Annotated in this window: 48 protein-coding genes and 6 pseudogenes (2 of these 54 only partly in view); 23 read left to right on the top strand and 31 right to left on the bottom strand. The window is 71.0% G+C overall.

The genetic code is table 11. The features are described from left to right. Positions 1 to 640 carry the 5' portion of a pirin family protein gene (locus ABT009_RS08110; protein WP_351290832.1) on the bottom strand. 326 nt of this gene lie to the left of the window's left edge, so only the first 640 of its 966 coding nucleotides appear in the window; its start codon is at positions 638 to 640; its stop codon lies off the left edge, out of view. Positions 641 to 834: 194 nt separating this feature from the next. Here ABT009_RS08110 and ABT009_RS08115 point away from each other — a divergent pair, with 194 nt between their 5' ends. After that, entirely contained in the window at positions 835 to 1,206 is a 372-nt protein-coding gene (locus ABT009_RS08115; RefSeq protein WP_351291312.1) for a tetratricopeptide repeat protein, read from the top strand. A gap of 88 nt (positions 1,207 to 1,294) precedes the next feature. Here ABT009_RS08115 and ABT009_RS08120 read toward each other — a convergent pair whose 3' ends face one another. Then, positions 1,295 to 2,722 carry a dihydrolipoyl dehydrogenase family protein gene (locus tag ABT009_RS08120; protein WP_351290834.1) on the bottom strand — a complete coding sequence of 476 codons (1,428 nt, stop codon included), beginning with the start codon at positions 2,720 to 2,722 and terminating at the stop codon, positions 1,295 to 1,297. A 181-nt stretch (positions 2,723 to 2,903) separates the two neighbouring features. On the opposite strand from ABT009_RS08120, the gene trxA reads away from it, so the two are divergent. Further along, complete coding sequence (gene trxA / locus ABT009_RS08125) at positions 2,904 to 3,287, top strand: thioredoxin (protein ID WP_351290836.1); 384 nt, start codon at positions 2,904 to 2,906, stop codon at positions 3,285 to 3,287. Positions 3,288 to 3,325: 38 nt separating this feature from the next. Here trxA and ABT009_RS08130 read toward each other — a convergent pair whose 3' ends face one another. The 5 genes from ABT009_RS08130 to ABT009_RS08150 all read right to left on the bottom strand — a co-directional run bounded on the left by ABT009_RS08130 (position 3,326) and on the right by ABT009_RS08150 (position 9,890). Then, positions 3,326 to 4,135 (bottom strand): hypothetical protein, encoded by an 810-nt coding sequence (locus ABT009_RS08130; protein WP_351290838.1) that lies wholly within the window; start codon positions 4,133 to 4,135, stop codon positions 3,326 to 3,328. Between the two features lie 79 nt (positions 4,136 to 4,214). Beyond that, positions 4,215 to 6,560 (bottom strand): transthyretin-like family protein, encoded by a 2,346-nt coding sequence (locus ABT009_RS08135; RefSeq protein ID WP_351290840.1) that lies wholly within the window; start codon positions 6,558 to 6,560, stop codon positions 4,215 to 4,217. Positions 6,561 to 6,784: 224 nt separating this feature from the next. Beyond that, the gene (locus ABT009_RS08140) at positions 6,785 to 8,221 is read right to left on the bottom strand and encodes a benzaldehyde dehydrogenase (protein WP_351291313.1); all 1,437 of its coding nucleotides are present in this window, start codon (positions 8,219 to 8,221) and stop codon (positions 6,785 to 6,787) included. 266 nt (positions 8,222 to 8,487) lie between these two features. Next, positions 8,488 to 8,745 (bottom strand): hypothetical protein, encoded by a 258-nt coding sequence (locus ABT009_RS08145; RefSeq protein WP_502989832.1) that lies wholly within the window; start codon positions 8,743 to 8,745, stop codon positions 8,488 to 8,490. Between the two features lie 173 nt (positions 8,746 to 8,918). Next, positions 8,919 to 9,890 carry an SDR family NAD(P)-dependent oxidoreductase gene (locus tag ABT009_RS08150; protein WP_351290842.1) on the bottom strand — a complete coding sequence of 324 codons (972 nt, stop codon included), beginning with the start codon at positions 9,888 to 9,890 and terminating at the stop codon, positions 8,919 to 8,921. A 63-nt stretch (positions 9,891 to 9,953) separates the two neighbouring features. On the opposite strand from ABT009_RS08150, the gene ABT009_RS08155 reads away from it, so the two are divergent. After that, a complete protein-coding gene (locus tag ABT009_RS08155) occupies positions 9,954 to 10,526 on the top strand; it encodes a TetR/AcrR family transcriptional regulator (protein ID WP_502989833.1) in 573 nt (190 codons plus the stop codon). 108 nt (positions 10,527 to 10,634) lie between these two features. Here ABT009_RS08155 and ABT009_RS08160 read toward each other — a convergent pair whose 3' ends face one another. The 3 genes from ABT009_RS08160 to ABT009_RS08170 all read right to left on the bottom strand — a co-directional run bounded on the left by ABT009_RS08160 (position 10,635) and on the right by ABT009_RS08170 (position 13,488). Continuing rightward, positions 10,635 to 10,832: a hypothetical protein gene (locus ABT009_RS08160; protein WP_351290844.1), complete on the bottom strand. Its 198-nt coding sequence runs from the start codon at positions 10,830 to 10,832 to the stop codon at positions 10,635 to 10,637. Between the two features lie 457 nt (positions 10,833 to 11,289). After that, the gene (locus tag ABT009_RS08165; RefSeq protein ID WP_351290846.1) at positions 11,290 to 12,309 is read right to left on the bottom strand and encodes a DUF6454 family protein; all 1,020 of its coding nucleotides are present in this window, start codon (positions 12,307 to 12,309) and stop codon (positions 11,290 to 11,292) included. Between the two features lie 204 nt (positions 12,310 to 12,513). Continuing rightward, the gene (locus ABT009_RS08170) at positions 12,514 to 13,488 is read right to left on the bottom strand and encodes a LacI family DNA-binding transcriptional regulator (protein ID WP_351290848.1); all 975 of its coding nucleotides are present in this window, start codon (positions 13,486 to 13,488) and stop codon (positions 12,514 to 12,516) included. Between the two features lie 696 nt (positions 13,489 to 14,184). Between ABT009_RS08170 and ABT009_RS08175 the strand changes: the two are divergent. From ABT009_RS08175 to ABT009_RS08215, 9 genes and pseudogenes are all read left to right on the top strand, one after another. Further along, a pseudogene (locus ABT009_RS08175) lies at positions 14,185 to 15,637 on the top strand (amidase). Between the two features lie 43 nt (positions 15,638 to 15,680). Then, the gene (locus tag ABT009_RS08180) at positions 15,681 to 15,884 is read left to right on the top strand and encodes an NfeD C-terminal domain-containing protein (RefSeq protein WP_351291317.1); all 204 of its coding nucleotides are present in this window, start codon (positions 15,681 to 15,683) and stop codon (positions 15,882 to 15,884) included. A 202-nt stretch (positions 15,885 to 16,086) separates the two neighbouring features. Continuing rightward, entirely contained in the window at positions 16,087 to 17,610 is a 1,524-nt protein-coding gene (locus ABT009_RS08185; RefSeq protein WP_351290850.1) for a flotillin family protein, read from the top strand. Positions 17,611 to 17,736: 126 nt separating this feature from the next. Then, complete coding sequence (locus ABT009_RS08190) at positions 17,737 to 18,204, top strand: type II toxin-antitoxin system PemK/MazF family toxin (protein WP_502989834.1); 468 nt, start codon at positions 17,737 to 17,739, stop codon at positions 18,202 to 18,204. 457 nt (positions 18,205 to 18,661) lie between these two features. Further along, on the top strand, positions 18,662 to 19,984 hold the full coding sequence (gene egtA, locus ABT009_RS08195; RefSeq protein ID WP_351290854.1) for an ergothioneine biosynthesis glutamate--cysteine ligase EgtA: 1,323 nt from the start codon (positions 18,662 to 18,664) through the stop codon (positions 19,982 to 19,984). After that, positions 19,981 to 21,348: an ergothioneine biosynthesis protein EgtB gene (egtB, locus tag ABT009_RS08200; RefSeq protein WP_351290856.1), complete on the top strand. Its 1,368-nt coding sequence runs from the start codon at positions 19,981 to 19,983 to the stop codon at positions 21,346 to 21,348. The genes egtA and egtB overlap by 4 nt, the downstream gene beginning before the upstream one ends. Continuing rightward, positions 21,348 to 22,184 carry an ergothioneine biosynthesis protein EgtC gene (egtC, locus tag ABT009_RS08205; RefSeq protein ID WP_351290858.1) on the top strand — a complete coding sequence of 279 codons (837 nt, stop codon included), beginning with the start codon at positions 21,348 to 21,350 and terminating at the stop codon, positions 22,182 to 22,184. The genes egtB and egtC overlap by 1 nt, the downstream gene beginning before the upstream one ends. Continuing rightward, on the top strand, positions 22,181 to 23,143 hold the full coding sequence (gene egtD / locus ABT009_RS08210) for an L-histidine N(alpha)-methyltransferase (protein ID WP_351290860.1): 963 nt from the start codon (positions 22,181 to 22,183) through the stop codon (positions 23,141 to 23,143). The genes egtC and egtD overlap by 4 nt, the downstream gene beginning before the upstream one ends. Before the next feature lie 118 nt (positions 23,144 to 23,261). Beyond that, the gene (locus ABT009_RS08215; protein WP_351290862.1) at positions 23,262 to 23,477 is read left to right on the top strand and encodes a dodecin; all 216 of its coding nucleotides are present in this window, start codon (positions 23,262 to 23,264) and stop codon (positions 23,475 to 23,477) included. 24 nt (positions 23,478 to 23,501) lie between these two features. On the opposite strand, the gene ABT009_RS08220 is transcribed toward ABT009_RS08215, so the two are convergent. Together ABT009_RS08220 and ABT009_RS08225 are read right to left on the bottom strand one after the other, a co-directional pair. After that, on the bottom strand, positions 23,502 to 24,014 hold the full coding sequence (locus ABT009_RS08220) for a phosphatase domain-containing protein (RefSeq protein WP_351290864.1): 513 nt from the start codon (positions 24,012 to 24,014) through the stop codon (positions 23,502 to 23,504). Between the two features lie 329 nt (positions 24,015 to 24,343). Continuing rightward, positions 24,344 to 24,529 carry a GntR family transcriptional regulator gene (locus ABT009_RS08225; protein ID WP_351290866.1) on the bottom strand — a complete coding sequence of 62 codons (186 nt, stop codon included), beginning with the start codon at positions 24,527 to 24,529 and terminating at the stop codon, positions 24,344 to 24,346. Between the two features lie 166 nt (positions 24,530 to 24,695). Between ABT009_RS08225 and ABT009_RS08230 the strand changes: the two genes are divergently transcribed. Then, positions 24,696 to 25,052, top strand: coding sequence for a hypothetical protein (locus ABT009_RS08230; RefSeq protein WP_351290868.1), 357 nt, complete (start codon positions 24,696 to 24,698; stop codon positions 25,050 to 25,052). 354 nt (positions 25,053 to 25,406) lie between these two features. On the opposite strand, the gene ABT009_RS08235 is transcribed toward ABT009_RS08230, so the two are convergent. The 4 genes from ABT009_RS08235 to speB all read right to left on the bottom strand — a co-directional run bounded on the left by ABT009_RS08235 (position 25,407) and on the right by speB (position 30,037). Beyond that, positions 25,407 to 26,855: a gamma-aminobutyraldehyde dehydrogenase gene (locus tag ABT009_RS08235; protein WP_351290870.1), complete on the bottom strand. Its 1,449-nt coding sequence runs from the start codon at positions 26,853 to 26,855 to the stop codon at positions 25,407 to 25,409. 121 nt (positions 26,856 to 26,976) lie between these two features. Continuing rightward, positions 26,977 to 27,366 (bottom strand): YybH family protein, encoded by a 390-nt coding sequence (locus tag ABT009_RS08240; protein WP_351290872.1) that lies wholly within the window; start codon positions 27,364 to 27,366, stop codon positions 26,977 to 26,979. Positions 27,367 to 27,548: 182 nt separating this feature from the next. Then, the gene (locus ABT009_RS08245; protein ID WP_351290874.1) at positions 27,549 to 29,093 is read right to left on the bottom strand and encodes a purine-cytosine permease family protein; all 1,545 of its coding nucleotides are present in this window, start codon (positions 29,091 to 29,093) and stop codon (positions 27,549 to 27,551) included. After that, entirely contained in the window at positions 29,090 to 30,037 is a 948-nt protein-coding gene (gene speB / locus ABT009_RS08250) for an agmatinase (RefSeq protein ID WP_351290876.1), read from the bottom strand. The genes ABT009_RS08245 and speB overlap by 4 nt, the downstream gene beginning before the upstream one ends. A gap of 136 nt (positions 30,038 to 30,173) precedes the next feature. On the opposite strand from speB, the gene ABT009_RS08255 reads away from it, so the two are divergent. The 4 genes and pseudogenes from ABT009_RS08255 (at position 30,174) to ABT009_RS08270 (ending at position 34,808) form a co-directional block, all read left to right on the top strand. Then, positions 30,174 to 31,610, top strand: a complete 1,437-nt coding sequence (locus ABT009_RS08255; protein ID WP_351290878.1) for a PucR family transcriptional regulator — start codon at positions 30,174 to 30,176, stop codon at positions 31,608 to 31,610. Between the two features lie 367 nt (positions 31,611 to 31,977). Further along, on the top strand, positions 31,978 to 32,871 hold the full coding sequence (locus ABT009_RS08260; protein WP_351290880.1) for a TIGR04222 domain-containing membrane protein: 894 nt from the start codon (positions 31,978 to 31,980) through the stop codon (positions 32,869 to 32,871). Further along, a pseudogene (locus tag ABT009_RS08265) lies at positions 32,858 to 34,088 on the top strand (MbnB/TglH/ChrH family RiPP precursor modification enzyme). The gene ABT009_RS08260 and the pseudogene ABT009_RS08265 overlap by 14 nt, the downstream one beginning before the upstream one ends. Positions 34,089 to 34,493: 405 nt before the next feature. After that, positions 34,494 to 34,808, top strand: coding sequence for a hypothetical protein (locus tag ABT009_RS08270; protein WP_351290882.1), 315 nt, complete (start codon positions 34,494 to 34,496; stop codon positions 34,806 to 34,808). A 1-nt stretch (position 34,809) separates the two neighbouring features. On the opposite strand, the gene ABT009_RS08275 is transcribed toward ABT009_RS08270, so the two are convergent. From ABT009_RS08275 to ABT009_RS08295, 5 genes and pseudogenes are all read right to left on the bottom strand, one after another. Then, positions 34,810 to 35,208, bottom strand: coding sequence for a hypothetical protein (locus tag ABT009_RS08275; RefSeq protein ID WP_351290884.1), 399 nt, complete (start codon positions 35,206 to 35,208; stop codon positions 34,810 to 34,812). 381 nt (positions 35,209 to 35,589) lie between these two features. Beyond that, positions 35,590 to 35,682 (bottom strand): annotated as a pseudogene (locus tag ABT009_RS08280) (DUF5990 family protein); the annotation flags it as partial. Further along, entirely contained in the window at positions 35,658 to 36,959 is a 1,302-nt protein-coding gene (locus ABT009_RS08285; RefSeq protein WP_351290886.1) for an MFS transporter, read from the bottom strand. The pseudogene ABT009_RS08280 and the gene ABT009_RS08285, both read right to left, overlap by 25 nt. A gap of 8 nt (positions 36,960 to 36,967) precedes the next feature. After that, positions 36,968 to 37,432, bottom strand: a complete 465-nt coding sequence (locus ABT009_RS08290) for an ArsI/CadI family heavy metal resistance metalloenzyme (RefSeq protein ID WP_351290888.1) — start codon at positions 37,430 to 37,432, stop codon at positions 36,968 to 36,970. 28 nt (positions 37,433 to 37,460) lie between these two features. Continuing rightward, entirely contained in the window at positions 37,461 to 38,828 is a 1,368-nt protein-coding gene (locus tag ABT009_RS08295; protein WP_351290890.1) for an FAD-dependent oxidoreductase, read from the bottom strand. 384 nt (positions 38,829 to 39,212) lie between these two features. Between ABT009_RS08295 and ABT009_RS08300 the strand changes: the two genes are divergently transcribed. Continuing rightward, positions 39,213 to 39,590, top strand: a complete 378-nt coding sequence (locus tag ABT009_RS08300) for an ArsR/SmtB family transcription factor (RefSeq protein ID WP_351290892.1) — start codon at positions 39,213 to 39,215, stop codon at positions 39,588 to 39,590. Between the two features lie 69 nt (positions 39,591 to 39,659). Here the strand turns inward: ABT009_RS08300 and ABT009_RS08305 are convergent. Then, positions 39,660 to 39,741 (bottom strand): annotated as a pseudogene (locus tag ABT009_RS08305) (sulfite exporter TauE/SafE family protein); the annotation flags it as partial. A 323-nt stretch (positions 39,742 to 40,064) separates the two neighbouring features. On the opposite strand from ABT009_RS08305, the gene ABT009_RS08310 reads away from it, so the two are divergent. Beyond that, positions 40,065 to 40,478, top strand: a complete 414-nt coding sequence (locus ABT009_RS08310) for a DUF7144 family membrane protein (RefSeq protein WP_351290894.1) — start codon at positions 40,065 to 40,067, stop codon at positions 40,476 to 40,478. A gap of 520 nt (positions 40,479 to 40,998) precedes the next feature. Here the strand turns inward: ABT009_RS08310 and ABT009_RS08315 are convergent. Both ABT009_RS08315 and ABT009_RS08320 read right to left on the bottom strand, forming a co-directional pair. Further along, positions 40,999 to 41,136 (bottom strand): annotated as a pseudogene (locus tag ABT009_RS08315) (E3 binding domain-containing protein); the annotation flags it as partial. A 450-nt stretch (positions 41,137 to 41,586) separates the two neighbouring features. Continuing rightward, a pseudogene (locus ABT009_RS08320) lies at positions 41,587 to 42,430 on the bottom strand (Tn3 family transposase); the annotation flags it as partial. A 246-nt stretch (positions 42,431 to 42,676) separates the two neighbouring features. Between ABT009_RS08320 and ABT009_RS08325 the strand changes: the two are divergent. Beyond that, positions 42,677 to 43,756 (top strand): protein kinase family protein, encoded by a 1,080-nt coding sequence (locus ABT009_RS08325; RefSeq protein WP_351291319.1) that lies wholly within the window; start codon positions 42,677 to 42,679, stop codon positions 43,754 to 43,756. 189 nt (positions 43,757 to 43,945) lie between these two features. On the opposite strand, the gene ABT009_RS08330 is transcribed toward ABT009_RS08325, so the two are convergent. Then, a complete protein-coding gene (locus tag ABT009_RS08330) occupies positions 43,946 to 44,149 on the bottom strand; it encodes a DUF3291 domain-containing protein (protein WP_351290896.1) in 204 nt (67 codons plus the stop codon). A 666-nt stretch (positions 44,150 to 44,815) separates the two neighbouring features. Here ABT009_RS08330 and ABT009_RS08335 point away from each other — a divergent pair. Together ABT009_RS08335 and ABT009_RS08340 are read left to right on the top strand one after the other, a co-directional pair. Next, a complete protein-coding gene (locus ABT009_RS08335) occupies positions 44,816 to 45,832 on the top strand; it encodes an MsnO8 family LLM class oxidoreductase (protein WP_351290898.1) in 1,017 nt (338 codons plus the stop codon). A gap of 108 nt (positions 45,833 to 45,940) precedes the next feature. Further along, positions 45,941 to 48,313 (top strand): ATP-binding cassette domain-containing protein, encoded by a 2,373-nt coding sequence (locus ABT009_RS08340; RefSeq protein WP_351290900.1) that lies wholly within the window; start codon positions 45,941 to 45,943, stop codon positions 48,311 to 48,313. Between the two features lie 87 nt (positions 48,314 to 48,400). Here ABT009_RS08340 and ABT009_RS08345 read toward each other — a convergent pair whose 3' ends face one another. From ABT009_RS08345 to ABT009_RS08365, 5 genes are all read right to left on the bottom strand, one after another. Then, entirely contained in the window at positions 48,401 to 49,345 is a 945-nt protein-coding gene (locus ABT009_RS08345; RefSeq protein WP_351290902.1) for a lysophospholipid acyltransferase family protein, read from the bottom strand. Then, a complete protein-coding gene (locus tag ABT009_RS08350; RefSeq protein WP_351290904.1) occupies positions 49,342 to 50,130 on the bottom strand; it encodes a GNAT family N-acetyltransferase in 789 nt (262 codons plus the stop codon). The genes ABT009_RS08345 and ABT009_RS08350 overlap by 4 nt, the downstream gene beginning before the upstream one ends. A 421-nt stretch (positions 50,131 to 50,551) precedes the next feature. Beyond that, the gene (locus ABT009_RS08355; RefSeq protein WP_351290906.1) at positions 50,552 to 51,301 is read right to left on the bottom strand and encodes a succinate dehydrogenase/fumarate reductase iron-sulfur subunit; all 750 of its coding nucleotides are present in this window, start codon (positions 51,299 to 51,301) and stop codon (positions 50,552 to 50,554) included. Further along, the gene (locus tag ABT009_RS08360; RefSeq protein WP_351290908.1) at positions 51,298 to 53,247 is read right to left on the bottom strand and encodes a fumarate reductase/succinate dehydrogenase flavoprotein subunit; all 1,950 of its coding nucleotides are present in this window, start codon (positions 53,245 to 53,247) and stop codon (positions 51,298 to 51,300) included. The genes ABT009_RS08355 and ABT009_RS08360 overlap by 4 nt, the downstream gene beginning before the upstream one ends. Position 53,248: 1 nt before the next feature. After that, positions 53,249 to 53,920, bottom strand: coding sequence for a succinate dehydrogenase (locus tag ABT009_RS08365; protein WP_351290910.1), 672 nt, complete (start codon positions 53,918 to 53,920; stop codon positions 53,249 to 53,251). A 131-nt stretch (positions 53,921 to 54,051) separates the two neighbouring features. Between ABT009_RS08365 and ABT009_RS08370 the strand changes: the two genes are divergently transcribed. After that, the gene (locus ABT009_RS08370) at positions 54,052 to 54,927 is read left to right on the top strand and encodes a LysR family transcriptional regulator (protein ID WP_351290912.1); all 876 of its coding nucleotides are present in this window, start codon (positions 54,052 to 54,054) and stop codon (positions 54,925 to 54,927) included. 75 nt (positions 54,928 to 55,002) lie between these two features. Here the strand turns inward: ABT009_RS08370 and ABT009_RS08375 are convergent, their stop codons facing one another. Beyond that, positions 55,003 to 56,641: the 3' portion of a putative bifunctional diguanylate cyclase/phosphodiesterase gene (locus ABT009_RS08375; protein WP_351290914.1), read on the bottom strand. The gene runs 497 nt beyond the window's last position; only the last 1,639 of its 2,136 coding nucleotides appear in the window; its start codon lies beyond the right edge, outside the window; the stop codon is at positions 55,003 to 55,005.

Genomic DNA, 56,641 nt, shown 5'->3' on the forward strand with positions numbered 1-56,641 from the left:
CGTACTCGAAGTCGGGCTCCAGCGGGAGGCGTACGTCGGTGCCGCTCGTGAGGGTGAGGTCGGCGCCGACGATCGGGGTGTAGGTCGAGCCCGGTGAGGTGGCGCCGTCCAGGGAGCCGAGGATGAGTGTGGCGGTGAGGCCGGGTGCCGTGACGGCGGGCAGCTCCGAGTGGTACTCGAACCTCGGGGTGATGTGCCGGTGGGTGTCGGGGAGGGCCACCCACAGCTGGGCGCCGTGCAGGAACCGCGGGTGCTGCCTGGGGCTCTCCTCGGAGTGGCTGATGGCCTGCCCGGAGGTCATCAGGCCCAGCTCGCGCGGGCGGATCGTCTGGAGGCTGCCGGTCGAGTCGCGGTGCAGGACCTCGCCCGCGTGCAGCCAGCTGACCGTCTGCAGGCCCATGTGCGGGTGCGGCGGCACCTGCATGCCCGGCTCGTCGGCGATGTCGTCGGGACCGTAGTGGTCGACGAAGGCCCAGGCCCCGACCATGCGACGGCCCAGGTTGGGCAGCAGTCGGCGGACCTCGGTGGATTCGCCGAGCTTGACCCGCCGGGGACTGAGGAGTTCGCGCACCGGCTCGGCGACGACGAATCCGCGGCCACCGCAGAGGGCGGGAACTGCCTCGCGGTCGAGATTGCTCATGGCGCCAACCTAGACCTGCCGGGCGCCCGCGTCAGTCCGTACTGGCGCGTCAGCCCGTACCGGCGCGTCAGTCCGTACCGGTAGTGGAATTTTTAACAATCAAGGGTGGTTACGGGCGGACGAGGAGGTCGGAAGTCGACATGGAGTTCGTGAGCGGTATGGAGAACGTGGGCGACATCGAGTACGTGGGCGGCATGGCGCACGTGGACGACACGGAGTACTACGGGCACGGGACGGCCGCGGAGCGCTGGGAGCGCGCGCAGATGTTCTTCGACGCCAAGGAGTACGCGGCGGCCGCGCGGGTCCTGGACGGCCTGGTCGCCGAGGTCCCGGAGCAGGTCGCGCCGCGACTGCTGCTGGCCCGCGCGTACTACCACTCGGCGCAGCTGCGCCGCGCCGAGACGGAGCTGCGCGCCGTCCTGGAGCGCGACCCGGTCGAGACCTACGCCCGGCTGATGCTCGGCCGCACCCTGCAGCGCCAGGGGCGCGACGCGGATGCGGAGCCGCATCTGCGGATGGCGGCGGCGCTGTCGGGCGACTTCACGGTCACGCCCGACAAGGCGTAGCGGCTGTGCGGCAACGGCACGTCCCGTCGCCGCTACAAGTCGCGGTATGCGCCGTTGCCGCTACAAGTCGCCGTATCTGCGATTGCCGCTACGCGTCCCGGTACGCCTCCAGCAGCCGCAGCCACACCTCGCTGATCGTCGGATACGACGGGACCGCGTGCCACAGGCGGTCGATGGGGACCTCGCCGGCGACCGCGATGGTCGCCGAGTGCAGGAGTTCGCCGACGCCTGGGCCGACGAACGTGGCGCCCAGGAGTACCTCGCGGTCGAGGTCGACGACCATGCGGGCGCGGCCGCGGTAGCCGTCGACGTAGAGCCCGGCGCCCGCCACGGCGGCGATGTCCTGGTCGACCGCGCGTACGCGGTGGCCTGCGCGTTCGGCCTCGGCGAGGCTGAGGCCGACCGCGGCCGCCTCCGGGTCGGTAAAGACGACCTGCGGTACGGCGGCGTGGTCGGCGGTGGCCGCGTGGGCGCCCCAGCGGTCCGTCTCAAGCAGCGGTACGCCCTGCGCCCGCGCGCCGATCGCCGCGCCCGCGATGCGCGCCTGGTATTTGCCCTGGTGGGTCAGCAGCGCGCGGTGGTTGACGTCCCCGACCCCGTACAGCCAGGAGCTGCCCTCGACGCGGCAGCTGTCGTCGACGGGCAGCCACGATCCCGGCTCGAGGCCGACGGTCTCCAGGCCCAGGTCGTCGGTACGCGGGGCGCGGCCGGTGGCGAAGAGGATCTCGTCGGCCTCGATGCGGTCGCCCCCAGACACCTCCACCGTGACGGCGGTGCCGTCCCGGGTCACCGAGGTCACGGACGTGCCGGTCCGTACGTCCGCGCCGGCCTCCTTGAGCGCCTCCGCGACGAGCTCCCCAGCGAAGGCCTCCATGCGCGGCAGCAGTCCCCCGCCTCGTACCAGCATCGTGACCTGGGCGCCGAGCGCCTGCCAGGCCGTGGCCATCTCGGCGGCGACGACCCCGCCGCCGACCACCACGAGCCGGCCCGGCACATGGTCCGCGCTCGTAGCCTCGCGGCTCGTCCAGGGGCGGACCTTGTCGAGACCCGGAAGGTCCGGGAGGACGGCGCGGGTGCCGGTGCAGACCGCTACGGCGTGCCGGGCGGTGAGCAGGTGCTCCGTGCCGTCGGGTGCGGTGACGGCGACGCGGCGGGGGCCGTCGAGGCGGCCGCGGCCGCGGTAGAGGTGCGCCCCGATGCCGTCCAGCCAGGCGACCTGCCCGTCGTCCTTCCAGTGCGATGTGTACTCGTCCCGGTGCGCGAGCACGGCCGGTGCGTCGAGTGGGCCCTGCACGGCCTCTCGCAACCCCGGCGTGCGCCGGGCTTCCGCGCTGGCGATGACCGGCCGCAGGAGCGCCTTGCTGGGCATGCACGCCCAGTACGAGCACTCGCCGCCGACCAGCTCGCTCTCCACGACCGCGGTGCTGAGCCCCGCCGCGCGTGTTCTGTCCGCGACGTTCTCGCCCGTCGGCCCTGCACCCAGCACGATGACGTCGTACGCGATGGCTTCGGTCATACGGGCCAGTCTGGTGCCAGGTGTGCCGTGAGGCCACACGGGTACGAGCGCGGAATACGCCGACTTCGCGCGCGGTTGTGCACGGCTGACTACGCGTGGTCGTGGACAACGGCTTCGCCCCCGGCCAGGAAGGCGCGAAGCAGTCCGGCCAGGAACCCCGACCAGGAAGAGGGAACATCCCATGAGCAGCACCGTGGAGCTGACGAAGGACAACTTCGACGAGATGGTCACGGACAACGAATTCGTCCTGATCGACTTCTGGGCGTCCTGGTGCGGGCCGTGCCGGCAGTTCGCCCCGGTCTACGAGAAGGCCGCGGAGGGCAACCCCGACCTGGTCTTCGGCAAGGTCGACACGGAGGCGCAGCCGGAGCTGGCCGCGGCCTTCGGTATCCAGTCCATCCCGACCCTCATGATCGTCCGGGACCAGGTCGCGGTGTTCGCCCAGCCCGGGGCTCTCCCCGAAGCCGTCCTGGACGACGTCATCGGGCAGGCCCGCAAGCTGGACATGGACGAGGTCCGCAAGTCGATCGCGGAGGCGGAGGAGCAGGGGCAGCAGGGAAGCTGAGCCGACGGGCCGCGTGTGCTCAGACGGGCTGCGTGCGCTCAGCGGCCGGGATCGCCGAGATCCCGGCAGTCCTTCTCGTCGGGCAGGAGCGGGCGGAAGTCCAGACGGTAGGTCCGACCGCCTGGGGCGCGCCACACGGTGTCCGGGGTTGCGGCTCGGGCCAGCCGCTGTGCGGTACGGCTCTGGCCCGCCGCGAGGACCGTGCACCGGCCCTCACGGGTGGGCGTGCCGGTTCGGCCCGGGTCGTCGTAAGGCCAGGCGGCGGAGTGCGCGTCCGCCTCGTCGGCGGGTGTCGCGAAGACGGCCAGCGCGGTCGGTGCGTAGGGACGCGGCCCACTCCGAAAGGCTTCGTCCGGCCATCCCGACGGATCCGTGCGTGACCGGAAGTCCGCGATTCCGTCCGCCTGGAGGGGAAGTTCCCTCGTGTCAGGTGTGGTCCGGGATGCGCCCGTGCGTCCGTCCTTGGTCCCCCTGACCGTGAGCGCCAGCACTCCCCCGTCCACCACGTCCGGCGACTCCACGGCGGCATGTGCCGTGGTGTATGCGTCCTCGTACAGTTCGCGCACCCGCTCGTCCGTCAAGCGGTGGACCGTGGCCGTCTGCAGGGCCCCTTCGCGGCCTGACGGCGTGATCGCCCGGCCGTCCCCGTAGAGCGAGAGCCGGGGCAGGGCACGCATGATCTGCGGGGACGGCGTGCCCGGGATCTCCCGGACCCCGACCAGGAGGTCCGCGGGTCCGGCGGCCGGAGGCTCGGGAACCGATGTGGCCTGATGGTCGGCGCAGGAGGTGCCGAGCGCCAGGAGGGTGACGGCCAGTGCCGGGGCTCGCAGGGCGGTACGCATGCGCATGGGACGGGCGCACGGGACCTTCCGGTTCCGTGTGCCCGTCCCTTCCTTCATGTGCCGGTGCCTTTCCGGATCATCGGGGTCAGGACTTCGTCAGCGTGTACGTGCCGCTGCCCGCCTTGTTGACGACCACCAGTCCGTGGCAGCCCGCGGGCAGAGTGACGGTGACCGACTCCGGCTGGCCGGGACCGGCCGCCGTACCGCTCTCCGTGGCCCCGGAGCGGGAGGCTACGTTGTCGGCCCCCGCCCGGTCCGCGTCGAACACGAAGAGCTCCGCGTCCTGGCCCGGGTCGGACGGGGTCACGGTGTACGTCGCCTCCTCGCCCGCCGTCAGACAGATGTCCCAGACTGCGGCAAGGCGGTCCGCGCCGAGGGTGACGGACGGTGAGCCGGTGAAGACGCCCTCGGTCTCGTCGGCCTCGATCCGGTAGGGGCCGGTGCCGCTGACGTCGGTGACCCGCGGGTAGTAGTCACCCAGCTCGCGGCTGTTGGAGTTCACCGCGACGAAGTCGGTGATTCCGGCCACCTGCCCGCTGAAGCCCACGAGTTGCTGCTGGTCGCGGTCGTCGTACAGCGACAGGTCGTAGTCCGCAGTGGCCGGGGGGCGCACCGCGACGACCGACCAGAAGGGCCGTGTCGTGTCGAAGCGGTAGTTGTGGTCCGGCTCGGGGGTGGGGCGTTCGAGCGAGACGTGGTTGGTGAGCGGGTTGCGGAATCCGTAGTCGATGGTGTTCTGGAAGAGGCTGCCCAGCGCCGCGTCCCCCACCTCGTGGCCGTCCTCCGCCCGGTGGTTCCAGTACGAACGGAAGCTGGTGTCCGTGTGGTTGAGGAAGGTGTTCCAGACGTTGGTCAGGCCCTCCCCGTACTGGTCCCAGGGTGCCTCGCCGGGCCCGTCGACCAGGTCCCACAGAGCACCCGCGACCCGGCCCTCGACAGCGTCACCGTCGTCCCAGCCGCCCGTGCCCCAGGTGTGGTTGTCGAAGTCCACGGTGAACGCCGTCGCGCCGCCGTCGACGTAGACGGGGTCGTTGAAGACCGCCACGCCGTACCAGTCGCCGAACCCTTCCGACCAGGCGCAGGGCTGGCTGGAGGTCCTCGTGATGATGTGCGGTGAGGGGCACTGCTTGTCCCAGTCCATGTCCTCGTAGACGTCGTCCATCACCGCGTGTCCGATTTCGTGGACGGCGACGTTGCGGTCGTCGGCGTCCTGCGGGACCAGGTAGATCTCGTCCTCGCCGGGGCGGTAGAAGGAGCCGCCCGGGTCGTCGTCCGGGTGCCAGTTGATGTCGATGCGGCGGCAGTCGCTGTCCTTGGAGTCCCAGCAGTCGCCGGGCGTCCAGGCCGAGGCGGCGTCGGCCCAGCTGTAGGCACGCAGCGCGCCGTGCAGGCGGGCGTCGGTGGGGTGCTGGGCTCCGAAGTCGGTGGTGGTGCCGTCGCCGAGGTCGTCGCGCTGCGAGCTGCGGAACTCGTAGACATCGTCGTCGTCGCGTTCCACGCCCCACTGGCCGTTCTGGGTGACGAAGATCAGGTAGACGTCCTGGCCGCCGCGGGCGTCGGTGCTGTTGTCGAAGCACAGCCGGTAGGCGCCGTTGTCGTCGGTGAGGCCGACGGTCAGCAGGTCGTCGCTGTTGGCCGGGTCCTCGTCCCAGACCTGCACCTGGAGGTTGGCCGAGTTGCGCCAGGCACCGCCCGCGTCCTGGTAGTTGAAGGAGCCTCGCACACAGGTCAGCGCCTGGGCGCCGATGGTCTGCTCCTCGGTGGCAGCCGGCGTGTCGTCGGAGTGGGGTTCGGCGAGGCCCTCGGTGCCGAGTCCTTCGGTGGACAGCTTCGTAGGCTTGGTGGGCTTGGCGCCCTCGGGGATAGGCGAGGCGGCGAACGGGCCCTTGCCCAGGCCCAGTCGGGACGATTTCGTGTCCTTGCCGACGGTGGCGAGGACGGGTTCCTCGATGCCGACGCCGTAGCCCTCGGGCGGCAGCACCCGCACGCGTATAGCGAGTTCGCCGGTGTCCACGGCCTCGACCGGCAGGGAGTACGTGGTTTTGTGTCCGGCCGTCAGGTCGGCGGTGCGGGAGGCCGTGGTGACCGAACCGCCGTTGTCCGGCAGCACGGATTCGTGGCGTGCGACCTCGAAGCCGGGCGGGTCCCCGGCGAAACGCAGGGCGGCGGGGAGGTCGATCTCCACGCGGGCGCCGGGGATGTCGATGTGAGGATCCAGCTTCACCGACAGGTCGGCGGTGCCGCCTTCGGAGATCTTGTGGTTGAACACAGCGGTGACGCTCACACAGCGCACGCCCCGGTCCCCCTGGGGCTTGCAGGCCGCGGTACGAGCGTCACCGTCCGGTCTTGGCTCTGCGGACGCCGGTCCGGCGGTCACCCCGCCGGCCAGCAGTGCTGCCGTGAGCAGCACCGTGCATAAGCCTCGATTCAAGAGAAGTCCCCCTCCTTGAACGAGTTCCGTCAACGGCGACGGAACACCCGTCCGATGGTGGCAGGACTGTTCACAGCTTTCTCATAAATGCTCGACAGTCTCAGAAATGGCCGATTCCGGGCGCCTGTTGGCAAGGGCACGTCACCGCGCCCCTGACGCGGGATGGCCCGGGCACGGTGGCCCGGGCCGGCGACGGATCGCTCCCCGATGCCGGGGCAGCGGCGTCAGAACGGGTAGCCCGCCACGTCCCCGCGCACCGTCGTCCAGCGCACCTCGGTGAAGGCCTCCAGGTTGGCGTCGCCGCCGAAGCGGGCGCCGGTGCCGGACGCGGCGATACCGCCGAAGGGCGCCACGGCCTCGTCGTTGACGGTCTGGTCGTTGATGTGGGCGATGCCGGTCGGGATCCGCTCGGCGAGGTCCAGACCGCGCGCGGTGTCGCGCGTGACGATGCCCAGCGAGAGGCCGTACGGGCCGGCGGAGGCGAGCGCCGCCGCCTCGTCAGCCGTGGTGAAGGACCGCACGGGCGCGACCGGGCCGAAGACCTCCTCCGCGTAGGCGGGCGTGTCGTCGTCGACTCCGGCGAGGACGGTCGGCCGGTAGAAGAGCTCCAGGTGCGTGCCGCCCGCGGCGACCTTCGCGCCACGCGCGGCGCTGGCCTCCACCAGGCCGTGGACCTTGGCGAGCTGGCCCTGGTCGATGATCGGGCCGAGATGGACCTGCTCACGGTGGGGGTCGCCGACGGCGAGTGAGTCCGCCTTGGCGGCGAGCCGCTCCACGTACTCCTCGTACAGCGAGGCGTGCACGAGGTGGCGGCCCGTCGTCATGCAGATCTGGCCCTGGTGGAAGAAGGAGCCCCAGGCGGCGGTGGAGATCACGGCGTCGATGTCGGCGTCCTCGAGGACGACGAGCGCCGAGTTGCCGCCCAGTTCCAGGTGGACGCGCTTGAGGTGGCGTCCCGCGGCCTCGCCGACCGCGCGGCCCGCGGCAGTGGAGCCGGTGAAGGAGATGACGGGCACGTTCGAGTCGGCGACGAGCGCCTGACCCGCCTCGGGACCGCCCGGCAGAACGTGCAGCAGACCCTCGGGCAGCCCCGCCTCGGCGAAGACAGCGGCGAGCGCGAGGCCACCGCACACCGCGGTGCGCGGATCCGGCTTGAGAACAACGGCGTTGCCGAGCGCGAGAGCCGGGGCGACCGAGCGGATGGAGAGGATCAGTGGGGCGTTGAACGGCGAGATGACGCCGACGACACCCACCGGGACACGGCGCGTGTACGACAGCCGGGGCGCCTCGGTCGGCAGCACCTGACCGGTCGGGCGCGACGCCAGCGCGGCGGCCTCGTAGCACTCCTGGGCGGCCACGTGCAGTTCGAAGTCGGCCTTACCCGGGATAGAGCCGGACTCGCGCACGATCCACTCGCGCAACTCCGCGGCGTGCGCGGCGAACAGGTCGCCCGCGCGGCGCAGCACCGCGGCGCGCTCGAAGTGCGGGGCGCGGGCCCAGGCGGTCTGGGCGGCACGCGCACTCACCGCGGCAGCCGTGACGTCCTCGGCAGAGGCGAGCGTGACGGAGGCCAGGGTGTCACCCGTGGCGGGCTCGGTGACGGCGTACTCACCTCCCGACAGAGCCCGGGACTGCCAGGTGTTCGGGTCGAGCAGGGCCATGACGGCTCTCCGATCGGTCACAGGTCGTCGAGGGGAAGCCCGGTCGCACATCGAGTAGAAGTCCCGTGTGGCTCGGGGCCAGTTCGGCGGTTGCGAGGCGGGATGCCGCGATACGCCGCGGGCGCGCGAACATACGCGGTGCTCTCAGGCATCCCCCCTGGTTGAGCATGCAACATGTTAGTCATCCCGTTCGAAAAGCGTGTCGCCTGTCGCACTCTCCGCCGGCATAACTCGCGGTAATTCCGGCGCGCCCTTCTGACCTGGGTTTATGCGTAGCGCTCGCCGGCACCGGCCACAGGAGTTGAAGTGGTTGGCGATGACGAAGACCGTCCTGCCCTTCCCGGTGAACTCACCGGCAGTGGCTTGCGGCTGGACGTAAAGGCCGAGTTCGTCGGGTCGATACGGCCGGGCGAGTACTTCAGCGACGGCACGCCGCCGGTGTTGACGACCGCGTTCGCCTGGGTTGCCGTCCCGCCGGAGCGGTCGACGAAGGACAGCCCGCGGTCGGTGCGGAACAGGAACACCTGGCGGATGTTGCCGCCGGGCTCGCCGCCATCGCGTCGTTCTGGGGGTCAAGAACTGCTGCCGGTGCGCATCGGGCACGGTCATCTTCGCAGGCCACGTGCTACCGGCCTTGTGGGTCGATGCGGTGACCAACTGCGAAGGCGGCGGTGCCGCTTGCTGTGGTGTCGAAAGGTCAGGCGCGGAGCAGGTCGGTCGAGACCGCCCAGAGGCGCTTGGCGGTGGCGGGATCGAGCGCCCATTCCTTGACACCGTGCGGGTGCTGCGCGAGGTCGGCGTCGTTCGGCACGGTGTAGGCCTCTTGTGAATCGTCGAGGTAGTGGCCTCCGGAGTGAGCGAACTCCGGGGCGACGGCCGCGACGATGCTGGTGGCGGCCCCTTGCTCGACCGTTTTGTACGTGAAGACTCCGGCGGCCTCGGCCGCATCGAGCGACTCCTTCTGTTGCGTTGTGAAGTTCCGCTGCAGTCCCGTCGCGACACCGCCGGGGTTCACCGCGTTGGCAATGATGCCGTCGGACGCCCAGAGGCGGGTCGCCTCGACGGCGAATAGAGAGTTCGCCGTCTTCGACTGGGCGTAGGCAATCTGCGGGTCGTAGCTGCGACGCTCGAAATGGAGGTCGTCGAAGTCGATGCCGGAACGCATGTGCGCCGTCGAGCTGACCGAGACGATCCGTGCTCCGTCGCGGTCGAGCGCTCCCAGGGCCAGGGCGCGGTGAAGGCCGCTGGCGAGGGCGAAGTGGCCGAGACGGTTTGTCGCGAATTGCAGCTCCCAGCCCTCACGTGTTCGTTCGAGGCCACCGGTGACCACGCCCGCGTTGTTGATCAGCAGGTGAAGCGGGCCGCCCCACGCGTCGACGAATCGCGTGACGGTGGTCCTGTCGGCGAGGTCGAGCCGGACGACTCGGGGCCGGATCCTTCCGGTCGACTTCTCGATCGTCTCAGCGACGGCGTCACCCGCAGTCGTGTTCCGGACAGCGAGCGTCACCTCCGCCCCGGCAGCGGTCAACACGCGAGACGTCTCGATCCCGATTCCGGAGGAACCTCCCGTCACGATCGCGCGGACGCCGGTGAGGTCGACGCCCCGCAGCACCTCGTCCGCGGTGCTGGAGGCGGTGAAGGGCGTGGAGATGGGTTCGCGAGTAGCCATGGCGGTGACTATACGTATTAGACTTGATTTGTATAGTGCGCCTCTCGCTCATATGCTCGTTTCATGAGCAGTCCCGATGTTGGCCACCCGCCGTCGACAGTTGCCGATACCGACCGTCGGACCATGGTTCTGGACTCCGCTCTGGTCACGTTCGCGCGATTCGGTTACAGGAAGACCTCGATGGAGGAGGTGGCGCGGGCGGCGCACATCTCCCGGCCCGGGCTCTACTTCCTCTTTTCCTCGAAGGAGACTCTGTTCCGTGCCGCGGTCACCCAGGCCTTGGAGCGCGACATCACAGCGGTCGAACACGTCCTGGCCGACACCGGCCGCCCCCTTCTAGAGCGCCTCGTCGAAGCGTTCGACCAGTGGGCGGGCCGCTACATCGGCCCGCTGACGCGCGATGTCGCGGTGGTCATCGAGGACAACCCCGACCTCCTCGGAGAGATCGTCGAGACCACACCGCGACGTTTCGAGGAACTGATCACAGAGGCGATCGCCGTCGAGTCAGGACGAGAGGCGGCCCCCCCTGTCGCACAGACGATGATCAGCGCATCGATCGGCCTCAAGCATCAGGCCGCGTCACGGGAGTTCTACCTCGAACGACTGGAGGTCGCTATCGATCTCCTGGTGCGCTGAAGAGACTTACCGAAGCCGCGCGAGAGAGCCCGGCCGCCTCGTAGGGCCGCGGTCTCGGACGGCGACGGCCGGGCCGCCCGTCGAGGCCGAGTCGGCCGACTCGGCAGATCACATAAGGCCGGGCGGCGCCGGTTGTTCGGTGTGTGCGGTCCTCGGTTGCGTGTGCAGTTCCCGGACCACGTCAGCGCCCTCGGACAGCTGCCGACGCAGCATGCGGTTCTCCGTCATCGGCTGGTGCAGGGCGCCGACCAGTGCCTCGACGTCGCCTTTGAGCTGAGCGATCTCTTCCGTGTCCGCAGCACGCAACGAACGCGTTCGCGGTGCTGCGACTCCTGCCGATGAGCGACCGGGAGAAAGATGTCGAGATCCTGGCCCTGCGCCACCAGATCGCCGTGCTCGAGCGGCAACCGAGCGGGCAGTGGGCGCGATTTCACGCGAGCGACCGAGCGCTCCTCGCCGCACTGCTCCACGTCCTTCCCCGCGCAGCACTTCGAGGATTCGGCTGCTGTACGACCGGGTGCTGCGCTGGCACCGCGACCTGATCGCACGCCGCCACGCCACAGCCTCTCGGTCACCCAGGCGTCCGGCCGTGCGGCGCTCGACCGTCCCCACGGTCCTCCCCCGCGACGTGGGGACCCGCCGCTCACCCACCGCCTGCCGCCGGACGGCGCCCGCCGGTCTCTCGGCCGCGGGGACGCCGTCGGGGAAAACAGCGAGAGTCGAGAAGCTCGGCGACCGCTCGCTGCTCCCGGGCTCCGGCACGTCAGCCAGCCGGGGTCACGCTTGCCTGGTACGTCAGGATCTCGGTGCCGTTACCCTCATCGCCGTTGTCGGGGGCGGCCCACATCGTGAGCTTGTCACCGTCGGCTGCCACCTTGAGGGGGTTGCGGGTGACCACGTGGCCGGCTGTCGACCACCGTTGGAAGGGCACCTCGTGCAGAATCTCGTGGCTGCGCAGGTCGATCAGGGCCATGCCGCCGAGTTCGTAGACGGCGCCGGCTCCGCCCGCGGCCGGCGTCTGGGGCAGGTTCGTGACGCCGCCGCAGAGCATCTTGCGGTCCGGGACGTACTGGCAGTCCTGGTAGTCGACGAAGTACTGGGAGTTGTCCCAGTCGGCGATCTGCCGCCCCTGCCCGTTCCACTCGTAGAAGTGGCGCGAGCCCCAACTGTTGCCGACGAGGTGACCGGTGACCTCGTCGCGGACAATGCCGCCGATGTGGTCCTTCACCTCGAACTCCTTGTGGACATCGAGGGTCTTGAGATCGATGCGGTAGATGATGGAGCTGCTGCCCGGACGGTACTGGGCCACGGGCACCCACACCGAGCTCCCGTCGGAGTCGATGCCACCGGGGTGGTACATGTCCCCCTCGCCCAGGATGATGTCCCGCTGCAGGTGTCCCTCGAGGTCCATCACGAACACATGGCCGATCCCGCGACCGGGAGTCCGGTCGTACCCACCCTGCGGGGTGGGGTACTTCTGCGTGGGCTCGATGATCTGGACCGCGGACAGGAAGATGTGGCCTCCCGCCTGGACCATCCCCTCGGTGTGGTAGGTCGGAAAGTTGAGCTTCAGTTTGCCGGTGAGCTGCCAGTCGGTATTGCGGTCGACCGCGTCGAAGGCCCGTACCAGGGCGCCGTCCTGTGCGCTCGCAGCCGCGATTGCACGCGTCGCAGGCGAGGCCGTGTTCTGGGTCGCGTGGGCCGCAACTGCCACGCCCCCGGCGGCAAGCAATGCGGACAGCGCTGCAGCGGCGGCAATACGGCCGTTCATCACGTTCTTCATGTCCACCCTTGATGTCTTGTGCGCCCCCGAGAACGCAGTGAACATATGGGGATCAAGTGAACTCGCAGGGCCAGAGCGGATAACGGGCATCGAAAGGACGGGTTGCCTGACGCGCGCCACCGAGGGTTATCAAAGCGGAAAGGTGGGGCGGCGGAGGTCGAGTCGCGGTGCGCGGCGGTCACGCCGACTCGCGGTGCACAGCGGTCACGCCGACTCGCGCTGCACAGCAATCACGTCGAGCACCTTGTGGACCTCGGGCGGTGCGCCGGGGTCGCGGACCGCGCGGTCGACGATCTCCGCCAGCTCCCTTCCGGAGGGCAGCTCGATCCGTACGGTGCTCAGCCGGGGGCGCAGCAGCCTGCCGAGCATGAGGTCGTCGGCGCCCATCACGGCGGTCTCGTCCGGCACGCCGATCCCCTCGTCCTGCAGGGCACGCATCAGCAGCATCGCGTACTCGTCGTTGTAGGCGAACACACCGTCGAGGGCGAGGCGCCGCCACTGCCCTGCGAGCCGGGCGGCCGAGGCTTCGTCGTAGGCGAGGGGCAACTCGGTGATCTCCGCGCCCGTGCCCTTCGCGGCACGGCGTACGCCTTCCAGGCGGGGCAGCGAGTAGGCCTCCAGGCCCGGCTCCTCGGGAACGACCACGCCGATGCGGCGCCGGCCGCTTGCCAGGAGGTGCTCGCCCGCGCAGCGACCGACCGTGCGCTGGTCCATGAGGACCGCGTGGGCGCCCTGGGTGGGCTCCTGGCCCAGGGTGATGACGGCTCGCACGCCGGAGCGCTTCAGGACGTCGACGCCCCGCGCGCCGAGGCGCGCGCTGAACGTGCTGAACGTCAGGACGGCGGCCGGCCGCAGCTCCGCCCAGGCCCGGGCGGCCTGGTCGCCGCTCTGACCGGCGCTGCCGAACTGCACGACGGTGTAGTCGAGACGGCTCAGCGCCCAGTGGAGTTCGTTGAAGAGTCCGCTGTACAGCGGGCCGACGGCGACCTCTGGGGCCGGCATCAGCACCATGCGGGTGTGCCCGGCCCGCAGACTGCGGGCCGCCGCGTGCGGCACGTAGCCGAGCTCCCTGGCCGCCTCGTGGACCCGTCGCCGGGTGGGCTCACTGATCCGCACCGAGCTGGTGTTGTTCAGTACGTACGACACGGTGGCCCGCGAGACCCCGGCAAGCCGTGCCACATCGGCACTCGTGGGTACGGCCCGACGGGGAGTGGACCGCTGCGCGGGCTGAGGCACTTCGGTGCTGTGGGGGGCGGCCTGCGGTGACTGGGCCTTCGCCGGTAGGGAGCGCCGGTCGCGGTCGTGTTGGTCCGCCTGTCCGGGAAGAGAGCGCTCTCCGCCCGCAGCAGACTCCGCCTGTCGCGGTGCGGAAGAGCCGGGCGCGGACAGAGGCCGCGGGGGCGGCCCCATCGTCCGGGGCGGCGCGGGCAACCCCCCGGCGTGGTGCGACTCGGCCTGGGGGCGTGATGAGGGGGGAGCCTGCACGGTGTGGTGCCGGGCAGGGCTCTGTGCGGAATCGGGCGATTCCACGTCGTCATCCGGCGTCGCGCCGAATGGCTGCTGTGGTACGGACTGCTCAGGTATCTGCACCATGACGCGTGGCATCTTTCCATGCCCGAAGCCGGGCTTGAGCCCCATGCCGAAGCCGGGCTTGCGCCGCTGATGCCGAGCCGGGATCCGGAGCCGATACGGGCGCGGGCAAGGCCCCGGAGCACCGCCTGAGGCGATCACCAGAAGAGGCATCCCGGAGAGGCGCACCCGCACCCCGCCGGGGCACGGCCGCAGTCAGGTCGCCCCATGAGCCGCGGGCGGATACTGGGTGTCCGCCCGCAGGCGCTGACGTGCGTTCACCGACCCGTCCGGAGGTGTTCCGCCATGGTTCTGGACCGCGCCACAGGGCTCGCGCAGTCCGTTCGCGCGCTGGCCGCAGGGGATGTGTCCTCACGTGCCCTCGTCGAGGAGGCGCTGGCGAGGATCGAGGCGGCGCAGCCGGCGTTGAACGCGTTTCGGCGGATACGGGCCGAGGCCGCGCTCGAGGAGGCCGATGCCGCCGACGGGGAGCTGGCCGCGGGCGGCAGTCGGCCGCTGCTCGGGGTGCCGGTGGCCGTGAAGGACGACATGGACGTGGCGGGCGAGCCGACCGCGTTCGGCTGCCGGGGCGAGTTCCTGCCGAAGGCGGAGGACTGCGAGGCGGTTCGCCGACTGCGCGCGGCCGGCGCCGTGATCGTCGGCAAGACCAACACCTGTGAGCTGGGCCAGTGGCCGTTCACCGAGGGTCCCGCCTTCGGGGAGACCCGCAACCCGTGGCACACCGGCCACACCCCCGGCGGTTCGTCGGGCGGCTCGGCCGCCGCGGTCGCGGCCGGTCTGGTCCCGGCCGCGCTCGGTTCGGACGGTGCCGGTTCGGTCCGTATCCCGGCCGCGTGGACGCATCTCGTCGGCATCAAGCCGCAGCGCGGCCGGATCTCGACCTGGCCGTGGCCGGAGGCGTTCCACGGCATCACGGTCAACGGCACGCTGGCCCGCACCGTCGAGGACGCCGCCACTCCTGCTGGACGCGACGAGCGGCAGCCACGACGGCGATCTGCACCGTCCTGCCGCGGTGGATCTCGTGGACGCGGCACGGCGCGAGCCGGGCCGGCTGCGGATCGCCCTCTCACTGCGCCCGCCGTTCACGGCGGTCCCCGCCCGCCTGGACCCTGCGGTCCGCCGCCGGGCTGTCGCGCTAGCGGAGCGGCTGGCCGCGCTCGGCCACGACGTCGAGGAGGCCGAGCCCCGCTATGGGCAGATCGGCCTCACGTTCGTGCCCCGCGCCACCGCCGGGATAGCCGAGTGGATACGCGAGATCCCGGACCCGGAACTCCTCGACCCGCGCACCAGGGACGCGGCCCGGCTCGGGCGGCTGCTCGGCGGGGCGCCCCTGCGGTTCGCCCGCCGCGCGGAGGCGGTCCTGCAGCGCAGGGTCGGCGCGGTGTTCGAGCGGTACGACGTGGTCCTGTCGCCGACCACGGCCGCTCCCCCGCCGGGCATCGGCACCCTCGCATCGCTGGGCGGCTGGCGCACCGACCGGGCGATGATCGCCGCCTGCCCCTACGCCTGGCCGTGGAACGTGCTCGGCTGGCCGGGCATCAACGTCCCGGCGGGCTTCGTGGACGGCGGCCTCCCCGTGGGCGCCCAGCTGCTCGGCCCGGCCGACAGCGAGCCGCTGCTGGTGTCCCTGGCCGCGCAACTGGAGGCCGACCAGCGCTGGCACGAACGATGGCCGCAGCCGCCCGGCGCCGTACCCGACGCCACCGCAAGGGAGTTCACGCCGCCGCCCGCTCCGTAGGGCCCTGTCACCGTACGCTGTGGCCATGGACGACGACGTCTCGATGATCGGGCTGATGGGGCGGGTCACCGGCACGGTCGGGCCGGGGCTCGTCGGCGAGGTGATCGTCCGTGTTCGCGGCGGCGCCGAGCACTTCCTCGCCTATCCGGCATCCGGCAAGGACCGGATCGAGACCGGCACGGTGGTGATGATCGTGGAGCACCTGCCTCCGCGCACCGTGTACGTGACGGCCGCATACGACGTCTGAGGGCCCGGGTCCCTCGTAACCGTCCCCTCGGGATCCTCGCGACCGTACCCGCGAGGCCTCTCGACCGCCCCTCGTACCAAGGACGTTGACGGCCTTCGTCAAGATTGCGACAAGGATGCGTCAGCGTCTTCTCCGCGGCTCTGAGCAGGAGCACACTCCCGTTCGTCCGGTACCGACCGGGTACTGGAGGTAAAGGGGGCGTATGCCGATGTTCGTCGGCGTCGTTGCGGGGGCTGCAGTCGCTGCTCTCGCCGTTGTGATCGGTCTGTTCAAGCTCATGTGGCGGGTGGCAGAACCGAACGAAGCATTGATCATTTCGGGCTCCACGCACCGCACCGAGGGGCTCGGTGAGGGCATGGGGTTCCGTATCGTCACGGGGCGCGGCACGCTCGTCCTGCCGGGCGTGCAGGCGGTGCGCAAGCTGTCGCTCGATCTCAACGAGACCGAGCTGTCCGTGGACTGCGTCACTCACCAGGGCATTCCGCTCAAGGTGCGGGGTGTGGTCATCTTCAAGGTGGGCGACGACTTCGTGTCGATCGCCAATGCGAGCCGGCGGTTCCTGGATCAGCAGAAGATGATGGCGGAGCGGGTGCACAACGTGTTCGCGGGTCATCTGCGGTCGATCGTGGGCGGCTTGACGGTCGAGGACATGATCCGCGACCGGGAGAAGCTGACCGGCCAGACCCGTGCCGCGTGCGGCACGGAGATGGAGAAGCTCGGGCTGATCGTCGACTCGCTGCAGATCCACGAGATCGAGGACCCGACCGGGTACATCCAGAATCTGGCCATGCCGCACGCGGCCGCCGTGCAGCGCGACGCGCGGATCGCGCAGGCGGAGGCCAACCGTCTCGCCACCGAGGCCGAGCAGCAGTCGTTCGCGCGGATGGCGGAGGCCACCCGGGACAGCGAGATCCTGCAGGCCGGATACCAGGCCGAGCGTGACAAGGCCGGCGCCAAGGCTCGGCAGGCGGGTCCGCTCGCCGATGCCGCCGCCCGCCAGGAGGTCGTGGTCCAGGAGACGCGGGTCGCCGAACTCGAGGCGCACCGGCGGGAGCAGCAGCTGCAGGCCGACGTGCGCAAGCCCGCGGATGCCAAGGCGTACGAGAAGCGGACGCTGGCCGAGGCCGAGCGTGACGCCCGTATCTCCGGCGCCCAGGCGAAGGCCAAGGAGACGGAGCTGGCGGCGAGCGCCGAGGCGACCCGGGTCAAGGCGGCTGCTGCGGCCGAGGCCGAGGCGACCAAGGCGCGCGGCGCCGCCGCCGCGACCGCGACCCGTGCGACCGGTGAGGCCGAGGCGGCAGCTGCGCAGGCCAAGGGCCTGGCGGCGGCCGAGGCGGCGCGCGCCAAGGGGCTCGCGGAGGCCGAGGCGATCAAGGCCCGTGCGGCCGCGCTCGCCGAGAACCAGGAGGCGGTCGTCGCCCAGCAACTCGCTGAGAACTGGCCCGAGATCGTGGCGGCGGGTGCCAACGCCTTCAACAGTGTCGACCACATGGTGCTGCTGAACGGTGCCGATGGGCTGTCGGACATGTTCGCCAAGGCGCTCACCATGGGCGGCACGGGTCTGGGCCTCGCCCGTCAGCTGCTGTCGTCGATGAACCAGAACGGCGCCGCACCAAACGGGTCGGCCCCACTCAACGGGCTCAACGGCCTCGCGGCCGCCTCCGGACCTGCGGCGCGTAAGGAGAAGGTTCCGCTGACGGACGAGAAGCCGTCCGACGGGGAGTAAGCCTCCGGTGAGTGTGAGGAGTTGACGTAAGGCGGCAGGGGGTCGGCGTGCCACGGGGCGCCGACCCCCTGCCGCGGGTGCTGACTCGCGGACCCGCCCTCCGGGCCCGGCGGCGCAGGTTCTACCGTGGCCCGCGTGACTGACTCCACCGCAGACCCGCGCACCGACGACACCCCGGGCCGTTTCGGTCCGACCGCGACGACCGAGGCTGAGCCGCGCCGGGTGGGCCGGGTGCGCACCGAGTACGCGCCGGCCCACGACGGCGATCCCGATCCCGGTGAGATCGTCTGGACCTGGGTGCCGTTCGAGGAGAACGACGGACGCGGCAAGGACCGCCCGGTGCTGGTGGTCGCCCGCGAGGCGGCCGGCACGCTGCTCGCCGTACAGCTGTCGAGCAAGCGCCACGACCACGACCGGGAATGGGTGCCGATCGGCAAGGGGCCGTGGGACCGCGAGGGACGCGACTCGTGGGTGAACATCGACCGGGTGCTGCGGGTGCACGAGCGCGGGATGCGGCGGGAGGCGTGCGCGCTGGACCGGATGCGTTTCAACCTGGTGGTGCACCGGCTGCGGGAGCGCTACGGCTGGCGCTGATCACGCGGTACGAGTGGCCTGTCCCTCCGTTCCCTCCCGGCGGAGTCTTCTGACCCGTCTTCGCAGGTCGTGAGCCTACGAACCGCCTCCGGGCTGCTCTCCCCGATGACCTCGACTACCGTGGTGGGAGCGGTGACCGTCGACATCGGCCGGGTCCACCGGTACAGGACGCGGCCCACATATCGGAGGTGTGCTGCGCGCTGCCGCGCAGCCGGGAACGCATGCCCGGTTCTCCGTCTCCCCCCGTCGTCCTCATGAACGCATCGTGAGCGCCTCATGACCTCTCGTGCAACAGACTTTCTCCGCACGAATCCGACCCTCGGGGCACTCTTGTGCGATCCGCTCACACGGGTTTGGGTGGGACGAGCGCTGCCGTTCCGGCTCACCCATGGCCGGGGCGGCTGCACGGTCCCCGACCGGGGAACCAGGCCGACCTGAAGATCAGGAGGATCCCGGCATGTCCGAGGGAGACTGTACGGATCTCGCCCCCATGGTCACGGAGGCCGACGTGGAGGCGCTGGTCCACGGCATCTGTTTCAAGACCGGCCCGCCCCGCTCCGTCGGTGTCGAACTGGAATGGCTCGTCCACGACGTCCACGGCTTCGACCATGCCGGTGGCTACGCGCCACGGCATCCCGTACCGCCCGCCCGCCTCGAAGCGGCTTACGCCGTAGCGCGGACGCTGCCCCTGCACTCCGCACTCACCGTCGAACCCGGCGGCCAGCTGGAGCTCAGCTCGCTGCCCGCCGCATCGCTGATGGACTGCGTCAAAGCCGTGTCGGCCGATCTGACGGCGCTGCGGACGGCACTCGGCCCCCTCGGCCTCGCCCTCACCGGGCTCGGCACCGACCCTTGGTGCCCGCCCTCCCGGCTGCTGCACGAGCCCCGCTACGACGCGATGGAGACGTATCTCGACCGCGCGGGGACCGCAGGCCGCCACATGATGTGCTCCTCGGCCTCCGTGCAGGTCTGCCTGGACGCCGGGCACGAGGAGCCGGGGCCGCTCGGCCACGGCCGCCGCTGGCGGCTGGCGCATCTGCTGGGGCCAGTGCTGGTCGCGGCGTTCGCCAACTCGCCGCTGAGCGAGGGGCGTCTGACCGGGTGGCGGTCGACGCGGCAGGTGATCTGGGCCGACATCGAACCGGGCCGGTCTGCCGCCCCGCCGCTGGACGGGGACCCGCGGACCGCGTGGACCAGACATGTGCTGGACGCGCCCGTGATGTGCATCAGGGCGGACCACGGGCCCTGGGCCGTGCCGGAGGACCTGACCCTGCGGGCGTGGGCGCGCTCGGGCGAGCCGCGGCCGCCGACCCGCGAGGACGTCGACTACCACCTGACGACGCTGTTCCCGCCCGTACGGCCGCGCGGCCATCTGGAGCTGCGCATGATCGACGCCCAGCCCGGCGAGAACGGCTGGATCGTTCCTCTCGCCGTGACGACCGCACTGTTCGACGATCCCGAGGCGGCCGAGACCGCGTACCGCACCGTCAAACCCCTGGCCGAACGGGCGGGCCCGCTCCCCGCTCCCCGCAACGAACTGTGGCTGACCGCCGCGCGGCAGGCCCTCCACGACCCCGAGTTGCACGAGGCCGCCGTCATCTGCTTCGCCGCCGCGCAGGAGGCGCTGCCCCGCCTCGGCGCCGACGAGGCCGTGCGGGACGCGGTGGCGGACTTCACCGACCGCTATGTCGCACGCGCACGCTGCCCCGCCGACGATCTCCTCGACCAGCCCGACCTGCTCGACCGCTGTCACGCGCACGGGAAGGACGCCCGCCCATGACCGAGACCGTCGCGACCCATGACCAGGATCCCGAGACTCTGCGGAAACGCGCCCTGTCCGCGCTGCTCACCGCGCGCGACCGCACCACACTGCTCACCGGCTGCGTCGAGGACCCCGATCTGACCGCACAGCACTCGCCGCTGATGTCCCCCCTGGTGTGGGACCTCGCCCACATCGGCAACCAGGAAGAGCAGTGGCTGCTGCGGGCCGTCGCCGGGCACGAGGCGATCCGGCCCGAGATCGACCCGCTCTACGACGCGTTCGAGCACCCGCGCGCCAAGCGGCCCTCACTGCCGCTGCTACCGCCCCCCGAAGCCCGTCGGTACGCGGCTGAGGTGCGCGGCCGGGCCTTGGACGTCCTCGAGCGCACGCCCTTCGAGGGTTCCGCGCTGACCAAGGCGGGCTTCGCGTTCGGGATGATCGCGCAGCACGAGCAGCAGCACGACGAGACGATGCTGATCACCCATCAGCTGCGCAACGGACCGGCGGCGCTGTCGGCACCCGACCCGGAACCCCTGTCATCCCCGTACACCGGACCGGCCGAAGTCCTGGTTCCCGGCGGCCGGTTCACCATGGGCACGTCCACCGAGCCCTGGGCGCTGGACAACGAGCGGCCCGGCCATGTCCGGCTCGTCCCGCCGTTCTTCATCGACACGACTCCCGTGACGAACGCCGCGTACCAGGCCTTCATCGAGGACGGCGGCTACGACGATCCCCGCTGGTGGGCGCCGGAGGGATGGGCCCACATCAAGGCCCGTTCCATCACCGCCCCGCTGTTCTGGCGGCGCGAGGGCGGGCAGTGGCTGCGACGGCGCTTCGGGGTGACCGAGGCCGTAGCGCCGGACGAGCCGGTGCTGCACGTCGGCTGGTACGAGGCCGACGCGTACGCGCGGTGGGCGGGCCGGCGGCTGCCGAGCGAGGCGGAGTGGGAGAAGGCCGCCCGCCACGATCCCGCGTCGGGGCGTTCGATGCGCTACCCGTGGGGCGATGCCGATCCGACGCCGGACCGCGCCAACCTGGGCCAGCGCCACCTGCGGCCCGCGCCCGCGGGCAGCTACGCGCTCGGCGAGTCGCCGCTCGGCGTACGGCAGTTGATCGGCGACGTGTGGGAGTGGACGTCGAGCGACCTCCTGCCGTATCCGGGGTTCACGGCGTTCCCGTACCGGGAGTACTCGGAAGTGTTCTTCGGCTCCGAGTACAAGGTGCTGCGCGGCGGTTCGTTCGCCGTCGACGCCGTGGCCTGCCGCGGCACATTCCGCAACTGGGACTATCCGATCCGGCGGCAGATCTTCTCGGGCTTCCGCACCGCCCGGGACGTCACGCCCGCGGACGGGGTCGCGGACGGCCGGACGGGGGGCGCCTGATGTGCCGGCATCTGGCTTATCTGGGGCCGCCCGTGCCGTTCGGCGACCTCGTCGTGGCGCCACCGCACGGCCTGTACCGCCAGTCGTGGGCGCCACGGTGCCAGCGGCACGGCACCGTCAACGCCGACGGTTTCGGCGTCGGCTGGTACGCGGAGGGGGACCCGGTGCCCGCCCGGTACCGCCGGGCGGGGCCGGTCTGGGGCGACCAGCCCTTCGCGGATCTGGCGCGGGTCGTACGCGCCGGGGCGCTGCTCGCGGCGGTACGCGACGCGACCGTGGCGAGCGCCGACGCGGAGGCCGCGGCGGCGCCGTTCTCCTCGGGTCCGTGGCTGTTCAGCCACAACGGCGCGGTGACGGGCTGGCCGCGCTCTCTCGCCGTACTCGCCGGGGAGCTGCCGCCCGCCGAACTGCTCGCGCTGGAGGCCCGCAACGACTCCGCGCTGGTGTGGGCACTCGTCCTGCACCGACTGCGGAACGGCGACGACGAGGGGCAGGCGCTGGCCGACACGGTCCAGGAGGTGGCGGCCGCCGCCCCCAGCTCGCGCCTCAACCTCCTGCTGGCCAACGGCGAGACGATCGCCGCGACCGCCTGGGGCGACACGCTCTGGTACCTCGCCGAACCGGGCGGCCGCACCGTCGTGGCCTCCGAGCCGTACGACGACGATCCGCAATGGCGCCAAGTGCCCGACCGCACGCTGCTCGTCGCGAGCCGCACCGACGTCCTGCTGACGCCGCTGAAGGAGCCGGAGGAGCCGCAATACCCACAAGAACATCACCAAGTACCCCCGGGAACCGATCTTCACCAGCCCCTGAAGACCGAGGAGCCGACCGCGTGAGCCCGTTCCAACTGACCCGCACCCTGCCCGAGGACGCCACGGACGCGGCCCTGCGCGCCGACGTCCTGCACGGCCTCACCCACACCCCCAAGACGCTGCCGCCAAAGTGGTTCTACGACGCGCGCGGCAGCGAACTGTTCGAGGAGATCACCGAGCTCCCCGAGTACTACCCGACGCGCGCCGAGCGGGAGATCCTGCTTGCCCGGTCCGCGGAGATCGCCGAGGTCAGCGCGGCCCGGACGCTCGTCGAGCTCGGCTCCGGGTCGTCCGACAAGACGCGTCATCTCCTCGACGAGCTGCCGGACCTGCACACGTACGTGCCGGTGGACGTCAGCGAGAGCGCTCTGAAGCAGGCCGGGCAGGCGCTCCTCGCCGAGCGGCCGGAGCTGGACGTCCATGCCCTGATCGCCGACTTCACGCGTGGCCTCACACTGCCGGACACGCCCGGGCCGCGGCTCGTCGCGTTCCTCGGCGGCACCATCGGCAATCTGCTGCCCGCCGAACGCGCCGAGTTCCTGACCTCCGTACGGTCACTGCTGACGCCCGGCGACGCGCTGCTGCTGGGCACGGACCTGGTCAAGGACGAGTCCGTTCTCGTGGCCGCGTACGACGACGCGGCCGGGGTGACGGCCGAGTTCAACAAGAACGTGCTCGCCGTCGTCAACCGCGAACTGGGCGCCGACTTCGACCCGGCCGACTTCACCCACGTCGCCCTGTGGGACCGCGACAGCGAGTGGATCGAGATGCGCCTGCGCGCCTTGAAACCGCTCACCGTGAAGATCCCCGCGCTGGACCTGGCGGTCGACTTCGAGCAGGACGAGGAGATGCGCACGGAGGTCTCCGCGAAGTTCCGCAAGGACGGCGTGTCGGCCGAACTGGCCGCCGCGCGGCTGGAGCTGACCCGCTGGTGGACGGACACGGCGGGCAGGTTCGCACTGTCGCTGAGTGTGGCGCGGTGAGAGACACGTCTTCGGCAGTCCGTCCCCACCAGGCCTCAGTGCCCGCCTCGCGCGCCGGGGCCCGGTGGGGCACGGTGGAGTAAACCGGCCCGGGAGCCGGTCGAGAGGAGCAACCCCCATGACGAACCACACCTATCGGGTCACCGAGATCGTCGGCACCTCCCCGGAAGGCGTCAATCAAGCCATCCGCAACGGCATCGCCCGGGCCAACGAGACGCTGCGCCACCTCGACTGGTTCGAGGTGACCCAGGTACGCGGCATGATCGAGAACGGCGAGATCCAGCACTATCAGGTGGGGCTCAAGGTGGGGTTCCGCCTGGAGGACGGGGACTGAGGGCGGCGGCCTACGGGAGCGCCATCAGGTCCGGCCCTCGCGCTCCTGCGCGTCCTTCAGGGCCGCCGACGGTGTGGCCCAGCGTGCCTGTACCACGGTGAAGCCCGCGCGCCGGGCCTCCTCGCAGACCAGTTCGTCGTCGTCCACGAGCATGCGGACCTCACGCTCGCGGGAGATCCGCCGGAGGATCGTCAGCTTGGTGAAGCGGGCGGGGCGGCGGTCGTCGTTGCGGCGCATCCAGATGCGGCCCTCGGGCAGTCCCTGTGCGGCGAGCCAGTCGGCGGTGTCCCGGCGGCACCTCTCCGGGCGGCCGGTCAGGTAGACGATCTCGCACTCCTCCGCGCTCTTCAGCGCCAGCGCCACGCCCTCCGCCAGCGGCGGGTCGTGCGGGGCCGCCGCGAAGAAAGCGTCCCAGTCCCGGGGCCTGCGCTCCAGGAACCGCTGCCGGTGCGCGGTGTCCGCGAGGGTGTTGTCCAGGTCGAACACGGCGAGCGGTCTGCTGTCGGCCCTGCCTCGGTCCCTGCTTTTGTCCGTCACGGGGCCAGCGTAGGGACTGCCGCGCGGGAACCCGGGCAGGGCCCCGGCGGCGGGACCCGAGGCCGGCCTGTCTGCGGGCATCCAGCCCGGGCCGCTTGCAGGCGACCACGAGCATCCCGCGCGGCTGCAGGAATCCCCGCGCAACGCACGCGTTGAACTGATGTGTGAGCTCAGTGATCGCATCGACGCCGTTCACGCATCCCCGAGGGGCACGACGGCCCGGCGGCGCTGCGTGACACGGTCCGCTTCGCACAGCTGGCGGAGGAGCTCGGCTACCACCGCTTCTGGAAGCGATGGTCACCCCCGCAGCAGTTCACGGCCGCCTCCGCTCACAGGACGTAGCTTCCCGCGCCCAGTACCGTGCGAAGGCGCCCCTCCTCACGGAGCTGGACGACCGCCTTCTGGATCGTCGACTGGGTCACCCCGTACTCCGCTGCCAGCGTGACCGTGCCAGGGAAGCGCTCGCCAGGCTTCCACTCCCCGGCATCGAGTCGGCGGCGGAGGTCATCGGCCACCTGGGGCCACACGGGAACAGAGCGATCAAGATCCATACCTCTCAGCGTGCGCGGAGTCGCGGAACTGTGCTACCGCGTAAGCGCGATACCGCGTAAGGTTGGAGCCACGAAGCGGCCCGGCGACGCTGCGAACGCCCCGGGCCTGGCCGACTGCGAAGGAGTCGACGTGAACCACCTTAGAAGGCTTCCCTGGGAGGACGAAGGCCGCGCGGCGTTCGTGACGCCCGGCGACGGCATCGTGAACGCCGTCGCGGACGCCATGGAGGCGAACATGATCGAGACAGCGCGAGAGGACGCCCGCCGGGCCCTGGCCCTGACTGACGACCAGGACGCATCGAAGGCGGAAATGCTCGTGGCGCTCCGATACGTAGCTCACGCCGTCCAGGACGTGGCCCTGGTCGCGGACCTTCGAGGCGAGCGACTCCCGGCGGCGGACGCTCCCGCAGACGAAGTGCTCTGGGGTGCCAAGGCCCGCCAGATCAGCCAGGCCCTCCGGGAGGTAGGGCGCCGTAACGACGCCTGAGGCAACGGACAGCGTTGAGGGCCAGCGCGGCCAGTAGCACGGACAGACACGACGAAGGCCCGGCCAGCTCCCCAGGACTGGGGGCCGGTCGGGCCTCTTCGTCGTCCACTGAAAGTGGCCAGCGGCGCCCAGGGAGTTGGATCAGTAGCCGTCATCGTCCGCTGTCCACGCGCCCGGCCCATCGTGGACCCTGTCCGCCCTGGCCGCTGACGGCCCCGCGCTCCTGTCCGCTATCCGTCCTGACGGCGAGGCTAGCCGCAACGGCTGGCCGCCCTGTCTGCGTCCGGCGCGCCGCTCACCCACCGCCTGCCGCCGGACGGCGCCCGCCGGCCTCTCGGCCGCGGGCGCCGTGGGTCACAGGGCGGTCATGACGTGCTTGATGCGGGTGTAGTCCTCGAAACCGTAGGCGGAGAGGTCCTTGCCGTAGCCGGACTTCTTGAAGCCGCCGTGAGGCATCTCGGAGACGAGAGTCATGTGAGTGTTGATCCACACGCAGCCGAAGTCGAGGGCCTTGGACATCCGCATCGCCCGTGCGTGGTCGCGGGTCCACACCGAGGAGGCCAGCGCGTACTCGACACCGTTGGCCTGCGCGACGGCCTCGTCCTCGTCGGTGAAGGTCTGGACGGTGAGCACCGGGCCGAAAACCTCGTTCTGGACGATCTCGTCGTCCTGTCGCAGTCCGGAGACCACGGTCGGGGCGTAGAAGTAGCCGTGCTCCCCCACCCGGTGGCCGCCGGTCTCCACGGTGGCGTGGTCGGGCAGCCGGTCGATGAAGCCGGCCACGCGGCCGAGCTGGTCGGCGTTGTTGAGCGGCCCGAAGAACATCTCCTCGTCGTCGACACCGCCGCCGGTACGGGTGGCGGCGGCGGCCTTGGCCAGGGCGGCGACGAACTCGTCGTGGACGGAGGCATGGACGAGTACGCGGGTGGCGGCGGTGCAGTCCTGGCCGGCGTTGAAGTAACCGCCGGCGGCGATGCCCTCGGCGGCCGCGGCGAGGTCGGCGTCGGCGAAGACCAGGGCGGGGGCCTTGCCGCCCAGCTCCAGGTGGACGCGCTTGACGTCGCGGGCCGCGGAGGCGGCGACCTCCATGCCCGCGCGGACCGAGCCGGTGATGGCGGCCATCGCCGGGGTCGGGTGCTCCACCATCAGGCGGCCGGTCTCGCGGTCGCCGCAGATCACGTTGAAGATCCCGGCGGGCAGGTCCATTTCCTTCAGGACGTCGCCGATGATCCCTGCGAGCAGGACGGTGGAGGCCGGGGTGGTGTCCGAGGGCTTCAGCACGACCGTGTTGCCCGCGGCGATCGCCGGGGCGAACTTCCATACGCCCATCATCAACGGGTAGTTCCATGGCGCGACCTGCGCGCACACGCCGACCGGTTCACGCCGGATGATCGAGGTCATGCCCTGCGTGTACTCGCCCGCCGAGCGGCCCTCCAGCATCCGGGCGGCCCCGGCGAAGAAGCGGATGGTGTCGACGACGGGGGCGATCTCCTCGGTGAGGGTCAGCGCGCGGGGCTTGCCGGTGTCGCGGCACTCGGCGTCGGCGAGGTCGTCGGCGCGTGCCTCCACCGCGTCCGCGACGCGCAGCAGCAGCCGCTGCCGGGTGGCGGGGGTGGCGTCGCGCCACAGGGGGAACGCGGCGGCCGCGGCGGCCATCGCCGCGTCCACGTCGGCGGCGCCGGACAGCGGCGCGTGCGCGTACACCTCGCCGGTGACCGGGTCGACCACCTCCAGGCAGCGGCCGTCGGCCGCGTCCACGTAGGCGCCGTCGATGTGGTTGCGCAGCGCAAGAAGCTCGCTCATGACCTGTTTCCTCGTCGTCGTACCCGTCGGCGCCTCGGCGGCGCACTCGCGGTGCACGGGGGTGTGTCGTTGCTTGCGGAGGTGGTGCCGGGAACCTGCCGGCGGCCCGTTCGGGTCCGGGTCAGGTGCCGGACGCGGGCGAGAGGTGCTCGTGCACGGCCAGCCAGCGGCCGGACCCCTCACGGTGGAACACGATCGTCTCGCGCTCGGCGAGGGTCTCCTGGCCTGACGTGGTGCTCACGGTGGTCTTGACGTCGTGGCTGAAGACGGCGGTGTCGCCGAAGTGCTGGACCAGGCGGTTGGTGGAGACGCAGTCCAGGACGCGGAACTCGTCCTCGGCGACCCAGCTCTGCCACAGCGCGCGGTACTCCGCGGTGGAGGAGATCCGCTCGGGGGTGGTGTGGAAGACAAAGGTGGCGTCGGGGGCGAACGCGGCGAAGTAGTCGTCGAGCCGGCCGTCGCCGAAGGCGGCGACCAGGTCGTCGGCGGCCTGAAGGACCTCGTCGGTCATCGGGGGGCTCCTTGGGAGAAGGGGTGACGTGTGGTTCGGCGGCGGACGGGGGCGCGTCTTGCCCCACAGTCCCCGTGGTCCCCACCGTGCGGAAATCCGGCTAAGGGGTGTGGGCCGGCGGCCGTGCCCGGCCTGTTCCGGCTCCCCGGCGGCGCCGCGGAACAGCGCCGCCGGGGCCGGGGTCAGACCAGTTCTTCCGCCGCCTGGACGGGCTGCTCGTCCTCACCCGTGATCGCGGGTACGGGGGTGTCCGAGGACCGCACCAGGCGCGGTCCCTCGGGCCCGTAGACGTCGCGCGGCTCCGGGAACAGCCACAGCAGTCCGAGGTAGGCGACCGCGGCCAGGCCCAGGCCCACCGGCAGCGAGATGTCGACGCCACCGGCCACATCGCCGAGCGGGCCGACGAACTGGCCCGGCAGGTTGACGAACATCAGGGCCAGGATGGCCGAGCCCAGCCAGGCGCTCATGCCGCGCCAGTTCCAGCCGTGGTTGAACCAGTAGCGGCCACCGCGCTGGCGACGGTTGAACACCTGGAGCGAGTCGGGGTCGTACCAGCCGCGGCGGGTCAGCCAGCCGAGCATCATGATCACCATCCAGGGTGCGGTGCAGGTGATGATCAGCGTGGCGAACGTCGAGATGGACTGGGCCAGGTTCATGGCGAAGCGGCCGACGAAGATGAAGGCGATCGACAGCACACCGATGAACATCGTGGCCTGCACCCGGCTGAACCGCGTGAACACGCTGGAGAAGTCGAGGCCGGTGCCGTAGAGCGCGGTCGTGCCGGTGGCCATGCCGCCGATGAGTGCCAGCAGGCACACCGGCAGGAAGTACCAGGTGGGCGAGGTCGCGAGCAGGCCGCCGACGTAGTTGGGCGCGGCGGGGTCCATGTACGGCGCCGCCTTGGCGGCGATGATCGAGGCGGTGGCCAGACCGAAGAAGAACGGCAGGATGGTCGCGATCTGCGAGACGAACGCCGCGGTGACGACCCGCTTGCGCGGGGTGTCGGCCGGGATGTAACGGGCCCAGTCGCCGAGGAAGGCGCCGAAGGACACCGGGTTGGACAGGACGATCAGCGCCGATCCGATGAACGCGGGCCAGAAGCCCGGCGACGACATCGACTCGAACGCGCCCTGGTAGCCGAAGTCGAAGTCCCCGGCGAAGGCGAAGAAGCCCAGCACGAACAGCAGCGACGCCGCGATGACGGCGATCTTGTTCACGAAGAGCATGAACCGGAAGCCGTAGACGCAGACCACCAGCACGAGCAGCGCGAAGACGCCGTACGCCACGGCGAAGGAGCCGTCGCTCTCCGGGAGGCCGACGAGCCGGTTGGCGCCGCCGACCAGCGCGTCGCCGGAGGACCACACCGAGATCGAGAAGAACGCGATCGCGGTGAGCAGCGACAGGAACGAGCCGACGATCCGGCCGTGCACGCCCAGGTGCGCGGACGACGACACGGCGTTGTTGGTGCCGTTGCGCGGGCCGAAGACGGCCAGCGGCGCGAGGATCAGCGAGCCGACGACCAGGCCGAGCACGGTCGCCAGGAGGCCCTGCTTGAACGACAGGCCGAACAGGATCGGGAAGGCACCCAGCACACAGGTGGCGAAGGTGTTGGCGCCGCCGAAAGCGAGACGGAACAGGTCCAGGGGCCCGGCGGTGCGTTCGGCGTCGGGGATCCGTTCGACTCCAAACTGCTCGACCTCGTTCAGGGCGGGAGCGGTCTGGCTCATCGGGCGTCCTTCAGTGCGAACAGGCTGATCAGGTCATAGGCGACGTGCGAGGCGGCGACGGCGGTGATCTCCGCGTGGTCGTAGGCCGGGGCGACCTCCACCACGTCCGCGCCGACCAGGTTGCAGCCGGCCAGTCCGCGCAGGATCTCCAGCAGCTCGCGGGAGGTCATGCCGCCGGCCTCGGGGGTGCCGGTGCCGGGGGCGTGCGCCGGGTCGAGGCAGTCGATGTCGATGGAGATGTACAGGGGGCGGTTGCCGATGCGCTGGCGCAGCTGGTCGGCGACCTCGTCGGCGCCGCGCTGGTAGACGTCGGCCGACGTGACGATGCCGAAGCCGATCTTCTGGTCGTCGGTGAGGTCCTGCTTGCCGTAGAGCGGGCCGCGGGTGCCGACGTGGGAGAGCGCGGAGGTGTCGAGGATGCCCTCCTCCGCCGCGCGGCGGAACGGCGTGCCGTGCGTGTACTCGGCGCCGAAGTAGGTGTCCCAGGTGTCCAGGTGCGCGTCGAAGTGGAGCAGCGCCACCGGGCCGTGCTGGGCGGCGACGGCACGCAGCAGCGGCAGGGCGATGGTGTGGTCGCCGCCGATGGTGACCAGCCGGGTGCCGTCCGCCTGGAGGCCGGCCGCGGCGTCCTGGATGGTCTCGATGGCCTCGCCGATGTTGAAGGGATTGCAGGCGATGTCACCGGCGTCGGCCACCTGCTGGGTGGCGAACGGGGACACGTCCAGGCCGGGGTTGTACGGGCGCAGCAGCCTGCTGGCCTCACGGACCGCGGTGGCGCCGAAACGGGCGCCGGGCCGGTAGGAGACGCCGGCGTCGAACGGGACACCGACCACCGCCACGTCGGCGCGGGCCACCTCGTCCAACCGGGGCAGCCGGGCGAACGTCGCGGGTCCCGCGAAACGCGGCACCCGGGAGGAGTCGACAGGCCCACGGGCTTCGGTCATCTTCCTGAGCCTTTCCTTCTCGCAAACGCCGGGACCACCCGGCATGGCCGAGTCTGCGCGGGTACCGCCCTACCCTTCAATCGTGCCAGACACAAAGAGCTAGTCTGGCTTTGTGGAGAACCACAAACGACGTGGGGTGAATGTCCGGGAAGTACTGTCCTATCCCGCACTCCAGCTGCGGCTTCTAGCGGGCGAGGCCGGCCTGGACCGATCGGTGTCCTGGGCGCACGCCAGCGAGCTGGAGGACCCCACCCCGTGGCTGCTGGGCGCCGAGATCATCATGACCACGGGGCGGGCGCTGCCGCGCTCGGCCGCCGGGCAGCGCGCCTATCTGGAACGACTGGACGACGCCGGGGTGGCCGCGCTGGCCGTGTCTGTGCAACTGCACATGCCGCCGCTGCGGCAGGCGTTCTTCGACACGGCCCAGGAGCGGGGCATCCCCGTGCTGGAGGTGCCGCTCGCCGTGCCGTTCATCGTGGTGGCCCAGGAGGTCGCGGCCGCCGTCCAGGAGGATTCCCGGCACCGCCTCGGGGCGCAGCTCCAGGTGTTCGGGGCGCTGCGCTGGCTGGCGTCAGAAGACCTGGACACCACCACGCTCTTCCGCCGCCTGGAGAAACTGTCCGGGTACGACATCCGGCTGTGCACCACCCAGGGCCGCCCGCTGCTGCCCGGGGTACCCGTCCCCGAGCCGTCACAGATCCCCGGCTCACTCGACGCCCCGCCGACCATCCCCGGCGGCTTCGCCCTGCCCGTGCCCGCGCCGGGCGGCGCGGCCGGCTTCCTGATCGCCCTGGAGCGCGAGGGCGCACGCCCGGCCGGGCTGGCAGTGGTCCAGCACATCGCAACTGTCGCGGCGCTACAGCTCGCGATGATCCGCACCGAGCGTGAGACCCTGCGCCGCGAGGGCGCGGAGATCCTCGCCGAGATGCTCCAGGGCACCCTGGACCAACAGGCCGCCGAACGCCGTCTGCTGCGCCACTCCATCGAGGGCACAACCGAGCTGACCGTAGTCCGGGGTGTGACCGAGGAGGCGCTGCTGCGCGCCCTGGACGACGCGCCGTACCTGCTCCTCAACCGCGGCGAGGACCGCTTCCTGCTGGGACCGCCCCACCTCGGCGACACGATCGCGGCCCTGCCCGGTGTCGCCGCCGGCACGAGCCGTCCCCTCCCGTGCGGCGCGTCCTTGCGCATCGCCCAGCGCGAGGCCCGGTGGGCGGCCTCCCGCGCCGCCGCGTCCGGCCGCCCCCTGGTCCGCTACGGCGACGACCCCGCCGGCCGCTGGCTGCCCGACGACCCCGCGGCCCTGAACGCGCTGGTCGAGGAAGTCCTGGGCGAAGCACTCCGCTACGACATCACCCACGACGCGCAGCTCCTGCTCTCGGTGCGCACCTGGATGGAACGCGACCGGCGCACCGACGACGCCGCCGCGGCCCTGCACATCCACCCCAACACGCTCACCTACCGGCTGCGCCGCTTCAGCACGCTCACCGGCCGCGACCTCACCAGCACCGGCGCCTTCACCGAGGTGTGGATGGCCATCCGCTCCGCCTCGGAGCTAGGACTGCTGGACTGACGCGGGCAGCCAGCCGGCCACCGGCTCCGCCAGACAGCGGCTGTGCCCAGCCCCGGCGTACCCCCGCAAGCCGAGTGTGACCAAGCGCTGAACGGACGGTGCGATCATCCCGTTCGGCCCCGGAGCTGATTCCGATGGAAAGGGCTCGCTTGTACAGCAGCCATCACTGTCGGTCAAGACACGATTATCAGGGGCTTGGCGCCCCACCCGTGTCAGAGATCCTGGTCTCAGAGGACGAGACACGCCTCCCGTCGCAGCGCAGCCATCGGCGCACCTCTGACTCAGCGAAGGAACGACCCATGGAGAGACTTCTCAGGCCCGTGTTCACCCGTACATCGACACTCGTCGCCCCGACTCCCACACCGTCATGAACGGCCTCGGACCCTGGCTCTTCACCATCCTCGCTGCCGCGGGATCGATGGCGTACCTGGTCGTAGCCGGCCGCTGCGCCCGGCTTCCACGTCCTTCCGCCCCCTCCGGTAGAGCCCCGGAGGCCCGTGGCAACGCGCTGCTCAATGCGGCTTTCCTCGTCGGCGGGCCGCGTCGGGTCGCGAACACGGTGCTGGTCGCCATGCAACGTGACGGCCGGCTGCACATCTCCCGGGACGGCAGGGTCACTCGGGCGCCGGGAACACCGCGCAACGCGGTGGAGGGACAGATCGTCGGAGCGCTCAGGGAGGGGGAGGTCGCGACTACGGCGTGGCTCCGCGGCCGTGTGATGCGCAGCGCCGCGGTACGCGACATCGGCACCGCCCTCGCCGAAGCCGGACTGCTGGTCGAGCCGGCGTTGCGCAAGCGGATCACGCGGGGCAGGCGCGCCTTGGTCGCCTTGCTGCCGGTCCTCTTCGTGGTCGGCTTCCTGCTGGCAGGTGACGACACCGCCGCACTGGTCACCGCGACGGCTCTGCTGATCCTCATGTCCGGTGGCCTGATCATGCTCTTTGTCCAGACCTCGAAGCGGCGGCTGTGGTGCACCAACGCTGGAGCCGACCGTCTCGCGGACCTACGCCGGGCTCCCGCTTCGGCGTTCCCCGGCATCGACCCGGTACTGGCCGGGGTTGCCCTGCTGGGCCTGGAGCAGCTGTCCGATCCGGAACTGCAGGCAGGCATCCTCGGCCACGGCAGGCCCGACAAGGACGCCCCGGGCGGCTCCTGCGGGGCCGGGGCGACCTGCAACGGGGGCGGCTGCGGAGGCACTTGCTGCGGAGGCGCTGGCTGCGGAGGAGGCGGCTGTGGAGGAGGCGGCTGTGGCGGCAACTGAGCGCTCGGCGACGCGCCGACTGGGCTTCGGCATCGGCTGGCGGCCGGAGATCGACCTGACCATCGAGCGACTGCCCGGGGTCGAGTTCGTCGAAGCCATCGCCGAAAACCTCCGCCCCGGCCACCTGCCTGCCTCCCTGGCGGCCCTGCGGGCCCGGAACATACCCGTGGTCCCGCACGGGGTGAGTCTGTCCCTCGGTGGTGCCCAACGCCCCGAGGCGCACCGGCTGGAGCATCTGGCCCACTGCGCCCAGACCCTGGAAGCGCCACTGGTCAGCGAGCACCTGGCCTTCGTGCGCGCCGACGGCCTGGAGGCAGGACACCTGCTGCCGGTGCCCCGCACATGGGAGGCGCTGGAGGTGGTGACCCAGAACATACGGATCGCGCAGGAGTCCCTGCCGGTGCCACTGGCGCTGGAGAACATCGCCGCGCTGTTCGCCTGGCCGGATGCCGAGCTGACCGAAGCCCAGTTCCTGGCGGAACTCGTCGACCGCACCGGAGTACAGCTGCTGGTCGACGTGGCCAACCTGCACACCAACCATGTCAACCTCGGCCAGGACCCGGACCGGATGCTGGATGAGCTGCCGCTGGAACAGCTGGCCTACGTCCACGTCGCCGGAGGCGTCCTGCGGGAAGGCTTGTGGCATGACACCCACCGGCATCCGGTGACCGGTCCCGTGCTGGACGTGCTGGCCGCGCTGGCCGAGCGGACCGACGTGCCGGGGGTCTTGCTGGAACGCGACGGCAACTATCCCGGCCCAGCCGACCTGGCCGGTGAGCTGGCTGCGATCCGCACAACCGTGGAGGGTGCCGGTGACCGGCATGCCGAATCCTGAGGCAGCCCGAGCCCGGCTGGCCGCAGCCCAGGCCCGGCTCGTTGTTGCGCTCCTGACCGGCGGTCCCGCACCGGCCGGGTTCAACGCTCCGCGCCTGCGCGTCCAAACAGCGGCGCTGGCCGCAAAACGACGGGACGGCGTGACCCGGGTCCGGCCCGAGCTGAGCCAGGCGCTGAGGCCGCGGTTTTCTGCCCTGTTCCACGCCTATGCCACCACACACCCCAAGCCAGCTCACGGTGGCAGCGCCGCGGACGCGCAGGCGTTCGTCCATTACCTGGCCGCACAGGGCCGCCTGCCCGAACAGATCATGTCGCCGCGGCCGGGGACCCGGCTGCGCCGCCTGGTGCGCGACCTGTCATCCCGCCGACGGCCAACCTCCTGACCAGGCCGCATGCGATCAGGCATCGGGTCCGCGAGCGGGTTCGGTATCAGTGAAAAGCAGAGGGACTCAGCTGCATCATGCCCCGTCCGCATGTGAGCGGCCCTCGATCAGAGGTGTCCACGGCGTTGACCACGCACGCGTTCTTGGTACTGCGTGCATAAGCCCGTGGCCATCGCCGTCCTAGGTCAGCAGCACCCCAGAGTCGAGCTACTCGGCCAGCCCCTGGGCCCGGCCTTAGTAGGGTCGGGGACTGGCGCGGTGGCTGATGCTCCGTTTCCAGTCCCCGCCGCTTCATGTGAAGTAGGCCGCCGACGAGGTGCCCGTGGCTCGAGTCCTTTTCCGACGGCCTCTTCCCGAACGGTACGGGCCGTTCCCGGCGTACCGCTCTCCAGTGATCATTTCCGGGTGGTGGCTGTGCCCCGTCCCGCGTGGATGTCCGATCACGGGCTCGACCAGAGCCCAACGCTCGTCGGAACCCTCTCCGTCCACTACCGCAACGACCAGCCCGTTCTGACCGCGCTCGGCGGCACCCTCATCCCCCGTCAGCTGACCGTCCAGGATGCCGACGGCCAGGTACTCGCCACCCACACCGACCAGCCTCCCGCGCTCCAGACCAAGGCGGCCCTGTCCAGGAGCAGGTCATCTTCGTCCAGCCCGTCCAGCAGGACTGACACCCCGGACAGCCCTGGCGCGGGCCGGGCCGGCACCCAGGAGTGGTAGGTCAGTCGCCGCCGCCACACCCCCCGCCGCAGCCATGCCCCCCGCCGCAGGCCCAGCCCCCGCCGTCGCCGCTGCTGCCGCCGCCCCTGCGGCGGCGTTGTGAGCGACGGCGGCGTAGGGCCCGTTGGCGGCGCTCCTCCTCCTCTTGCTGGCGTCTGCGCTGCTCGCTCGCCGAAGGCGGAGGTGGGGGCGGAGGCGGAGACGTCGGGCGGGGGTTGCGGCGGGCCTGTTCGGCGCGGCGGCGGGCGGCCTCTGCGTTGCGGCGGGACTCCTCGGCGCGGCGGCGGGCGGCCTCGGCCAGGCGTTGCCTTGTCGCTCGTTCCTGCTCGGACTTCTCGTGGGCCTCGTAGGCGTAGTAAGCGATGGCGAGCAGGACGAGCAGGACTATCACGGCCCCCATGAGTGCCCCCTCCAGTACCAGCACCAGTCATTTCACAGTACGGGATGTCATATCCCTTTGAGCGGCCAGGAGTTGGGGGAGATTTGAGAGGGCGGTTTGCGATTTGGTAGGTGATTTTTTGGCGGGGGTTGGCATCGGAGCGGTGGAGACCGCGCAGCATTCCGCGGTCGCCGCGCTCGCGCCCCAGGACCTGCGCGGCTCTGCCTTCGGGCTGCTCGCCACGGTTCAGTCGCTGGGGAACCTTGCCGCGTCCGGCGCCGTCGGCATCTTGTGGTCGGCCAGGTCTCCAGCGGTCGCGTTCGCGTATCCCGCCGCGTGGATGGTGCCGCCCTGGCCGGTCTGCTGGTCGCGGACCGTCGGCGGCTGGGAGAAGCGGAAGGGTCAGCCGGCGGACCAGGTGATGGTGGGAGGCACGACCCGTGCGCACAGCGGTTCGCCGCGGGCGTCACTCAGGCCGAGGCGTCCGATGAGCCGACGCCGTACGCCGCGTCGTGAAGACGCAAACGCGCCGGTTCGGGGAATCCGGGACCTGAACGGGACTCTGATCGTGTTGTGGCCGCAGCGGCGATGAGGGCAGCGACGGCGGAGACCAATGCCAGCAGGGTGAACAGGTGTGGGTAGCCGCCGAGCGGTGCAGCCAGGGCGGCACCGGCGAAGGGGGCAAGGGCTGAGGCCGCGGTCGCCGGAGCTGTCAGGAGCCCGGACAGGTGGCCGTAGTGGGTAGTGCCCCAGCGGTCGGTGATGGCGGTGGCCTGGAGCAGGGTGAGGTTTCCGCGGACCATGCCGGCCGCGACGGAGAGGGCGGCCAGCAGGAAGTACGGGCCGGGGACGACTGCGAGTGCGGCGGTGGTTGCGCCGCCAAGAGCGATGAGGGTGACCGTGCGAGTGGGGGTTGCGGTGTGGCGGGCGAGGGTGGTGTACAGGGTGCGTCCGAGGGTCTGCCCGGCGCCGCCGAGGCCGAGGGCCCAGGCGGCCTCGGTGGTGGTGAAGCCGCGCTCGAGCAGGAGCGGGACCAGGGCGACGACGACCGCGTACACGGCGAACGCGGAGAGGGGCAGGGCGCAGGCCAGCATCCAGAATGGCCTGTTGCGTGTCATGGCGGTCGCGCCGCTGCTGGTGTGAGCGGGGGATGGTGGTGCTGTGGGCCACGGCCCTTTGAGTGCGAGGGCGTGGGCGGGGATGGTGATGGAGGCGAGGAGCAGGGCGAGGACGGCGTAGGTGGCCCTCCAGGACAGGTGGTCAGCGAGGGCCGCGGTGGTGGGGGCGAAGACGGTGGAGGCGAGGCCGCCAGCGAGGGTGACGATGGTGAGGGCCCTGACGTGGTGCGGGGCGAACCAGCGGGTGAGGGCGGCGAAGGCGGGTTGGTAGAAGGTGGCGGCCATCGCGCCTCCGGCGAGCAGCCAGCCTGTGGCGAAGACGGGCAGGTTGGGCGCGGTGGCCACGGTGACGAGGCTGAGTACGCCAAGGACGGAGCCGGCTGTCATCACGGTGCGGGGACCGTGGCGGTCGATGATCCGGCCGACCCGGATTCCGGCGGGGGCGGAGACGAGCAGCGCGGCGGAGAACGATGCCGTGGTTGCCCCGGCAGGCCAGCCGGTGGCGGCGGTGATCTGGGGGTTCAGCACGGGGAAGGCGTAGTAGACGATGCCCCAGCTGGTGATCTGGGTGGCGCATAGGGCGGGCAGCGCGGCGCGGGGCCGTGACCGGTCCCCCGTCCCGGTCACGGCCCCGCTGGTGTGGAGGTCGGTCATCGGCGGGTTCAGCAGCAGCCGCCCGCGGCGACCGGTTCCTTCGAGCCGGTGTCGGCCTCGGCGGGGCCTGCGCAGCAGGTGCTGCCCTGCTGTTTGGCCAGGGTGTCGGCGTCGGCCTTGACGACGTAGACCTCCCAGGGTTCTTGGCCGGGGCCGTGGACCCAGACCTTGTCCTGGAGGGCGTAGCAGCAGGTGGTGTCGTTTTCCACGTCGGTGGCGAGGCCGGCCTCGCTCAGGCGGGTGGTGGCGGCATGGACCGCGTCGGTGCTGTCGACCTCGACTCCGAGGTGGTCCATGCGGGTCGCCTCGCCCGCGGTGCCTTCGATCAGGACGAGCTTGAGCGGGGGCTCGGCGATGGCGAAGTTGGCGTAGCCGTCGCGGAGTTTGGCGGGCTCGGTGCCGAACAGCTTGCTGTAGAAGGCGACAGACGCGTCGAGGTCGGGGACGCGCAGGGCGAGCTGTACGCGGGACATGGCGAACCTCCTTGGATGGGTGGGGAGTTCAGCAGCCGCCGGAGGCGGCAGGGGCGCCGATGCCGATCTGCAGGGTGGCCGGGGCCGCGCAGCAGCCGCCGCCCTCACTGCTCTGGGCGGCATCGGGGTCGTCGAACAAGCCCGCTCCGCCGCACACGCCGGTCTCGGGCAGCGTGAGCTCGACGCGCTCGGCGGCCTCGCGGTCTCCGGCGATCGCGGCGGCGACGGAGCGGACCTGCTCGTAGCCGGTCATCGCGAGGAACGTGGGGGCGCGGCCGTAGGACTTCATGCCGACCAGGTAGACGTCCTGCTCCGGGTGGGCGAGTTCGTTCACGCCGTGCGGGTAGACCGTGCCGCAGGAGTGGACGTTGGGGTCGATCAGCGGGGCGAGGGCGGTCGGGGCCTGGAGGCGTTCGTCGAGGCCGAGGCGGATCTCGGAGAGGAAGGACAGGTCGGGGCGGAAGCCGGTGAGGACGATGACCTCGTCGACCGGGTCCAGGCGGCGGCCGTCCTCGGCCACGAGGACCAGCCGGCCGTCGGCGTCGCGTTCCACGGACTGGGTGCGGAAGCCGGTGACCGCGCTGGCGTGGCCGTTGTCGACGGCGGCCTTGGCGCGCAGGCCCAGCGCGCCGCGCGCGGGCAACTGGTCGGCTTCGCCGCCGCCGTACGTGTTCGCACCGATGCCGCGGCGCAGAATCCACACCGCGTGCGTCCCGTCCTCCTCCTCGGCCAGATCGGCGAGGTGGGCGAGAGCGGTGAAGGCTGAGGCGCCGGAGCCGATCACAGCGGTGCGCTTGCCCGCGTACCGGGCGCGTACGGCCGGGTCGCCCAGGTCGGGGACGCGGTAGGAGATGCGGTCGGCGGCTGTCCTCTCGCCGAGGGCGGGCAGGCCGTCGGCGCCCATCGGGCTGGGGGTGGACCAGGTGCCGGAGGCATCGATGACGGCGCGGGCGGTGATCCGCTCCTCGCGGCCGTCGGCGAGCTGGATGTGGACGGTGAAGGGCTGCTCGTCGCGGCCGGAGTCGACGATGCGGTCACGGCCTGCGCGGGCGATGCCTGTCACCGTGGCGCCGTAGCGGACCTTGTCGCCGAGGACGTCGGCGAGCGGCTGCAGGTACTTCTCGGCCCAGTCGCCGCCGGTGGGGTAAGTGGCGCCGTCGGGGCGGGTCCAGCCGATCGGGGCGAGGAGCTTCTCGGCGGCCGGGTCGGTGACCTCGGCCCAGGGGGAGAACAGCCGCACGTGCGACCAGGCCCGTACGGCGGTGCCAGCTGACGGCCCGGACTCCAGAACGAGCGGTTCGAGGCCGCGCTCGACGAGGTGGGCGGCGGCGGCCAGGCCGATCGGGCCGGCTCCGACGACCACGACGGGCAGCTGGTCGGTGGTGGGCGCGTTCACGAAGTTCCCCTTTGCTTCGACGTTCGTCGATGGCTTGCGCGGCCCAGCATGGCACCTGTATTGATGGACGTCAACATAGACATTCATCGAATCCGGGGGCGGGATTGTGGAGCACGTCGACGTCGCGGTGATCGGGGGTCGCCAGTCCTGCCTGGCCACCGCGCACGCTCTTCGCGGACAGGGGCTTCAGACGGTGGTACTGGAGGCATCGGGGCAGGCGGCGGGCTCGTGGCCGCGCTACTACGACAGCCTGTCGTCGAACTCCCTGCGCGGGGTCGGGCTGGATTGCCGCCCGGGCCGCGCGGCACATCGCCGCCCACCTGTCCCGCGGCTGAGGTCGTCCGGCCCTCGCCCCGCTGGTTCGACATATGTCAACATAGACGCATGTCGAACACGAACGTGCTGCCGCTGCTGGATGCCGCCGCCGGCGAGGAGGTGGCGCCGTGCTGCCCGCCGCTGACGGAACGGCCCTTCACCGCGGAGGAAGCCCAGACGGCCGCGCGGATGTTCAAGGCGCTCGGCGACCCGGTGCGGCTGCGGCTGTTCTCCGCCGTGGCCTCGCACGAGGGCGGCGAGGCGTGCGTGTGCGACATCTCCGATGTCGGCGTCTCCCAGCCGACCGTCTCCCACCACCTGAAGAAGCTCAAGGAAGCCGGCCTGCTCACCTCCGAACGACGCGGCACCTGGGTCTACTACCGCGTCGAGCCGTCCGTACTGGCCGCGATGGGCAAGCTGCTGACCATCGCCCCGGCCGCAGCCTGACTACCACCACGACGGCGAAGGGGCCGCGCCGCCAGCTGTGCGGGGGCAGGTCAGTTGTTGCGCGCCAGCGTACGTTGAACAGCAGGTTAGTCGGGGTAACGGCCGGGTTGGGCACGCCGAAGACGCTCAGCTGGACCGGGAGGAGGAACACCGGTGCCGGGAGGGCTCGTCGTCGGCTTGCTGATCGCAACTGCGACCGCCCCGGTCGGCGTGTCCGGCGCCTAGGCGTAGCCAGGACGGTAGCCGAAGCCATCCGCCACGGAGTCCCCCGGGACTGCCCTGTCCAGTCCACCCTTGCCCCCGCTTACCCCGGCCCTTCGATCGTCCGGCCAGTATCAGCGCGCCGGATCACCCGGATGGATTGTTGAGGTCGCAGCGTGAAGAGAGCCAGGTGAGGCTGAGGATCGCAGGGAAGCGCGGCCTTGGCGGTCCTGTGGTCGACGATGTCCGCGCCGTTTCAGGAGGGTGACGGCAATGGCAGAGAATCGCAGCGGTACGGGACGGGGCGCCAGCAGACAGACGGCCGCCAACGTCACCTTCTTCGCCGGCGTTGCTTTGCTGCTGAGCGGGGTCCTTAGCGTCCTCCTGGGCGTCACAGGCATCGCACGTGATGCTCTGTACGGCACACCTCCGCACTACGAGTACCGATTCGGCCTGACCGCCTGGGGCTGGATCCATCTGGTAATCGGAATGGCGCTGCTGGCCGCGTCCGTGGGGATCCTGACCACCAGGAGCTGGGGCCGTGGCGCCGGTGTGGCACTGGGCGCCTGCAGCCTGGTCAGCCAGTTCATGTTCATCCCGTACTACCCCGTGTGGTCCATCAGCGTGATGGTGCTCGATCTGCTGGCCATCTGGGCGCTGGCGAGACTCGTACCTGACCTTGCGTGACACACCAGGCGCGCCACCCCGGCGTCCCCGACGCTCTGTTTAGGTATCGGGCGCACAACCACTTGTCGACGATCACGTATTTCCCCATCGGCAGCATCAGCTTCCCCGCCCAGACGTTCGAGCTTCAGGCACGTGGCTGTGGTCGTTTCTCCGGCGAGCGGCGGGCGAGGAGGTGTTCGGCTGGTCAGTCCCAGTCGGACGCCGGCTGGTCGACTCGGCCGCCCTTATGTGGTGTAGGGATGTGGTCGCGAGCTCCGCCGGGCAGCGCGGCGACATCGGCCGATGAGCAGGCGCTGACCAGCAGGGGCAATACGTCAGTGGCCACACGCAGTGAGATCCACACCTGACGAAGTCCGCTCTGTTCGATCGGGCGGTCGCAGACACTGCAGCTGTGGATGGCGGTGGCGCCCCAGCGCCGGAGATCCAGGTTTCCCAGATCGAGGTCCGCGACGGAGTCCGGGCGGCTGTGCGCTGTCGACGACTCGTCGGCCCAGCCCCGGAGTCGGGTAGCCGGAGCGCGTTACCGCGCCCCGGCCCTCGGGTCCTTGGCCTGTGCTGCGGCGAGGATGTCCTGTTTGCGGATGCGGCCGCCGCTGACAGTGCTTCGATTCGTAGCGAGGTCCACGCCCAGTTCGTCCGCCAACTGCTTCACCGGCGGAGTGACATAGACGTCGTCCGGGGGCGTCGGAAGCTCAACCCTCGGGTATCGACCAGCGTTGGCCGCCGTACATGGCGAGCGCCTGGTTCAATTCGGTGCGTTGTTGCTCGGCCATCGGTCCGAGCACGCAGACGGGCAGGCGGCCGTCGTCGCGATCCGCGATGCGAGCCCTTCCGGATGCCGGTGTGCACCGGTCCGCTGTTGCTGTGGATCTCTTCGATGGTGACACGCTGGATCTGATCCCACGTGAACTCACGGCGTTCCGTGGAACTGGTGGTCACGAGGTAGTTCGGACCGACATGCAGCTTCCAGCCGTCTCTGTTGTTGAACGCGCGGTCGTCGCTCCTCTGACCCCATGCCCCGAAGCTCAAGCCGATGCACAAGAGCCAAGCCGGGACCCCGATCCACGAGGATCAGGAGCAAACTCCAGAGTTCCAGCTCTCCCCAGTCGAGGCGCTTGTCCATGTCCAGGCGGAAGGTGCCGTACGGGTTGACGTTCGACCAGAACAGCGCGGTCAGGCCGCGTCGGTCCTCGTCCGAGAGCCTCGACGCCCACGCGGGTTCAGCAAGGACCTGCTGCACCAGCAGGGTGTTGACGTGCACGAGTGCGGACTGGAGCAGGTGCAGCGCGAGCATCGAGGTCTCCGCGTGCTCCTTGTGCGGGCCGGTCAGGGCGCCGTCCTTGCCATAGTGGAGCACGGTGTTCGCACTGTTCCAGTTCTCCACGACCTGGAGCCCGCCGTGGATCTCCCGGCGCAGGCCGGGGCTGGCCAAGTAGTCGCAGGCGAAGACCGTGCGCACCGCGCTGCCGAGTTCTTCGAGCGCCTGGTAGGTGGGGTGCTTGGGGCCGCCGCGAGTGAAGCGCCGCAGCACCTGCTCCGCCTCCGCCGTCCCGAGCCGGAGCGTGGTCGCGTACTTCACCATCTGGTCTACTGCTGCTCGATCAGCTCCCAGCGGATCGCCCTCGTCAGCGAGCCTCCGAGCGCGGGCCAGCCGAGCGGTACGTCGTCAGGCCGGTACAGATGTTCTTCAGCCTCGGCAGCAGGCGGAAGTTGAGCAGTTCGGTGAAGGCGAACCCGACCACGGACGCGCCGTGCGTGTCGACGTAGTTCGACTCGATCTCGGTGTCGGTGCAATGCCGCAGCAGGCCCTCGATCATCGCCGCGACCTCGGACGACGAGCAGGACTTGAGCTGGGAGTAGATGCAGACGTTCTTCCGCTCCACGTGCCAGTAGATCATCACGCCGTTGCCGCCGTAGCGGGCGTGGTACTCGGTCATGAAGTTCGGGGGCCACACCGTATCCGGGGCAAACAGGCGAATGGCGAGTGTTCGTGCAGGTAGAACGTTTGCGGTCGCGTCCGTGAGAGATCGGTGTCGGGAGATCTCGTGACGGGGGCGCGTCATGTGTCTGAGGCGGCGTCCGGGGGCCATCGTTCCGGGCGACTTCGCATACCTGCTCCTTCGGCAGGCGTGGCGGATAGGCTCGATCACGTGCACGAGATCAACGAAGCCCTGGTTCCGGGCACCGAGGAGTCGTCAATACACCACCCGGACCCGCGGTATGCCGCGCGGCTCGCCACTTATGGGACCTTGGCCACGCACCTGTCCCTGCTGAGCGACCGTCGGCTCGGCAAGGTCGTGGCCGCCGCCGACCCGCTCGGGTCCGGCATCGGCGGCAGGTCGGCGGAGCTGGACATCGACGGCACGCGGGTGTTCGTCAAGCGGATTCCCCTGACGGACACCGAGTTGCGGCCGGAGAACGCGCGGTCGACGGCGAACCTCTTCGGATTGCCGATGTTCTACCAGTATGGGGTGGGCTCGGCCGGGTTCGGGGCCTGGCGAGAGTTGGCCGTGCATGTCATGACCACCAACTGGGTCCTCGGGAACGAGTACGAGGGCTTTCCGCTGATGTACCACTGGCGCATCCTGCCCGACTCCCCTCCCGAGGGTTTCGCCGACGCGTTCGGGGGCATCGACGGGGCGGTCGTGCACTGGGAGGGATCATCGGCCGTGCGTGAGCGGCTGGAGGCCATCGGCCGTTCCTCGTTCAGCCTGGTGCTCTTCCTGGAACACGTCCCGCAGACACTCGCCGACTGGCTGCACGACCACCGGACCGCCGCGCCGGAGGTCAGGGAGGGCTCGCCGTACCCATGGGTGGAGGAGGCCCTGGCGCGCGGGAGTGACTTCATGGGCTCGCGCGGACTCGTCCACTTCGATGCCCACTTCGCCAATGTCCTGACCGACGGCCAGCTGCTCTACTTCGCGGACTTCGGACTCGCCCTGAGCTCCGGCTTCGAACTGTCAGCGGCCGAGGCGGAGTTCCTCTCCGACCACCTCGTGTATGACCGCTGTCACACTGTGAGCCATCTGCTCCGCCACCACCTACCCGATGGCCTGCGCGGCGGTATGGAACACGAGGCGTTCCTGCGCGAGTGGATCGCCGGCCACCGGCCCGATGACGTCCCGCGCGAGATCGCCGCGATCATCGACCGGCATTCCCGAGCTGCCGTGGTCTTGGGCGAATTCCACCGCCGCTTTCTCACCGAGAGCAAGCGGACGCCATTTCCGGCCGCAGAGATCGAGCGGGCCTGGGGCACTGCGGTCGCGGCGCCCCACTGAGGCCGGACTTCGGCAGAAGATCGCCGTCAGGACGTCTCGGGACGGGTGGCGTGCCGGGGGTCGAGGCGGCGTCGCAGTTCGAGGTTCTCGCTCTGGGCGGCAGGCTTCGAGGGCCTGCCCCAGGGCCTTGACCTCGTCGCGGTGCCGCCGCTCCTCGCCGCCGCTCTGCTGGACTGAGCATCCCCTCCCCTACACCGCCGCGGCGTCCCCGGCCGGCGCCGGCTGCGCGCTCCGGGCTGCCTGCTCAGGCTGCGCTGGCGGCGCGGCCTGAAGGTGCTGGGCGGCCTCGGCGGCGGTGTAGGAGGAGGCGAAGGTGAACGCGCGCGGGGACGGCCCGTGCGCCTGCAGGTCCGCCAGCCGCTCCAGGGCCTCGCCGACTCTGGCGCCTGGCACGAAGCTGACCGCGGTGGGCGGGTCCGGCTATACGTCGGTGGTCGTCGACCGGGCTGCGGCCGAGTCCAAGGCGGCGTCGGGGGCGGTGGCGCAGGACGGCACGGTGGTGCGGGTCCAGGCGCACGTCACCGCCACGGACACCGACATGCCCAGTAGTCTTTACCTGCACAGGTCTGCTCCCTGCACCCGCGGGGATGGTCCCATCTCGTCCGACATGTCCTTCCTCGAGATGCTCTGCTCCCCGCACCGCGGGGATGGTCCCGTGGGCGAGCTCGCCGCAACCATCAGTGTCGACCGCTCCCGCACCCCCGGGGATGGTCCCCCTGCACGCGGCCCGTGGCTGGCCCACGGACTCTGCTCCCGCACCCGCGGGGATGGTCCCCAAGGCATCACCACCGGACTCGACCTCAAGGTCTGCTCCCCGCACCCGCGGGGATGGTCCCCGGCCCCGCCCGGTATCGCGAACCGTGCCGAGCTGCTCCCCGCACCCGCGGGGATGGCCCCTGGACCCTCATCGACCTGCCCGCCCTCGCCCTCTGCTTCCCGCACCCGCGGGGGTGGTCCCGAGATGACGCGGCCCCAGCCCTCCTCTTGGCAGCGGGGTCCGACGCCCGCATCCGGCACGGCTGCGGGAATCCCCGCGCGGCCCACGCGTTGAACTGTTGCGTGAGCTCAGTGATCGCATCGACCCGGTTTTCCGTTCTCGACCGTTCACGCATCCGCGAGGGGCACGGCGGCCCGGCCGCGCTGCGTGACACGGTCCGCTTCGCACAGCTGGCGGAGGACCTCGGCTACCACCGCTTCTGGGTCTCCGAACACCACGGGGTGCCCGGCGTCGCGGGCTCCGCACCCACCGTCCTGGCGGCCGCCGTCGCCGCGGCCACCGGCCGTATCCGGGTGGGCACCGGCGGCGTGATGCTGCCGAACCACCAACCGCTCGTGGTGGCCGAGCAGTTCGGCGTACTGGAGTCCCTGTTCCCCGGGCGGATCGACATGGGACTGGGGCGCTCGGTCGGCTTCACGAGCGGTGTGCGCAGGGCGCTGGGCCGCGACAAGGACGATGCCGACGACTTCGCGGCGCATCTTGCCGAGCTGCTTGGCTGGTTCCGTGGCACCTCGCCGACGGGGGTGCGCGCCCGCCCCTCGGAGGGCCTGACCGTGCCGGCGTACGTGCTGGCGACCGGCGAGGGCGCCACCGTCGCCGCCGAGGCGGGCCTGCCGCTGGTTATCGGCGACATCAGGGGGCGTGAGCGGTTGCTCCGCGCGATCGACCGCTATCGGAGCGCGTTCAGGCCGTCGTCCTGGGCGCGGGAGCCGTACGTGGTCGTCTCGGGCACGATCGCGGTGGCTGGCACACCGGAGGCGGCCCGCCGTCTGCTGATGCCGGAGGCGTGGGCCATGGCGTACTCGCGCACGCACGGCACGTTTCCCCCGCTCGCCCCGGCCGAGCGCATCGAGACGCTGCCGATGACGGCGAAAGAGCGGACGTACTACGAGGCCGGGCTGGCCGGTCACATCCACGGCACCGAGGAGCAGGTCGCCGAGGAGCTGGAGGCGCTGATCAAGGAGAGCGGGGCGCAGGAAGTCCTGGTCACGACGAGCACGTACGACCGCGAGGGGCTGCTGGAGTCGTACCGGAGGCTGGCCCGGGTCGCGGGACTCGCCCGGACCGGAGCGGCCTAGAATCGTGGGGTTTGCCCCTACGTAATCACCTCAAGTAGTCACCCCGCCAAGTCACCCGAGCAGCCGTCCCGGGCTGTCGCTCCCGATCAGCAGTACGGAGTCCCGTCCATGCCCCGCCACCCCCACGATCCGCACGGCGCCGCGCCCGGCCCGCACGATCCCTTCGTGCGCGTGCGCGGTGCCCGTGAACACAACTTGAAGGGTGTGGACGTGGACATCCCGCGGGACGTACTGGCGGTCTTCACGGGGGTGTCCGGCTCCGGGAAGTCGTCGCTGGCGTTCGGGACGATCTACGCGGAGGCGCAGCGGCGGTACTTCGAGTCGGTCGCGCCGTATGCGCGGCGGCTGATCCATCAGGTGGGTGCGCCCAAGGTCGGGGAGATCAGCGGGCTGCCGCCGGCCGTGTCGCTGCAGCAGCGCCGTTCGGCGCCCACGTCCCGGTCGTCCGTGGGTACGGTCACGACGCTGTCGAACTCGCTGCGGATGCTGTTCTCGCGGGCGGGCGACTATCCGGCGGGCGCCGACCGCCTGGACTCGGACGCCTTCTCGCCGAACACCGCCGCCGGGGCCTGCCCGGAGTGCCATGGCCTGGGCCTCGTCCACCGTACGACCGAGGAGCTCCTGGTCCCCGACCCGTCGCTGTCCATCCGCGAGGGCGCCATCGCCGCCTGGCCGGGCGCCTGGCAGGGCAAGAACCTACGGGACGTGCTGGACACGCTCGGCCATGACGTCGACCGTCCCTGGCGGGAGCTGCCGCAGCAGGAGCGCGACTGGATCCTGTTCACGGACGAACAGCCGGTCGTCACCGTGCATCCGGTGCGTGACGCGGGCCGTATCCAACGCCCCTACCAGGGCACGTACATGAGCGCCCGGCGCTATGTCATGAAGACCTTCTCCGACACCAAGAGCCCCACGTTGCGTGCCAAGGCCGAGCGTTTCCTGAGCAGCGCGCCGTGTCCGGTGTGCGGCGGCAGCCGGCTGCGTGCCGAGGCGCTGGCCGTGACGTTCGCGGGGCGCACCATCGCCGAGCTGGCCCGGCTGCCGCTGTCGGAGCTGGCCGCGGTACTCCGGGACGGAAGCCGCTCCGAGACCGCGCGGGTCCTCACCGACGATCTCCTGGCCCGCATCGCGACCGTCACGGAGCTGGGCCTCGGCTATCTGAGCCTGGACCGCGCCACGCCCACGCTGTCCGCGGGCGAGCTGCAGCGCCTGCGGCTCGCGACCCAGCTGCGCTCGGGCCTCTTCGGGGTCGTGTACGTGCTGGACGAGCCGTCCGCGGGCCTGCATCCGGCGGACACGGAGGCCCTGCTCGGCGTGCTCGGCCGGCTGAAGGCCGCGGGCAACTCCGTCTTCGTCGTGGAGCACCATCTCGATGTCGTACGCGACGCCGACTGGCTGGTGGACGTCGGTCCCCGTGCGGGCGAGCACGGGGGCCGGGTGCTGCACAGCGGCCCGGTGGCGGACCTGGAGGGGGTCGCGGAGTCGGCGACGGCGCGCTTCCTGTTCGACCGCTCCCCCGCCCCGGCCCGGAAGGTGCGGACGCCGCGCGGCTGGCTGAAGGTCGGTCCCGTCACCCGGCACAACCTACGTGAAGTGACGGCCGAGCTCCCGCTGGGCGCGTTCACGGCGGTCACGGGTGTCTCCGGATCCGGGAAGTCGACGCTGATCGGCGAGGTCACGGACGAACTGGCGGGCGTGGAGCGTCTGGTGTGCGTCGACCAGAAGCCGATCGGCCGTACCCCGCGCTCCAACCTGGCGACGTACACGGGCCTCTTCGACGTCGTACGGAAGGTCTTCGCCGCCACCGACGAGGCGACGGCGCGGAGCTTCGGGGTCGGACGGTTCTCGTTCAACGTGGCGGGCGGGCGCTGTGAGACATGCCAGGGTGAGGGCTTCGTCTCGGTCGAGCTGCTCTTCCTGCCGAGCACGTACGCACCGTGCCCGGACTGCCAGGGGGCGCGCTACAACCCCGAGACGCTCGAGGTGACGCACCGCGGGCGGAACATTGCCGAGGTCCTGGACCTGACCGTCGAAGCCGCCGCGGACTTCTTCACGGACACGCCCGCCGTCGGGCGCAGCCTGCGGGCGCTGCTCGACGTCGGGCTCGGGTATCTGCGCCTTGGCCAGCCCGCGACGGAGCTGTCGGGCGGCGAGGCGCAGCGGATCAAGCTGGCGAGCGAGCTGCAGCGGGTGCGCCGCGGCCACACGCTCTACCTCCTCGACGAGCCGACGACGGGGCTGCACCCGGCCGACGTCGAGGTCCTGATGCACCAGCTGCACGGCCTGGTCGACGCCGGACACACGGTGGTGGTCGTCGAGCACGACATGTCGGTGGTGGCGGGTGCCGACTGGGTCGTGGATCTGGGTCCGGGCGGCGGCGACGAGGGCGGCCGTGTCGTGGCGGCGGGGCCGCCGGGCGACGTGGCGCGCGTCGCGGGCAGCCGCACAGCGGTCTATTTGTCCCGCGCGCTGGCCCTCTGAGGCATCTGCCTCCGGGCGGGAAACCGCACCCCCCGGTCCCTGGCAGCCCTGAGGGTGAGCGACGTACGGAGGTGCGGTTTGAGTGGCTCAGCCGGTGAGGGCCCGTCGGGGGGCCTCCGCCGGATGTCGGTGGGCGTGGGGGGTCTGCTCAGCGGGTTCGGGTGTGCCGGGCCCCGATGCGCGGACGTCCGCGTCGGCATGCGAGCGCGTGCCCGGCGCGCGCGGGCAGGAGTCGCGGCTGACGCCGTCCCCCGTCGCCGACTCGGCCGCGAGGGCGAGGCTTCGCCGGTCCGGGTGGGTGCCCGGCGGCAGGGGCGGGAGTACCTCTACCCCGGCGACGAGGCCGTGTGCCGAGGCGACGCGCCACAGGGAGGCGCCGAGCGCGTCGTCCCCGACGAAGGCGGGCGCGGTGCTCGTGGCATCCCCGTGCTGCCGGTAGCGGATGCGGACCGGCTGAACGGGCACGCCGGCGTCCAGGGCGGCCTGGAAGACGGCGCGCCGGAAGCGGCCCCGGGCCCGGCCGCACCAGGTGCTGCCCTCGGGGAAGGCCACGACCGCCGCTCCCCCGCGCAGGGCGGCGGCGATGCGGGCGACCGTTGCCGGCAGGGCGCGCAGGCGGTCGCGGTCGATGAAGAGGGTGCCGCCGCGCGCAACGATCGCGCCCGCCACCGGCCAGTCACGGATCTCGGTCTTGGCGAGCATCCGGGCCGGGCGGACGGCGGCGAGCAGGGGGATGTCGAGCCAGGAGATGTGGTTCGCCACCAGCAGTACGCCACCCGTGGGCGCCTCGCCGCCCGTGGTGCGCACGCGCACGCCCGCGGCGCGTACGACCGCCCGGCACCACCATCGGACGAGCCGGTCGCGCGGCACCGGGGACAGCCGCGCGGCCAGCGGGGACAGGGCGATCCCGGGGATGGCGACGACCGCGACCGCCGCGAGGCGGAGCACGGCGCGCGGTACGGCCGCTGCGGATCGCGCGGAGTCCACGCACGCCCTCGGTGTGCAGGGCGCGGTGGGCAGCCAGACGCTCACCAGGCCGGCGTGAGGGAGAGGAAGTGCCGCAGGTATCGCGCGTTGACGCGGTTCATCGACAGCAGTACGTAGAGGTCGGCCACGCCGAAGTCCGGGTCGTGGGCGGGCTCGCCGCACACCCAGGCGCCGAGCCGGAGGTAGCCGCGCAGGAGCGGCGGCAGCTCGGCGTTCGCGGGCCGCGCCTGAGGCTCGCCCTGGCTCTTGGGGATCCAGGGCAGCAGCGGCCGCACCCGGTACTCGTCGGGCGCGAGGTGCCGGTCCCGGACGCGGTCCCAGGTGGCGGCGGCCAGCGCCCCACCGTCGGCGAGCGGGATGGAGCAGCAGCCGGCCAGCCACTCGTGCCCGCCCTTGACCATGTAGCGGGCTATGCCGGCCCAGATGAGGCCGATGACGGTGCCGTCGCGGTGGTCGGGGTGGACGCAGGAGCGGCCGACCTCGACGAGCCCGGAGCGAATTCCCGCGAGCCGGCCGAGGTCGAACTCGCCCTCGGAGTACAGCCGCCCGGCGACCGCGGCACGGTCGGGCGGCAGCAGGCGGTACGTGCCGACGAACTGTCCCGTGACGTTGTCGCGTACCAGCAGGTGGTCGCAGTACGCGTCGAAGGCGTCGATGTCGTAGCCCGGCTCGGGAGTCGCCAGCAGGGCGCCCATCTCGGTGGCGAAGACGTCGTGCCGCAGCCGCTGCGCGGCCCGTACCTCCGCCTCGGTGCGGGCGAGCGTGACGGTGTAGCGGACGCCTTGGGCGGACGGTGGCGCGGGGGTTTCGAGGGCGGGGACGGCAGTCATGGCTCTCTCCTGGTCACGGCCTGGTCGGCAGGACGGCGGCAGACCATCGCGTGCGGGCCTGCGTACTCCTGTTGTCCCGGCGTCTGCTGGCGCGGACATGACGCGCGGCAGGAGAGAGAGTGTGCGGTTGTTGAATGGCTGGCGGGGCGGTGGCCAAATCCGGTCCATGCGTGCCTCGCGGGGCAGCACCGGGCCGGCGGCATGCGTGGCGGAAGCGGGGCTGAGCCCGGACCATGCGTGGCGGGACCGGGGCTGAGCACCGAGCCCCGGTCCCGCCCGTCCACCCCTTGGTGGGCGAACGTCTTATGGCTGAGCGGCCTTGGCGAAGTCCGGCGGTACCGCGCCCCGTAAGGGGCGCGGGGAACTGCGCGACCAGCCCCCACCGGCCCGCAGGTTCATCACCGTGCTTCCAGCGAAGCGCTCAGCGCTTGCCCGCCTTGCGGGTCGCGCGCAGCCACTCCTTGTTCATGTTCGTGATGGACATCAGCGGGATGCCCTTCGGGCAGGCGGTGGCGCACTCTCCGGTGAGGGTGCAGCCGCCGAAGCCCTCGTCGTCCATCTGGCCCACCATGTCCAGGACGCGGGACTCGCGCTCGGGCGCGCCCTGCGGCAGGACGTTGAGGTGGTTGATCTTGGCGGAGGTGAAGAGCATCGCCGCGCCGTTGGGGCACGCCGCGACACACGCGCCGCAGCCGATGCACTCGGCGTGCTCGAACGCGAAGTCGGCGTCCGGCTTGGGCACGGGCGTGGCGTGCGCCTCGGGCGCGGTGCCGGTCGGTGCGGTGATGTAGCCGCCGGCCTGGATGATCCGGTCGAACGCCGACCGGTCCACCACCAGGTCCTTGATGACCGGGAAGGCCGAGGCGCGCCACGGCTCGATGTCGATCGTGTCGCCGTCCTTGAAGGACCGCATGTGGAGCTGGCAGGTGGTGGTGCGCTCGGGCCCGTGCGCGTCGCCGTTGATGACGAGCGAGCACGCGCCGCAGATGCCCTCGCGGCAGTCGTGGTCGAAGGCGACGGGGTCCTCGCCCTTGAGGGTGAGCTCCTCGTTGAGCGTGTCGAGCATCTCGAGGAAGGACATGTCTTCGGAGATGCGGTCCACCTCGTAGGTGGCCATGTCGCCGGGTGCGTCGGCGTTCTTCTGCCGCCAGACGCGCAGGGTGAGCTTCATGCGTAGCTCCGCTGAGTGGGGTGGACGTACTCGAAGACCAGGTCTTCCTTGTGCAGGGTGGGAGCCTCGCCGGTGCCGGTGAACTCCCAGGCGGCCGCGTAGGAGAACTCGTCGTCCTTGCGGGCGGCCTCGCCGTCCGGGGTCTGGGACTCCTCGCGGAAATGGCCGCCGCAGGATTCGGCGCGGTGCAGCGCGTCGAGGCACATGAGCTCGGCGAGCTCCAGGTAGTCGATGACGCGGTTGGCCTTCTCCAGCGACTGGTTGAACTCCTCGCCGGTGCCCGGCACCTTGATGCGGCGCCAGAACTCCTCGCGGATCTCGGGGATCCGCTCGAGCGCCTTGTGCAGGCCCTCCTCCGTACGGGCCATGCCGCAGAACTCCCACATGAGCTCGCCGATCTCACGGTGGAAGGAGTCGGGCGTGCGGTCGCCGTCGACCGCGAGCAGCTTGGCCAGCCGCTCCTCGGTCTCCCGTACGACGGCGACGGCCTCCGGGTGGGTGTCGTCGACCTCGTCCTTGTGCGGGTTGCGGGCGAGGTAGTCGTTGATGGTGGACGGCAGTACGAAGTAGCCGTCGGCCAGGCCCTGCATCAGCGCGGACGCGCCGAGGCGGTTGGCGCCGTGGTCGGAGAAGTTGGCCTCGCCGATCGCGAACAGGCCGGGGATGGTGGTCTGCAGGTCGTAGTCGACCCACAGGCCGCCCATCGTGTAGTGCACGGCGGGGTAGATGCGCATCGGCACCTCGTACGGATCCTCGTCGGTGATCCGCTGGTACATGTCGAAGAGGTTGCCGTACTTGGCCTCGACGGTCTTGCGGCCCATGCGCTGGATGGCCTCGGCGAAGTCCAGGTACACGCCCTGGCCGCCGGGACCGACGCCGCGGCCCTCGTCGCACACGTTCTTCGCGGCGCGCGAGGCGATGTCGCGCGGCACGAGGTTGCCGAAGGACGGGTAGATGCGCTCGAGGTAGTAGTCGCGCTCGTCCTCGGGGATCTGGTTCGGCGGCCGGTCGTCGCCCTTGGCCTTGGGCACCCAGATGCGGCCGTCGTTGCGCAGCGACTCACTCATCAGCGTCAGCTTCGACTGGTGGTCGCCGGTGCGCGGGATGCAGGTGGGGTGGATCTGCGTGAAGCAGGGGTTCGCGAAGTACGCGCCCTTGCGGTGCGCCCGCCAGATCGCGGTCGCGTTGGAGTTCATCGCGTTCGTCGACAGGTAGAAGACGTTGCCGTACCCGCCGGAGGCCAGGACCACGGCGTCCGCGAAGTAGGTGTCGATCTTCCCGGTGACCAGATCACGGGCGACGATGCCGCGCGCCTTGCCGTCCACGATGACCAGGTCGAGCATCTCGGTACGCGGGTGCAGCTCGATGTTGCCGGCCGCGACCTGCCGCGACAGCGCCTGGTAGGCGCCGAGCAGCAGCTGCTGGCCCGTCTGGCCGCGGGCGTAGAAGGTACGGGAGACCTGCACGCCGCCGAAGGAGCGGTTGTCGAGGAGGCCGCCGTACTCGCGGGCGAAGGGGACGCCCTGCGCGACGCACTGGTCGATGATCTCGACGGAGATCTGGGCGAGCCGGTGGACGTTGGACTCGCGGGCGCGGAAGTCGCCGCCCTTGACCGTGTCGTAGAAGAGGCGGTGGATGGAGTCGCCGTCGTTGCGGTAGTTCTTGGCCGCGTTGATGCCGCCCTGCGCGGCGACCGAGTGGGCGCGGCGCGGGGAGTCCTGGAAGCAGAACTGCACGACGTGGTAGCCCTGCTCGGCGAGCGTCGCGCCCGCGGATCCGCCCGCGAGGCCGGTGCCGACGACGATGATCTTGTGCTTGCGCCGGTTGGCCGGGTTGACCAGCTTGGCCTCGAAGCGGCGGGTGTCCCAGCGCTCGTTGACGGGGCCCTTGGGCGCCGTGGTGTCGACGACCGGCTCCCCGGTCGCGTATTCGCTGTAGGAAGTCATGTCAGCTCACCAATCCGGTCATGACGCCGACGGGTACGGAGATGAAGCCCACCGTCAGTACCAGCGCGAGGACGTTGGCGATGGTCTTGAGGACGCGGTCGCGGTTCCGGCTGCCCACGCCGAGCGTCTGCGCGGCGCTCCAGAAGCCGTGCCGGACGTGCAGGCCGAGCGCGAGCATCGCGACGATGTAGATGACGTTGCCGTACCAGGTGGAGAAGGTGTCGATGACGTTCTGGTACGGGTGTCCGGACTGGAAGCCGCCGGGGTGCACGGTGCCCGTCGTCAGGTCGAGGATGTGCCAGACGATGAACAGGCCGAGGATGATCCCGCCCCAGCGCATGGTGCGCGTCGCGTAGCTCGCACGCGACCGCTTGTGGACGTACTTGCTGGGGCGCGCCTTGATGTCGCGGCGGCTCAGCTGGTACGCGGAGGTGGCGTGCGCGATCACGGCGACAAGCAGCACGACGCGGATGACCCACAGCGTCCACTCGTAGTGCATGAAGGGCTCGCCGATGGTGCGAAGCCAGTGGGCGTAGTGGTTGAACTCGCCCGACCCGAAGAAGATCTTGAGGTTGCCCAGCATGTGGACGACCAGGTACAGCAGCATGATCAGGCCGCTCACGGCCATCACAGTCTTCTTACCGACGGACGAGTCCCAAATGGTGCGCGTCATGGACGGCCGTCGGTCCGTCCGCGTTGCCAGAGCCATGACTCAGCACGCTAGGGCCGAAGGGCCCGATCGGTCCAAGACATGGAGCGGCTCATTTCCATAGGCAATGCCTATGCAGGCGTATCGTGGACGGTATGCAGTTCCAGCAACTCCAGTACTTCGTCGCCGTGGCGGAGACCCGGCACTTCACCCGCGCCGCCGAGCTCGTGCACGTGGCACAGCCGTCGCTGTCCCAGCAGATCAGGTCGCTGGAGCGGGAGTTGGGGGCGGACCTGTTCCTGCGGGCGCGGGGCAACATCTCCCTCACCGACGCCGGTGAGGCGCTGCTGCCGCTCGCGCGCCGGATCCTCGCGGACGCGGACACCGCGCGGCAGGAGGTCCAGGAACTGGCCCAGCTACGGCGCGGCCGACTCCGGCTCGGAGCGACACCCAGCCTGTGCACGGGCCTGCTCCCGGACGTGCTGCGCCAGTTCCACGAGCGGTATCCAGGCATCCGGCTCATGATCGAGGAGAGCGGTTCCCACGACCTCGTACGGGAGCTCGCGCGCGGCGCGCTGGACCTGGCTCTGATCGTGCTGCCGCTGCCCACGCCGTCGCCCGCACTGACGACGGTGGAGGTCCTGCGCGAGGATCTTGTCGTGGTGTCGTCACCGGACGCGTCCGCGCCGGGGCGGGGCGGGCGGGTGCGGATCGCCGATCTCGAAGGTGAGCGGCTTGTCATGTTCCGGCACGGCTACGACCTGCGGGAGCTGACGGTCGCGGCCTGCCGGGCCGAAGGGTTCGAGCCGGAGTTCGCGGTCGAGGGCGGGGAGATGGACGCGGTGCTGGGCTTTGTCCGGGCGGGGCTGGGGGTCGCGGTCGTGCCGCACATGGTGGCCGAGCGGGCCGGGGGTCTGCGGGTGACCCCGCTGGCCCGGCCCGGGTTGCACCGGGCGATTGCGCTGGCGCACCGGAGCGATGTGGCTCCGCCTCGAGCGGCTCGAGAGCTGCAGCGAATGCTTTTGCTGTGACCGCAGGGCCCGCCACAGAGCTTGTGAGGCGGGGTGGGCACAGCCCACCCCCTACGGCGCCCCGGCGTACAACGCTCAGCTCGCCGCGTCCACCAACGCCAGCTCGTGCAGCCGGTCCGGCGGCCCCGGGCGGGCGTAATACCAGCCCTGGGCCGTGTCGCAGCCCAGGATGCGGAGCTGTTCCGCCTGGGCGCCCGTCTCGACGCCCTCGACCGTGACGGCGAGATTCAGGCTGTGGGCGAGCGCGACGATCCCTTCGACGATCTTCAGATCCACGGGGTCGGCCGGGAACTGCTGCATACCCCGGGTGAAGGACCGGTCGAGCTTGAGAACGCTCACAGGCAGGCGGCGCAGGTTGGCCAGGTTCGAGTAGCCCGTACCGAAGTCGTCGAGCGCGATGTCGACGCCCATCTCGGCGAGCCTCCGCAGCGGCTTGAGCAGATCGTCGTCGGCGCCGATCAGCGCGGACTCGGTCACCTCCAGGCAGAGCACGTCCGCCTCGAGGCCGGCGGCCTTCAGGATGGCGACGGTGTCGGAGACGAGCCCGGGATGGGTGAGCTGACACGGCGAGAGGTTCACATTGATCCGCAGCGGTCCCGCGTCGGCGTGCCGCTCCTGCCAGCGGCGGGCCTGCTGTACGGACTGCTCCAGCACCCAGCGGCCCAGCGGCACAATCAGCCCGGTGTGCTCAGCGAGCGGAATGAACCGGTCCGGGCCGAGCACGCCGTGCTGCGGGTGCAGCCAGCGCACCAACGCCTCCGCGCCGCGCACAGTGCCGTCGCCGAGGTGCACGAGCGGCTGGTACTCGATGAAGAACTCGCCCCGGTCCAGGGCCGAGGGCAGTGCGGTGGTGAGCCCGTGTCGGGTGATGGCGAGCGCGTCGGCCTCCGCGTCGGCCGTCTCGAAGCGATTGCCGCCCGCCGCCTTGGCCCGGTACATCGTGATGTCGGCGCTACGCAGCACCTCCGCGGGGCCGCGCTCACCCGCGGGCCCCTCGACGACGCCGATGCTGCCGCGCACCATGAGCTCATGGCCGTCGACGCGGATCGGCGACGCCAGGGCGTTCATGATGCGCCCGGCGAGCTCGACCACCTCGGCCTGCGTGTCCGGTCCCGTGGTGAGCGCCACGAACTCGTCGCCGCCGAGCCGCGCGACCATCTCGCCCGGCGCGGTGGCGCAGGCCCCCAGCCGATCGGCGACCTCGACCAGGAGCCGGTCGCCGGCCGCGTGTCCGAGGCTGTCGTTGACCGTCTTGAAGCCGTCCAGGTCGAGATAGCAGAGCCCGAAACGCTGCCCGTCGCCCGCGGACAGCGCCTTCTCCAAGCGTTCGAAGAACAAGGTGCGATTGGGCAGCCCGGTCAGCGCGTCGTGCGTCGCCTCGTAGCGCAACCGCAGATTGAGCAGCCTGCGCTCGGTGGTGTCCTCCATGAGCGCCAGCTGGTACTGGGGCCGGCCCTCCGCGTCACGCAGCAGCGAGACCGTCAGATTGGTCCACAGGACGGTGCCGTCGGGACGGCTGAAGGGCTTCTCCACGCGATAGTGGTCACGCTCGCCGCGCACCAGCTCGTCGTAGAGCCGCCATACCTGCGGGGCGTCTTCGGGATGGTGCCACTCCATGACGTTGTAGCCGCGCATCGTTTGCTCGGAGATGCCGAACATGCGGATCAGCGCGTCGTTGACCTCGAGGATCGAGCCGTCGAGGTCGGCCATCCCG

The organism is Streptomyces sp. NPDC002896, from assembly GCF_040295225.1.
In the GTDB taxonomy this organism is placed as follows: Bacteria; Actinomycetota; Actinomycetes; order Streptomycetales; family Streptomycetaceae; genus Streptomyces.

Excerpts from the sequence above, each read along its gene's own strand:
- ABT009_RS08115 (WP_351291312.1), top strand. The coding sequence starts at position 835 with ATGGCGCACGTGGACGACACGGAGTACTACGGGCACGGGACGGCCGCG.
- ABT009_RS08120 (WP_351290834.1), bottom strand. The coding sequence starts at position 2,722 with ATGACCGAAGCCATCGCGTACGACGTCATCGTGCTGGGTGCAGGGCCG.
- trxA (WP_351290836.1), top strand. The coding sequence starts at position 2,904 with ATGAGCAGCACCGTGGAGCTGACGAAGGACAACTTCGACGAGATGGTC.
- ABT009_RS08130 (WP_351290838.1), bottom strand. The coding sequence starts at position 4,135 with ATGCGCATGCGTACCGCCCTGCGAGCCCCGGCACTGGCCGTCACCCTC.
- ABT009_RS08140 (WP_351291313.1), bottom strand. The coding sequence starts at position 8,221 with ATGGCCCTGCTCGACCCGAACACCTGGCAGTCCCGGGCTCTGTCGGGA.
- ABT009_RS08150 (WP_351290842.1), bottom strand. The coding sequence starts at position 9,890 with ATGGCTACTCGCGAACCCATCTCCACGCCCTTCACCGCCTCCAGCACC.
- ABT009_RS08155 (WP_502989833.1), top strand. The coding sequence starts at position 9,954 with ATGAGCAGTCCCGATGTTGGCCACCCGCCGTCGACAGTTGCCGATACC.
- ABT009_RS08165 (WP_351290846.1), bottom strand. The coding sequence starts at position 12,309 with ATGAAGAACGTGATGAACGGCCGTATTGCCGCCGCTGCAGCGCTGTCC.
- ABT009_RS08180 (WP_351291317.1), top strand. The coding sequence starts at position 15,681 with ATGATCGGGCTGATGGGGCGGGTCACCGGCACGGTCGGGCCGGGGCTC.
- ABT009_RS08185 (WP_351290850.1), top strand. The coding sequence starts at position 16,087 with ATGCCGATGTTCGTCGGCGTCGTTGCGGGGGCTGCAGTCGCTGCTCTC.
- egtA (WP_351290854.1), top strand. The coding sequence starts at position 18,662 with ATGTCCGAGGGAGACTGTACGGATCTCGCCCCCATGGTCACGGAGGCC.
- egtB (WP_351290856.1), top strand. The coding sequence starts at position 19,981 with ATGACCGAGACCGTCGCGACCCATGACCAGGATCCCGAGACTCTGCGG.
- egtC (WP_351290858.1), top strand. The coding sequence starts at position 21,348 with ATGTGCCGGCATCTGGCTTATCTGGGGCCGCCCGTGCCGTTCGGCGAC.
- ABT009_RS08215 (WP_351290862.1), top strand. The coding sequence starts at position 23,262 with ATGACGAACCACACCTATCGGGTCACCGAGATCGTCGGCACCTCCCCG.
- ABT009_RS08235 (WP_351290870.1), bottom strand. The coding sequence starts at position 26,855 with ATGAGCGAGCTTCTTGCGCTGCGCAACCACATCGACGGCGCCTACGTG.
- ABT009_RS08240 (WP_351290872.1), bottom strand. The coding sequence starts at position 27,366 with ATGACCGACGAGGTCCTTCAGGCCGCCGACGACCTGGTCGCCGCCTTC.
- ABT009_RS08245 (WP_351290874.1), bottom strand. The coding sequence starts at position 29,093 with ATGAGCCAGACCGCTCCCGCCCTGAACGAGGTCGAGCAGTTTGGAGTC.
- speB (WP_351290876.1), bottom strand. The coding sequence starts at position 30,037 with ATGACCGAAGCCCGTGGGCCTGTCGACTCCTCCCGGGTGCCGCGTTTC.
- ABT009_RS08260 (WP_351290880.1), top strand. The coding sequence starts at position 31,978 with ATGAACGGCCTCGGACCCTGGCTCTTCACCATCCTCGCTGCCGCGGGA.
- ABT009_RS08275 (WP_351290884.1), bottom strand. The coding sequence starts at position 35,208 with ATGGGGGCCGTGATAGTCCTGCTCGTCCTGCTCGCCATCGCTTACTAC.
- ABT009_RS08285 (WP_351290886.1), bottom strand. The coding sequence starts at position 36,959 with ATGACCGACCTCCACACCAGCGGGGCCGTGACCGGGACGGGGGACCGG.
- ABT009_RS08290 (WP_351290888.1), bottom strand. The coding sequence starts at position 37,432 with ATGTCCCGCGTACAGCTCGCCCTGCGCGTCCCCGACCTCGACGCGTCT.
- ABT009_RS08300 (WP_351290892.1), top strand. The coding sequence starts at position 39,213 with ATGTCGAACACGAACGTGCTGCCGCTGCTGGATGCCGCCGCCGGCGAG.
- ABT009_RS08310 (WP_351290894.1), top strand. The coding sequence starts at position 40,065 with ATGGCAGAGAATCGCAGCGGTACGGGACGGGGCGCCAGCAGACAGACG.
- ABT009_RS08340 (WP_351290900.1), top strand. The coding sequence starts at position 45,941 with ATGCCCCGCCACCCCCACGATCCGCACGGCGCCGCGCCCGGCCCGCAC.
- ABT009_RS08350 (WP_351290904.1), bottom strand. The coding sequence starts at position 50,130 with ATGACTGCCGTCCCCGCCCTCGAAACCCCCGCGCCACCGTCCGCCCAA.
- ABT009_RS08355 (WP_351290906.1), bottom strand. The coding sequence starts at position 51,301 with ATGAAGCTCACCCTGCGCGTCTGGCGGCAGAAGAACGCCGACGCACCC.
- ABT009_RS08360 (WP_351290908.1), bottom strand. The coding sequence starts at position 53,247 with ATGACTTCCTACAGCGAATACGCGACCGGGGAGCCGGTCGTCGACACC.
- ABT009_RS08365 (WP_351290910.1), bottom strand. The coding sequence starts at position 53,920 with ATGACGCGCACCATTTGGGACTCGTCCGTCGGTAAGAAGACTGTGATG.
- ABT009_RS08370 (WP_351290912.1), top strand. The coding sequence starts at position 54,052 with ATGCAGTTCCAGCAACTCCAGTACTTCGTCGCCGTGGCGGAGACCCGG.